Origin of the sequence: Priestia sp. GS2, assembly GCF_036409025.1 — a bacterium.
Lineage (GTDB): Bacteria > Bacillota > Bacilli > Bacillales > Bacillaceae_H > Priestia > Priestia aryabhattai_A.
In genome coordinates this window covers 1684369-1742039 of record NZ_JAZGJX010000001.1, presented here as the reverse complement: position 1 = coordinate 1742039, position 57671 = coordinate 1684369, and the positions used below count along the sequence as shown (strand labels likewise).

Below are 57671 nucleotides of genomic sequence, written 5' to 3'. Positions count from 1 at the left end.
AAGCTTCCAAGCTTTTTATATACTTCGTCGATTTAATTAGCTGAGCCGTATGCTTTTCTCGTAAATCTCTAATAATATTTTTATAATGCTCTTCTTTCTCTGTTAAGTCAGCTTGTTTCTTTTGTTTGTATTCTTCTTCACAAGCAGCAATTGAAACTGCCGCTTCTTTTTGTGCTAGCTCCAATTGAGTAACATACTTCTCTTCGACTTGTACATTTCGGCGATAAAGGTAAATACAAGTCGTTATTAACCCTAGAATTAAAATCGTGCCAATAATATAAACAATGTACATACCTCTCCTCCTTATATCTATTATAGAATTTTTTTCCGTCTATAAAAAGAGATTCAAAAAAAATGAACCTAAACACCTACTCTAAAGCGCTATTATAAGCGAAAAAGAGCTTAAAGATAAGCCCTTTTTCTACTTTTTTATGAAGGAATCCTAATTTGTTGCCCAATTTGAAGCGCTGATGGGTCAATGCCCGGATTTACTGCTTGAATTTGTTGAACCGTTACGTTATACATCCCTGCGATTTTATACAGTGTATCTCCTGCTTTTACTATATATGTGCGCACAGGAACATAGATTTGTTGCCCAATTTGTAGAGTAGTTGGGTTAACACCAGGATTGGCATTTTGCAGTGCTTCAACAGTAATGTTATACATAGTTGCAATTTTATAGAATGTATCCCCTGCTTGAATTGTATAAACTGTTGATTGGCGAACTGGCAAATTTAAATACACTGCAATTCCTCTTGCATATGCATTTGCCATTGCTTGTAAGAAGGCTTCGTTTTTTAGAAAGTTCGCATCCTTAGTCGTATCAATAAACGCAATTTCAGTTAAAACAGCTGGCATATTTGTTAAGCGTAAAACCGCAAAGTTTGCTGCTTTTTTACCTCGATTTGTATGGTTGTAAGCTGATAATACAGGAACTACCTGCTCATGAACGCGATTGCGATAGTTAATAGTTGCTGAGCTGACGGATCCATTGTAAATGTAATCCTCATAACCTGTACCACCACCAGCGTTTACGTGAATAGACATGAATACATCGGCTCCCCAAGCATTCGCTTTAGAAGCGCGTTCTGACAAACTTAAAAACGTATCCGTTGTACGCGTAGTTTGGAGCGTAAAATCAGCAAAGTTTGCGTTTAAAAAGCTAATCATGTATTGCTGAAGCTTTAAAACAAGATTTTTTTCTAATAAGCCATTACCGACTGCACCTGAGTCCGTGCCGCCATGGCCGGCATCAAGATAAATCTTTTTCATATGACTTGTCTCTCCCTTCTCTATTAGCTTATGAGAAATGGAAGATTTGGTAACGGATACAAGCCTATAGACTATTTTTTTCGATACATATTTACGGTATCTATCTTATGTCTGGATTATTTGTAGAATTATTTGTTTATTAAAAATTAATTGTATAATAAAAAAACCTCTAAGAAACAAGTGACTTAATCGCTTTTAAATCGTTTGTTTCTTAGAGTCTTCATAAAAGAATTATAATTTAATATCATATAGAACACTTTAATTTTCGGAATATTTTAACGGAAGTTTGTTTCCGACAATCAAATCTTAACGTACAGCTGGTGGTCCAAACAACCCGTTTTGAAAATCTTCAAATGCTTGATGTATTTCTTCCTTTGTATTCATAACAAAAGGTCCACGTGCTACAACATTTTCACGAATTGGTTCTCCAGAATAGACTAATATTCTTGATCTTGATTTTGCTCTGAGGTTTAGAATACTTTTACGTAATTTATTTTCATCTTCAAATGTAAGAGTAGCGACTCCGGTTTTACCTAGAACGGTTTTACTTTCTCCAACTTCTATTTCACCTGCTAGGACATATAAAAATGCATTATGATTACCGGGTAAAATGTGTGAGTACGTTGCATCTTTATCTAAATAAATTTCTGTCATTGTAACAGGTACTAAACTATTTAAAGGCCCTTTTACACCTGCAATTTCACCTGAATAAACTCGAATACTTCCACCTTTAAAAGGTACAACTGGAGCATTTTCTAAATAGATATTTTGATATGCAGCTTCTGTATGCTTTAGTGATTCAGGTAAGTTTAACCAAAGTTGTAATGTATGAATAAGGTCATTATCTACAGCTTCTTCTGCATGTCTAGCTGCCCAGCCAGCATTCATATATTGAACATCACCAGCATCTAGAATAGAATGGCCGCCATGATTATCAATATGTTCCAACCTTCCATCTATAACGTAAGTTATTGTTTGAAAACCACGATGAGGATGATCAGAAAATGTTCCTCTTTTAAACCAATCATCTGCCATTAATATAAAGGGATCAAAATCTGCTTGTCGTTCAGGTGGTAAAACCCAACCTTGTTGTATGTGAGGGTATCTTTTCATATTAAATTCAACATACCAGCTATCTTTTACATCTCTTTGAAATACCTTCCTTTTGCCATAATCCATATCTTCTCACATCCTTAACAATAATTTGTGCACAGTAGATCTCATCCTTCTTAAATTGAAATTTCAATCTTTTCATTTTAGAATTTGATTTAGACAGGTGCTCATTAAAGTAAAACGCTCTTATCAGCACTATAGTTACACTTTACTTTACTGATAAGAGCGTTATATTTAAGTTTTTATTTTGATAAGCGTCTTATTAGTTCAGATTTTTGTTTTTCAAAGCCAGGTTTACCTAGTAAAGCAAACATATTTTTTTTATAAGCTTCAACACCTGGTTGGTCAAAGGGATTTACACCTAGTAATAATCCACTAATTGCACAAGCTTTTTCAAAGAAATAAACCATTTCTCCAAATGTAAATTCATTTAGTTCATCTAATTCAACAACTAAATTTGGTATATTTCCATCTACATGAGCTAGGACAGTTCCTTCAAATGCTTTTTTATTCACTTCATCCATTGTTTTTCCAGCTAGGAAATTCAATCCGTCAATATTAGAAGGGTCTTTTTCAATCGTTAGTTCAATACGAGCCTTTTTTACTTGAACCACTGTTTCAAATAAATCACGGCGACCTTCTTGAACATATTGCCCCATAGAATGAAGATCGGTTGTAAAGTCAACAGAGGCAGGAAAAAGACCTTTTTGATCTTTGCCTTCACTTTCTCCAAACAATTGTTTCCACCATTCAGAAACATAATGAAGGGAAGGTTCATAGTTAACTAGCAGTTCAATTAGTTTCCCTTTTCTATAAAGCACATTTCTTACAGCTGCATATTGATAACTTTCATTCGTTAGAATGTCAGGGTTGTTATACTTTTTAGCTGCGGAAGCTGCTCCATCCATCATTTTGTCTATATTAAGCCCAGCTGTAGCAATAGGTAATAATCCTACTGCAGTAAGTATGGAATATCTGCCTCCTACATTATTAGGAATGACAAAGGTTTCGTAACCTTCTTCGTCTGATAATTGCTTAAGTGCTCCATTTGCTTGATCCGTAGTTACATAAATACGTTTTCTAGCTGCGTCTTTCCCATATTTTTTTTCCATATAATCACGGAAGATACGAAAAGCAATAGCAGGTTCGGTTGTAGTACCAGATTTAGAGATAACATTAATAGAAATATCTTTTCCTTCTAATAACTCTAATAGGTGCGATACGTAAGTAGAGCTGATGTTTTGCCCAGCGAAATATATTTGAGTCGAATCATCCATTTGATTATGGAAAGTATGTGATAGCGCTTCAATTGCAGCTCTTGACCCTAAGTAAGACCCACCAATACCAATAACAACTAAAGCATCAGAATTACTACGAATTCGTTTAGCAGCTTCTTTAATACGAGAAAATTCTTCTCTATTGTAAGTGATAGGTAGATCTACCCATCCTAAGAAATCTGATCCAGGTCCTGTCTTTTCATGAAGCATGGAATGAGCAACTTGTACAAATTGACTTAAACTATCTATCTCTTTTTGTTGCATAAAAGGTTTTGCATTCGAATAATTGAAAGAAATCGTCATATAGTATTTCTCCTTTACAATAAGAGTAATTATCCTCTATATACGTACATTGAATAGCAAACAGAATGCACATTCATTAATTTGTATAGATAAAAAGCTTCATTCAGAGAAGGTGAGTAACCTTTTTGTAAATATTCTATACTAGTGACTTATAATGAGTAGATTAACATTCTTTATTTGTTACTTACTTAAAATTAAATCTTTTTAGTTGTGAACAGTATTTTTCCAATCAGCTGCAAACTTTTCTAAACCTTGATCAGTTAAAGGATGTTTTACTAGTTGTTCAATAACTGAGTAAGGAATTGTGGCAATATGTGCACCAGCCAAAGCTACACGAGTAACGTGATCTGGATGTCTTACAGATGCTGCGATAATTTGAGAATCGATATTTTGCATACGGAATAATTCAGCAATTTTAGCAACTAATTGAACACCATCTTCTGAGATATCATCTAGACGTCCTAGGAATGGAGATACGTATGTTGCTCCTGCACGAGCTGCTAGAAGCGCTTGATTTACCGTGAAAATAAGTGTTACATTTGTTTTTACACCTTTCTTAGTAAGGTAACGTGTTGCTTCTAACCCAGCAATAGTCATTGGAAGCTTAATTGTAATGTTTTGGTCGCCACCGTTAATCTTAATTAGTTTTTCAGCTTGCTCAATCATTTCTTCAGCTGTTACAGCATCGGGTGTTACTTCTGCCGATACTGATTCTACTTCAGGCACTGTTTTTAAGATTTCTTCAATCCGATCTTCAAACTTAACGCCTTCTTTTGCTACTAGAGATGGGTTAGTTGTAACGCCAGATAGAACACCAATTTTATATGCTTTTTTTATATCCTCAAGGTTTGCTGTATCAATAAAAAATTTCATCGTTTCATTCCTCCATGAATAATTTTCGTTTAATGTATGTGTTATTTATCATAATTATTTTTTTTCTACAGCGTGACCGCCAAATTCATTGCGGAGAGCTGATACTACTTTTCCTGTAAATGTATCATCTTCAAGAGAACGATAGCGCATAAGTAGAGACATCGCAATAACAGGTGTAGCTGTTTGAAGATCTAAAGCTGTTTCTACGGTCCATTTTCCTTCACCTGAAGAATTCATAATCCCTTTAATGCTATCCAAGTTTGCATCTTTAGAGAACGCATTTTCTGTTAACTCCATAAGCCATGAACGAATAACAGAACCATTATTCCACACTCTAGCTACTTTTTCGTAATCATAGTCAAATTCGCTTTTTTCAAGCACCTCAAACCCTTCACCGATTGCAGCCATCATTCCGTATTCGATTCCATTATGCACCATTTTTAAGAAGTGACCACTTCCTGCTTTACCAGCATAAAAATAACCATCTTTTACTGCTGTATCACAGAAAATTGGTTCAACGATTGCCCAGGCTTCAGGATCTCCTCCAATCATATAACAAGCCCCATTTCGAGCACCTGCCATTCCACCTGATGTTCCAACATCCATAAAATGAATACTATTCTCTTTTAGTTCATTGTACCGTCTAACGGACTCTTTATAGTGAGAGTTACCAGCTTCAATTATAATGTCTCCTTTTTCTAATAAAGGTGTTACTTCACTGATAACTGAATCTACAACAGTATGGGGAACCATTACCCAAAGTACACGGGGGGCTTTTAAAGAAGAAACCAGCTCCTTTAAAGTAAATGCACCTGTAGCTCCATACTCTATCATTTTTTCAACTGCATTTGGATTCACATCAAATGCTACAACATCATGATGTTGATCCAATAAATTTTGCCCTAGATTGATCCCCATTTTTCCTAAACCAACTAATCCTACTTGCACAGTAATCTCCTCCTGTAAATATCATTTAGTTTTATATATTTTCTATATTTAGTGAGAGATAGAAGAAAGAATGATGTCTTTACTTCTACCTGCTCTTGTTATTATGCTTTTAATAAATTGTTTGCAACTTTAGTAACATTCTCTTCACTAAATCCAAATAACTTCATTACTTCAGCACCTGTTCCTGAAGCACCGAATGTTTCAATGGATAAAACTTTGCCATTTGGACCTACAAAGCGTTCCCACCCTAGAGAAATCCCCATCTCTAAAGAAATACGTTTTGAAACGGATGTAGGAAGAATACGCTCTTGGTATTCTCTTGATTGTGCGTCAAAGAGCTCCCAGCTAGGCATAGCTACGACACGAACAGATACATTTTCAAGCTCTAATTGTGCTTTTACATTTACGGCTAACGATACCTCTGAACCTGTAGCAATTAAAATAATGTCAGGAGCATCGTTCGTTTCAGTTAGAATATATGCACCTTTAGAAAGATTCTCAATGTTTCCTTTTGTCTCCTCGAAAACAGGTAAATTTTGACGGCTAAGAACTAAAGCCACAGGTCCTTCATTCTGCTGCAACGCATATGTCCAAGCACTTGCAGTTTCATTAGCATCAGATGGACGTATAACTGTAAGTCCAGGAATTGCTCTAAGAGCAGCTAAGTGTTCTATTGGCTCATGAGTCGGCCCGTCTTCTCCAACAGCAATAGAGTCATGTGTAAATACATATGTGATAGGTAGCTTTTGCAATGCTGCTAGGCGAATAGATGGACGTAAGTAGTCATTAAAAACAAAGAATGTGCTGACAAATGGTTTTACTCCACCGTGAAGAGCCATTCCGTTTCCTGCGGCTCCCATTGCATGTTCACGTACTCCGAAATAAACATTTCGGTTCCCGAAATATCCAGGTGTATATGGCCCTTCATCTCTTATATCTGTCATCGTTGAATGTGACAAATCTGCACTTCCTCCAAATATAGACGGAACAAGTTTAATAAAGTGATTAATGGATTCGCCACTGGCAACACGAGTTGAAATAGATTTTTCTGTATCAAAAGTTAAAATATCTTTTACTTCAATTAACGCTTCTCCCTTTATAGCACTATCTAGTTCATTCGCTAATAAAGGATACGCTTCTTTATAAGAGTCAAATAACTGATTCCATTGTTCCTCTTTTGTCATACCTTGTTTCTTTAGCTGCTCAAAATGACTTTTAACTTCCTGTGGAACAAAGAATTTTTCTTCGTATGGCCAACCATACGCTTGTTTTGTTGCTTTTGCTTCTTCTTCGCCTAATGGATTACCATGAGCTTTATTTGTTCCAGCAACTTTTGGACTACCATAACCGATAATAGTTCTAACTTCGATAAGAGTCGGTTGATCTGTATTTTGTTTAGCTAATTTAATTGCTTTAGTAATCTCTTCTACACTATTTCCATCTTCTACTCGTAAATACTGCCAGTTTACAGATTCAGCTCGTTTTTGAATATTTTCTGAAAAAGACAGGTTTAATTCGCCATCTAATGAGATATCATTAGAATCGTATAATGCAATAAGTTTACCAAGCTTCATATGACCAGCCATCGACATGGCTTCATAAGAAATTCCTTCCATTAAATCTCCATCACCTACCAAAGTATACGTATAGTGATCGATAATAGGGAATTTTTCTTTATTAAATTTTGCAGCTAAATGTGCTTCTGCCATAGCCATTCCAACAGCATTAGCAATTCCTTGTCCTAAAGGACCTGTAGTTGCCTCAACACCATCTGTATGACTAAATTCCGGATGACCAGGCGTTTTGCTGTTTAATTTACGAAAATTCTTCAAATCATCTATTGTTACATCGTATCCACTAAGGTGAAGCATGCTATATAGCAAACTAGAACCGTGTCCAGCGGAAAGAACAAAACGATCTCGGTTAAACCATTTTGCGTTCTCAGGATTATGATGTAAGTGATTTGCCCATAGTGCATATGTCATTGGAGCAGCACCCATTGGAAGACCTGGATGGCCAGAATTAGCACTATTAATTGCATCTATAGATAATGTTCGAATAGTGTTTACAGCTAATGTTTTAATATTATGATTCACGGAAATTTTCCTCCTAGTAATTGTTTGGGTTCTTATTTAGATAGATACAATTGTATTTGGGTTATTAACAACTTCTGAATCAAGCCACCACTTAAATCCATCTTCTTTTAGTAAACGATTAGCCTCCTCTGGTCCATAGGATCCTGATAAATATGAATGAAGAGGTAAGAGATTTTCTTCAAAAGCTTCCAGAATTGGTTGCACCCATTTCCAAGATAATTCAACTTCTTTCCAATGAGCAAAAAACGTAGAATCCCCACGAAATGCATCAAAAATTAGTCTTTCATAGGCTTCTGGTACCCCCTTACTTTCAGTCGAAAAGTTCACTCTTACAGGCTCCATTTTCCCATTATTTAATGGGTTTTTACTATTTAGCTGAAGAGAGATATTTTCATTTGGATTAATTTCAATAATTAAAAGGTTTGGTTCGACGTCCTCATTTTGATCCACATATAAATCTTTTAGTGAATCTTTAAACTCAATTACAATACGAGTCGATTTCTCTTTCATTCGTTTCCCTGTGCGAATATAGAATGGCACTCCTTCCCAAAACGGATTATCAATCCACAAACGAGCAGCTACAAAAGTATTGTTTTGAGACGAGCCGCTTACCCCAGGTTCTTCTAAGTACCCTACAACCGAGTTACCATCAATTTCCCCTCTGTTATACTGACCTCGAACGACGTGTAAATAGGCGTCCTCTTTCTTGACTGGGCGAAGAGATTCAATTACTTTCTTTTTTTCTTCTCGAATGTCGTCTGCACTAATTTGTTTAGGTAAATGCATTGCTGTCATCATTACCATTTGTAACATGTGATTTTGAACCATATCACGAATGGCACCTGCCTGATCATAATAGCCAGCTCTCTCCTCGACGCCAACTGTTTCACTCGCTGTGATTTGAACATTGGCTATATATTGATTGTTCCATAAAGATTGAAGAATAGGATTTGCAAACTCCAAAGCTTCTAAGTTTTGAATCATAGGTTTTCCAAGATAGTGATCAATTCGATAAATTTCTTCTTCTTTAAAAGCTTCGCTTAGTTTGTTATTTAGATTACGAGCAGATTCCAAATCGTGTCCAAATGGTTTTTCAATAATGAGACGCTTCCACCCCTGTGTAGTACCTAATCCACTTTTCTTAATGTTTAAGGCAATAACATCAAAGAACTCTGGGGCAACAGATAGATAGAACATTCGGTTCTGAGGAATATTCAATTCTTCTTCAAGTCGTTGAACAAGGTTTAACAACTTTCTATAGTCTTTAATATCGGTAGCGTCTAATTTACTATAGCGAAAGTTTTTAATGAATTCTTCTACCTTAAAATGATCATTTATTAAACGTCTTGAAAATGTTTGTATAGATTCTTTCACATAATTTTGAAACTCATTATCAGACATTTCTTTTCTACCTAGACCAATAATAGAAAATGTTTGAGGTGTTTTTTGATCCATATATAAATTATATAGAGCAGGGAAAATTTTTCTTTTGGCTAAATCGCCTGTTGCTCCATATAAGACAAAGGTCATCGATTCCATTTTTATTCCTCCTTTTTGATTAAAGCTATCTTTCTCGTGGTGTAAGTACTAATTAGTTCAAAAGTAAAAGATGTTAAAAGTAATTACTTAGATATCTTTTATTACATAAGTTACTTTATGTAACTATAATAACTTTTAATTTATGCTTCGTCAAGTTAAACGCATTCGATTTAAATCCTTTTAAACTAATGTTTTTTTATATAATTAGACAGAAATAAAAACCATCTCTTGGTCTTATTTAAAGCACAATATATATACTTAGTTACTAAAGGTAAAATCATTAACAAGTTGTAGTGTTCTGTTCCATCGTCCTTTACTTTTTTTAAAATTTGGTTGCTTAATTTGAAAAGATAGGAATCTGAAACTACGTTTTTCTTATATACGCTTTTTAATAACAACATTATTTTCTTGATCTACTGTAATAACAGTGTCAGCCATTTCTACAAATAATCCGTTTTCAACAACACCAGGAATCATATTAAGTTCTCTCTCTAAGACTTTAGGGGATAAAATATCAGAGAAAGAACAATCAAGGATGTAGTTACCGTTATCAGTCTTAAAAGGCTTGCCTTTTGACTCACGGAGATTAACGTTTCCTCCCAATCTATAAATATTCTTTTTAGTCACTCCAACTCCGAAAGGAATTACTTCAACTGGAAGAAGAAATGATCCCAATTTTTGAACTAACTTAGATGAGTCCGCCACAACTATAAAAGTCTTAGCTTCTCTAGCAACGATTTTCTCTCTTAGAAGGGCACCACCACCACCTTTAAGAAGGTCTAGTTCAGAACTAACTTCATCAGCCCCATCAATAGCTATATCAATCTGCTCAACATCCTCAAATTTAGAAATAGGAATCCCAAACTTTGTTGCTAATTCTTCCGTTTGAATAGAAGTAGGAATTCCTGTAATATGAAGTCCTTGTTTAACTAATTGTCCAAGTTTACGAATTGTATAAAAGACCGTTGATCCCGTCCCCAATCCCACTACCATATTATCTTCTACAAAATCTACTGCTTTTTCACCAATTATCTGTTTTTCGTTCACATTCCCACCTCCTTTCATATCTCTGCATTGAGTGTTATTATAAAAACATTATATTCTACATCTTACCTACCTACCGGACTTTTATATAACTTAACCTATAGATATACTCGGTTTTTTTAATAGGTGATTCACTAATTAAATTAAATAAACATTATTTTTCTTTACATTATGCTTTGCTTCAGTAAATTAAACGTTCTCTCCTTCTATTGAAACTTCTCCTAAATCTCCACGTTTAAATTGACTTAACTTATCTAAAAATTTTATAGTTCCTAAAACTGTTTTTATATCTTCTTCTGTCTGCACATCTTTGTCTTTCTCTCGTTTAATCATTTCACTTACCGCTTGTTTGAAAGCCTCTGTTTCAATTAGCCAATCTCCGATTAACTCTTTTGTAGCCTGTTTTTCAGCCGCAGTTTTCACTGCAAATAAACTTTCTGTATCAGGATCTCTTAATGTAATTGTGTTATAGTCATCACTCATTGTAATGCCAAAATAATGTTTTTGATTTGCATAGTATTTTTTCTCTCCTAAAAGAAAATAGTTAATTCCTAAAATAATCTCATAAAAATAATTATCTGAAGTAGGAGAATGAATTTCACTTACTTCAACATTTCCCATTACATCTAAATAAACTTCCAAACCACGACTTGTTTCAAGTACCCTTGCATCTATGGTATTCATTTTCACGCCTCTTTCTAAAAAAATTATTTATATGATTTTCATATCTTTTCTAGATATCTTTCTCAATTTATAATGTTGCATAATAACAACATTATAAACAACAAGTTATAATTTATAACTAATAGTAACATTAATAACCTTAGTTACTTTATGTAACTGATAATATTCCTATATTAGACTTTTGTCAAGAAATTAATTGTTACTTCACTTATTACATTGTTATAAATAATTTAATCACGGATTATCAAACCGCTAAAAACCTTCAATCACAGTATCATTCTCTTAATTCTTAAGTTCATACTTTGCAAATTATGCTATTAGATATTGTTGTTTCATTGAAAACGGCATTTAAATTAATACGTTCTTCTTTTTATTAAATGAAGCATTCTTGTATAGTGAATAGTTACTTTTTAACTTTAAAGTTATTTAAAATAACATTTATTCTCTATTGCAAATCATTTTTGATATAATATGCATTGTAGACCTTTTGATAGTTACAATAAATATATACGTTGATTTATACATTTAAATTAACTTTAAGGAGGTTAAATATATGGAAAACCAAAAAGAGTTATGCCCTAAGGTAGAGAAGAGTTTTGAACTAATTGGAAAAAGGTGGACAGGTTTAATTATTTACGTTCTAATGAGTGGGCCTAAACGCTTTAGTGAATTAAACGAAATGATTCCAGTTTTAAGCAATCGCGTTCTTACAGAACGAATCAAAGAACTTGAAGAGAACGGAATAGTTATACGCCATGTCATACCGGAACGACCTATACGCTCAGAATATTTATTGACTAAAAAAGGCACAGAACTTGGCAAAATTCTTGGACCTATTAGTCAGTGGGCTGAAAGTTGGGTGAATGATTAAATTAGCCAGCGAAACGAGTTTTAAATTATATAAAATGAATTGAAAAACTTCAAAGATAGGCAATGTATTGAAGTTAGTATAAAGTAATGAAATACAGCTATAAGAAAAATTTCAAAAAAGGTATATTAAGAAAGGCAGGAAAAATATATGTCAAATCTTCTTTATATTACTGCACATCCTCTTGATAAAGATCATTCTTACAGCATGGCAGTAGGAAGTGAGTTTATCGAATTGTATAAAAGGCTAAATCCAAATGATGAAGTTGTTCATTTAGATTTGTATAAAGCTGATATCCCTTATCTCGATGCTGATGTTTTTAGCGGATGGGAAAAACTTCGTTCAGGTATTTCTTTTAATGAGCTGTCATCTAGTGAAAGAGAAAAAGTAGGACGTTTAGCTGAACTAGGTGCACAATTTTTATTAGCTGATAAATATGTATTTGTCACACCTATGTGGAACTTCTCAATTCCAGCTATTATGAAAACATATATTGATGCAATAGCTGTATCAGGTAAGACCTTTAAATATAGCAAAGAAGGATCGAGTGGTTTATTAACAGGAAAAAAAGCCCTCCATATACAAGCACGTGGAGATATTTATTCAGAAGGGCCAGAAGTTAATAGAGAAATGGGGCACTCTTACCTGGAAGTTATGATGGATTTCTTTGGTGTATCCTCTTTCAAAGGGATAATTATAGAAGGCCAGGCAAAGTTTCCTGAACAAGCACAAGAGATTAAGGAAAAAGCGATTATCGAAGCTAAAGAAGCAGCAAAGAATTTTTAAAATCTAATTTTATATACAAACTGATTTATATTTTTATATATCAAGCGCTAATCTTTAAAAAAGATGCTAAGAACATAATTCTTTAACAGCCTGAAAAAGAACCTCTATGAGTACATAGAGGTTCTTTTTTTAATTATAGTTTCTTTTATTTATTAGAATTTATGAACAACCTCTTTTGCTGGAGCATTCCCTTATACTTTCATTTCTTCTGACTTATGCCCCAATTACTACTTGTCCTTTTATATGGAGATGCATCCCAAAATAAATTGATCATAATACCAATATAACCCTCCCGTTTCAAGTGCTGCACTAGAAGCTTTAGGTACATCCTAGCCTTTACCTAGATGTGTTTTTTATATTAGAGCTATTTAATTATTTAATCAAAACTATGTAAATAATACAGTAACTTAATTGCCGGAGTTTTTTGTTTGTCTTCATATATAATATATGATTTATATCTACTCTATTCAAAGATTAATAAGTTGACTATTTTTATAAACCTAGTTACTATAAGTAACATAAAGTGACAAGAGTGAACACAACGCTTTATAAATATTTAAAGAGTTTAGGAAAGAAGGTTTAAATTAAATGGATATTCTTCTAGCTATTCTTCCAGCTATTTTTTGGGGGAGTATTGTATTATTCAACGTTAAATTAGGCGGCGGCCCATATAGTCAAACACTTGGAACTACAATGGGAGCACTAATTTTTTCAATAGTCATTTATTTAGTAGTTCATCCCATCTTAACCCCCCTTACTTTTATTATAGGGGTTATTTCTGGTTTATTTTGGGCTATTGGTCAAAGCAATCAGTTAAAAACAATTGACTATATTGGCGTTTCTAAAACAATGCCTATATCAACAGGTATGCAACTGGTATCGACGACCTTATTCGGTGTTGTTGTTTTCCGTGAATGGTCAACTACTTCTACTGTTTTGTTGGGAATACTAGCTCTCATTTTTATTGTAATAGGAATTGTATTAACATCTCTAGAGAGCAAAAAAAATGAAGAGCAAGCAGGACAATTTAAAAAAGCGATTTTTACACTGGTTATTTCAACGATTGGATATTTAGTATACGTAGTTAGCGCTCGTTTATTTAATGTGGACGGCTGGTCAGCATTATTTCCTCAAGCAATTGGTATGGTAATTGGAGGCATTGTACTTACTTATAAACACAAACCTTTTAATAAATATGCTATTCGAAATATTATCCCAGGCCTAATTTGGGCTGCAGGTAACATGTTTTTATTTATCTCCCAGCCAAAGGTTGGAGTAGCCACAAGTTTTTCACTGTCACAAATGGGAATTGTCATTTCAACCCTTGGGGGGATCTTCTTATTAGGAGAAAAAAATCAAAACGTCAACTTATTTCCATTACAATCGGGATTATTCTTATCATTGCGGGTGGTGTATTACTTGGAATAGCTAAAAGCTAATAATATATATCTATAAATATAAGAGTATATGAAAGGAATTAATAAATTAAACTAAAGCTAAAAAGACCTTGATAAAAATTCGGGGTCTTTTTTGTTTCTGCGATTTTAGAAGCGTTTAGCTACTGTTTTATCTTGTTATTGTTCTTTCTTTAATTGAAGAGCAGTTCCTAAAGTACTCTTTCTTTTTTAAAGGTTACTTAAAAATTAATCTTTAACCCAACTTTCAGCCCATTCACTAATTGGTCCTAATATTTCCCCTAAAGCTATTCCCTTTTGAGTTAAGAAGTATTCAGAACGTATAGGGGGACCCGGAATAACGTTACGCACAACTATTCCTTGGTCTTCTAATTCTTTAAGACGTTCCGTTAATAATCGTCTACTTAAAGATGGTATACTTTCATTTAGTTCATTAAATCGTTTTGGTCCACTCATTAGAACATAAATAATTAAACCTGTCCATTTTTTTCCAATTAATTCGAAGCTCTTTTCTACTTTAGGATGTAATCCTTTTGATTCCTCCATATTACACATCTCCCTTCAATTAATATAGACAAAAAACAACTTATGTATTTATTGTATCAAAAAACGGTAAAGTGTATGGGCAATTTAATTCTTCCAGATTGATAAAGAGAGTTAAAATAATAAAAGTAATAGGAATAAAAAAGAAATTATTTGTATTTCCCTTTATAACTAAGTACCGTAATTTAGTTGTTATTGTGTATAAGTTACGTTTTTGGTTACAAGAATTCAAGAACCTTGCAATTAAGCTCCAGAACTTGTATATACTGATATTCTTTTGTAACTCTTAAAGAGACTATCTTCAGTACAGACTAAGCTTTCGTGACTTGTTGGAATGATATAAGAATGAGGAGTGCTGATGGCTACCAGCGCTGTTGTATGTTGGGTCCATCAATGTGGACCAGCATTAGATAAGCGAGTACGTCTCCTATTAATCCAGCGTACAAACTTTGGAGAGTGAATGAAAAGCATTGCGATTTATGGTACCAGTGATTTTAAAGGTCATACAATTAATTTTCATCTGAGTAAAGTGAAAATTAAATAAGCACTTGGCTGCGTGTTTAACGTAGCGTATGAAATATTTAAAAACCAAATGTTTCAACAGGAAAAAACTGTCCAAAAACCAAAAGAGTTCACTCATAAATTATTTAGGAAGTTCAATGAGTTAGTTGTTAAAAAAACGATATTTTATCTTCTATTGAGTATCTCCCACACTAGATTCACCTTTTAGAAGGCTGATCCTAAAGTAAAACTTATTTTGCTACAATCATTTTATACCACTAATTAAAATACTTTAAGAAGCTCATTAAATACATTGCAACATGGTAAATTTAATGATAATTGTTTAAATAGTGCTCTATCAAAAGAGCAAAAACTAAATTCTAGCACTTAGGTTTGTGACATTTTATAAACAAAACTAATAGTAATTAATGAAAATTGTTTTTGAAAGCAATATGTTTTTTATTATAAAACATAAATTAATAATTGTGCAAGATTAATTAGTTGGTGGATAGTTCACTAATGATGAGTATAGTAAGTTTGCTAGAAGAAGTCCCATATTAACAAGTATAGAACGAAAAAGAGCTCATCTCTAAAGTCTACAGAAGATGAACTCTTTTTTTCTTAAATGAACTTTACGCCCCTGTATACACACTATCACACGTATTCGGCTGCGGCTCGTAGTAACAGTGGTTTTTATATTGTCCTGCAAATGGCTGATCGTACCAAGTTGGAGGACATGGAGCGTATGGGTTGAAATACCAAAGCGCATATTTCGCAGGGTGCTCACGCCAAAAATCAAGCGTTTTCTTAGCTAATCTTTTCTCTGCACTTCTTGCTCGTTGATAAAAAACATTTCCTTTTTGAACAGCTTCAAAGGAATAGTTTCCTCCTTGCACTTGATAAATAACCTGCGGAATTGTTCGTAGCCCTTTAAAGTCGATGCAATTAGCTTTTAGTCGGTTTACAATGACATTTCCAACGTACAACATCCCTTGTTGTCCTTCACCTTCTGCTTCCGCTCGCATCATTCTAGCCATTAATGCAACGTCTGAATCCTTATACTGAACTCTTGGCATAGTCTCACCTCAATCTATAGTATGAAAAAATGCCAAAATTGATGTTAGCGGACAAGGAAATTGATTTATTTACAAAAAACCACCGTCAGAGTGAATAATTTGTCCGGTAATCCATGCTGCGTCATTACTAGCTAAAAAGACAATAAGTTTTGCCACATCAGTAGGTTCACCAATTCTTCCCATTGGAAAGCGAGGTAGTAAAGTTCGCTTTAACTCTTCATTCATCCATCCTGTATCGGTTGGGCCAGGATCTACAGCATTTACCGTAATATTTAAAGAAGCAAGTTCAATCGCGATTGATTTTGTAAATGTAGATACTGCACCTTTTGTTGCGATATATGCAAGGTTTCCTGGTTCAGGTGATTTATCTTGTCCGGATACCATATTAATGACTCGACCGCTATGTTGGCCGTCCAATCTCCGCGCAAATTCAGCGGTTAAAAGACAAGTGGCTCGCACGTTTACTGCATAGTGGTTATCAAGGACTTCTGCATTTAGATTCCGGAAGTCTACGTCAATGGAATGAGTGGCATTATTCACTAAAATAGACGGTGTCCCAAGTCGCTTTTGAACTTCGTCAAGAAGCTTTGCTGGTGCATCAGGTTTAGATAAATCAAGTGCCAGCGCTTCGCATCTTACGCCATATTTTTTAATTTCGGTTACTAACTCTTTTGACCAACTTGTATCTTCTTCTTCAAAATAGTCCATTTGTCGATCATAAGGAGACCAGTGAGTAAAGAAGATATCTGCCCCCACTTTGGCTAGCTCTATACAAATGGCTGAGCCTATCCCTTTGCTTCGACTTGCTCCTGTTATAACAGCAATTTTGTTTGTTAATCTAGACATATTTGCATCTCCTTACGGACGCGCCAACCAACGTACGATTGGAGATATGGACTAACAAAAAAAGCAGATGCTAATAGGCACCCGCTCTTTTGTCTTCTCATACATAAGCTTAGGCGTATCCTATAATGGTAACAATGAAAAACAACCCTTTCGTAAAAAAAGGGAATTTGTCTATTCATTTTGTTAATTAACCATTATTGAATGCCAGCCATCTGCATTATGCTCCTTCCATATATCTCCATGATAATTCCATCATAACCCAATATTTAGAAGAAGTAAATATCTTTTATTGCCCTAAGCGTCAAGCGCTCTTTCAAGAAGGGCTTTGTCTAAAAACGGACTTGCTTTCCCTACGCTGTATAGGTGAAGATCATGCATGGCTCTTGTGCAAGCTGTGTAAAAAGTACGGCGTAAACTTTCTTCAGCGTAGACTTTCTCTGATGCGTTGTAGATGATAACGGCATCAAATTCAATTCCTTTTGATAAGTACGCAGGAACCACTACTACTCCTTGCTCATACTCAAGAGAGTTGCTTTTTAACAACTTCAGATCTTTAATGCTAGCTAAAGATAAGTACGCAGATGCGCTTTCTTCTGCAGACTTGCAGATAATCGCAATACTGTGATAACCCTCACTCTTGAATTCATCAACCTTTGACGCAATTGCTTGGTGGAGTTCATCATAATCTGGCAGCTGTGTAAGAGCAGGGCGTTTCCCTTCACGCTCAAACGGAACAATGCCTTCTCCGTTAGGCACAAGCCTTCTTGTCAATTCAATGATTGGTTTTGTGGATCGATAACTTCTCGTAATGTTGATCAGTTCCGTTTGTTCTACGCCGTAGAGGTGCGTTAACATCTTAAAATCGGTATTTTCATCTGCATGAGCAAAAATAGCCTGGTTGAAATCACCAAGTACCGTCATTCGTGCAGCTGGAAATAAACGCTTCAAAAACTCAAACTGAAACGGAGAATAGTCCTGCGCTTCATCAATGACGATATGCTTAATAGCGCTATTTATTTGAAAGCCTTCAATAATTTCTTTTAAAAGTAAAAATGGCGTAGCATCTTCATAAAAAAGCTTATCTTTCTCTAATGCATCGACTGTAATTCCGCAAATGTCAGACCAGTCATCAGGCACCTTGCCTTTTAAGTGTTTCGTTATTTCAAGAGAATTTGTGAAAAGTTGTTTGTATATGCCAATAAAATCAATAAACTGCAGCTCTTTAATTTTGCTTCGAAGCGGTTTTAGCTTTTGACGCACAATCAGCCTTGCAAGCGCTTGTGGCTCCATATCATAATCAGCGGTGTCTTCTCTCTTAAACCCGCGTTTTTTAGCTAAATACGCATGTGCTTTATGATAGTCTTCATTGCTTAGAAGCTCAATTTCGTCTTGAACCCACGGCTTTTTACTTTCTGTTTTTTGAAAGTCAGCTAACTTCTTCAATAACCAATCTCGTAACTTTTCAAGTCGGTTATGAAAACGGAGAGAGGTATCAAAGTTGTAAAATCGTTCTACTATTTCTCCTGCTGTTACAACAGCTTTTCCTCTAAACACCACGTCGTTAAACAGCATTCCTTCTGATTCAAGCGACTTTCTGTAAGTTTGAACAGCTTCAAAAAAGCGTGTAGATGCTTTGAAACGTATGCCTGCAAGCCTCGCTTGATAGAAAGATGTCTTCTTTGCTGTTAAAACGTATTCTAACTGTTCATAAGGCGTTTCTACTTGAAATGCTTTACTTAAGCGGTGATCTAAGTACTCTTGAAACGTTACTTGCTGCATATTTTCTTCTCCAAGCTCTGGTAGTACGTTTGAAACATAGCTACTGAACATAGAGTTAGGTGAAAATAGAATAATTTGATCTGCATTGATGTGATCTCGGTATTTATATAATAAATACGCAATTCGCTGCAGAGCTGCCGAGGTTTTTCCGCTTCCAGCTGCCCCATGAACAATCAATAACCTTCCTTTATCGTGACGAATAATTTTATTTTGTTCTTTTTGAATTGTCGCAACGATATTATGCATTTGCTTATCCGTACCTTTACCTAAAACCTGCTGTAAGATTTCATCTCCAATGGTCAAACTTGTATCAAACATGGATTGGATGATCCCGTTACGAATAAGATACTGCCATTTCTTTTCAAGCACACCTTGAATCATACCGCCTGGAGTCATGTAATGAGCCGGTCCAGGCTGATAATCATAATAGACGCTTGAAATAGGCGCTCGCCAATCGTAAACCAAAAAATCATCTCCAGTTTGATCATTAAGAGCAGCAATTCCAATATAAATGCTCTCAGGAGCTGAATCTCCTTCTTCTGTAAAATCAATACGGCCGAAGTAAGGGAGCTCTTTCATCCGATGCAACGTGGATAATCGCTTAGAGGAATGTTTATGTGTACTTTGAGTTACTGATAGCGCCTGAGCTTCTTGGCGTAACCCAATAATCGTTTCAAGATAATCATCAAACGTATCTGTGTTTACCTTAACCTCATCCCAAAAGTGCTTGCGGATATGAATGACTTCTTCTTTACGCTTTGTCGTCTCTTCTTCTAGCTTGTTTATTTCTGCGTTAATTCTTTTCATGATACCATCTACGCGTTTTTGTTCCTGCTGAAGTTCTGAACCCATCGCAAACACCCCTTAAAAAAATAGTTGACTAGCGCATCGATTTTATATTATAATTATAGTAGGAAATATTATAATTAATAATAGTTGTAGATACGCATCTATACTAATTTATCATGAAATTGTTTTGTTTTCAAGATGTTCAGCAGAAATATAACTCAAAGGATGAAGGTGTTAAATACCTTTATCCTTTTTTTATGCTTTTTTGAGTTAAGCAGAAGCTGTAGTTGTTAAGATGCTTTGCTATTACGCTTAATTGAAGTTCGTATAATCCCTCCCTGGGATACATTGTTAGTTGTTGGAATTTCTTCTTCCGCTGTTTGTTTATTTATGATAAAATTTACCAAATGTATATAATGATAATTTAGTAAACTTACAATGGAAAGGAGAACTAGATGAAGTTCATTCTCGTATTTGGACCCCAAGCAGTAGGGAAAATGACGGTAGGACAACAATTAGAAAGAAACACGGGACTGAAGCTGTTTCATAATCATATGACCATTGAACTTCTTGCTCCTTTGTTTCAATTCAACGAAGAAATGTGGAGATTAGTAGATTTGTTCCGTAAAGAAATCTTTGAATCGATTTCAAAAAGTGACGCAAAAGGTATAATCTTTACCTATGTATGGGCGTTTGATATGCAAAGCGATTGGAATTTTATCAGAGAAGTATGCGACATTTTTGAATCAAAAGGCGGTACGGTATATTTTGTGGAGCTAGAAGCGGATCTTAACGAAAGAATCGACCGAAACAAAACGCCAAACAGACTCCAGCATAAGCCAACAAAAAGAAATGTAGAGTGGTCAGAGCAAGAACTCAAAGAAACGATGAACAAACACCGATTAAATTCCAAAACTGGAGAAATACAGCGAGAAAACTATGTACGGATCAACAATACAAATTTAAGCGCTGAGGAAGTAGCTCAATTAATTCAAGAAAAATTTCAATTGTACTGAAGGAGAAATGAATGATTTATAACATTCTATTAGCTCTTGCATCATTAATATTTGTTGTTAATTTTTTTATTGCACCTACCTTCTTTCATATGGAGGTTGATGACTCAGGAACTTTTGTAGGTTTAATGCTGTTAATCATTGTGCTGAAACATTTATTGGATAAAAAAGACGCTTGAAGTAGCGTCTTTTTTTTCTGTATTTTTATAATAGACTAATCAAATATCTCCCATAAAGATTCATCGACTAAAAAGAAACCTTCATGTGAACATACAGCAAGCATGCATGTATCATCTCTATAAAACTGCAGGTCTTCTGGGAGGTCAGGACTAATCCAGTTAAAAAGCGAGTTGCTATATTCTTTTAAAAACTGCTTAGTAGCATTATTGAAATGATAATAAAAAACGTATGCTGAACCCTCTGACAACTTTGTGGTCTCCCATTCCTGCTGAATCTTTCTTTCTATGAAGTGCTCGGCAATGCCTTCTGTTAAATTGTTTATATAGGCCAACCACTCTTCTTCATACTCTATCAACTGCCTATTTTCAACAAAAGCAAACCGATCGCAATGTCTTAGTAATAAGTCAATTAATGCTTTGTACTTTTTCCCCTTAACATCTTCTGTAATCATCAGCATAAGGACCCCTCCTACTTGTTACCTTCTATACGCTAAAAATATCACTTCGTATGATTGAGTTTCAGATACCTAGCGTTTTTCTTATCTTCAATCGCTGTGTTGGCTTGACCATAAACATCAGTACTAATAAGATTCCATTTGACCTTTATCTAAATTTCAAAATATCCTCTAAATTTATCGTTTTTTCTTTCTCCTCTTTGTCTATCGTTTTCCATTTAGCATTCACCTCGACAGATTTGAATGCTGCTTTTATTTGTTCATTCGTTAATCCTTTAGAATAAAAAACAAATTCTCTAGTCATCTTCTCATTGTTTTCTTCCCCAGAACCTTCACCGTACCAATAGCGTTTGCCATCTATGGAATCGATGGTTTTCTTAAAATCAGGTATCGCGATCTTTATATTTGAAATTTCTTCTGGTCCTTCTAATAAAAAAGTAAAAGAAAATTTACGAAAGTCTTCTTTTGAAGCATCATTTAAACCGGTTGTCCCTATATGACTAAATTCTTCATCTGATAAGCTATTTATTTCTGAATGAACTTCCATCTCTGTTTCTAGATTATTTGTTGCTACACTGCAAGCACCTAGGATAAGTAATATGCATAGAGACGCTAAGGAGAACATTGTTCTAATTTTCATCACTTGTTCTCTTTCTACATTCCCGACTTATTTTTAATGACCTTTGCATAAACACACGTATCTCTTATCTCTAATCCATCAACTGCCATGGCACTATTCTCAAGAATCCCTTCTAGGTTAAACCCTACTCTTTCCGCTACTGCCCGGCTTTTTTTATTTCTAGCGTCACATCTAATTTCTAGCCTTTTTGCATGTAGCTCTTTAAGCGCAAAGGCAGCAATTCCTTCAACTGCTTCTGTCATATATCCTTTTCCACTAAAGCGAGAATCGAGCCAATAGCCAATTTCAAATTTTGGTATATCCCAATTAATACGGTGCAATCCTGATGAAGCAATAAGCTCATCTGTGTCTTTTAAGAAAACTAGAAGCTGTAAATTCGTTCTTTGTAGAAACTCTGCGTGAGACTTTCGAATATGTGCTTCTGCTTCTTCAACCGTTTGTTTTTCTTGAGCAAACGGTAGCCATGGCTTAAATTCTTCGATTGATGAGTTTACCGCTTCAGCCATGAGTTTTCCATCTCCAGGAAGCGGCATTCTAATAAAAAGTCTTTCTGTATAGAATTCGGTTGGAAAATCAAATAAAACTGGATTCACTTTAATCACTTCCTTGGTTATAAAATAAAATTCTTTGATTTAATTCAATCTCTTTATTAGTTTGGCTAGCATTAGCAAGCTGAACTTTATATTCGTTAAAGAAGAAAATAATAACGCTATTCTAAAGGCAAGCGCAACCAGCCCGAATAGCTTTTTCCTCAACCTTACCTTCGGTCGAAGATACAAAATATTAATTATTTTCCATTTTATTCATCTTTTAATAAAGGTACAAGCCTTTCTTAGAAAAATGAGCCTTTTTGTATGATACATATAGCTCACCTTTTACCGAAAATAAATTGCGAAGCATAGTATCGTTGTACGCTTTCATAACATATAAAGTGTTTCATAAATAACTAGGAGAAAAATGCTCAAGAAATAAGAAAAAGATACAGTTGAAGGGAGAGATTAAATGTTTGAATTATACTACCTTGTATTGTTTACAGAAGAAGAAGGGTTAGTAGGTAGCTACCCTATTTATGTTCAAGAAAATGCGGAAGATTATTTAATTGAAAATATCCATAACTACAGAAACTCTTTACGTTCTACAAGGGAAAAGCTATTTATGTTTAATAAGGAAACAGAACAGATTGATGATGTTACAGATAAATTTCAACACCTGTTAGAAAGAAAAGAAAAAGATAACCAAATCACAAAATGGCTTGAGGAAACACATGACGAGATGTGCAGATTAGGACAAATCAAGATTGAAAACGGTTACTTCCAACGCGCCTTCATGCACTATATAGATCAAAAAAGCAATACACTTGAAGAATACTCTTACGAAGTTTGCGATGAGTATGTGATTTTTTCATACACTACAAAAGACTACATTCTAATTGGTTCTGAAAGATACAGAATTGATTAATCGAACATGTTATAAACTAACTTTTAGCTGTTTAATATATCATAAAATAATTTAACAAACAGCTGCTCTTATCCTAAAAAGAAAGCTTGCTAAACGTTTTGGGAAGCTTTCTTTTAGGTAGTGACGTTAACTCTTGCTAAGTTACTCACTTACCATTTCCATCTTTATTCTCTTCTGCTATTTCCTCTTTTTCTTCATGAAATTCTTCCGTTGTCTGAGCTGATATATAGTCGAATGGAGTATAGTAATTGTTTGGGAATTTTCTTATAATCAATGTCTTGCCAACTACAATGACAATAGGGACAACTGTAAGTGCACCAATTAGTAACAGTGTTATATATAGTAAGATCAGACTCCTCTTCCTCCTTTCCCTTCAAAATTTTTATTGAAGGCTGTATAAATTAAGCAAGTTTACGATGTGTTCTTGCTTTTTGGCTGTATCTAATGATGTCTTAACGTCATCTTTTCAGCTTCAACGTCTAATCCCTTAATAAGTAAAAGCGTTGTTATCTTTTCATCACCGGCAGAGCTGACTTATGAAGATTTGTCCACCCTTCACTTTTTGTTTATTTTGTATAAAATCAAAGCGCTAAGGTAACATTGATAGAAATCAAAGAAAATTCACCTATAAGTTAGTTGACTCTATAAACGTTTCATGTTAATTTGTATATGCAAATGATTGAAAGGGTTGATCCATGATGCACGAAGAAGAAGAAGTACTTATACATTGTTTGTACTTTACCGCAAGCAGATTTGCTCGTAATATTACAAAATTAGCTGAGGATACGTTTAATTTTGATGGAATTGCTCCTTCACACCTTTATATGATTATGACTGTAAAGTTTCACCCTGGTATTACTCAAAAAGAGCTGTGCTATAAATTGTCAATTGCTCCTTCAACAAGCACACGCTTTATTGATAAACTCGAAAAGCAAAAGCTTGTCACTAGAAAAGCTGAAGGAAAACAGACGTTTATTTCTTTAACAGATAAAGGCGAAAAGCTGTACGTCGAATTTCGAAAAGCACTAAAACAATTATTTAGTAGCTATTCTGAAGTCTTAGGTAAAGAATTCAGCGAAGACTTAAGTAAAACTCTTCATGAGGCAAGTAATAAGCTAGAAAGCAAATCGTAATTTTTTTATCTTTTCATTTGCATATACAAATAAAGTGATGAGGAGGTTTTAAACTATGTCTGAAAAAGTATTATTAATTGTAGGTGCTGGGCCAGGAATTAGCCTAACAGCCGCAAAGAAATTTGGAGAAAAAGGCTTTAAAATTGCCTTAATTTCTCGAAGTAACCAATCACTACAAGAGTATGTGAACGAATTAAAAAATGACGGCATTACTGCTCAAGGTTTCCCTGGAGATGCCTCTTCAGAAGAATCGTTAAAAGCAGCTATTAAACAAGTACTTACTACTTTTGGCAACGTAGATGTTTTATTATACAATGCTGCTGCTGGACAGCCTGGCGTACCAACAACTCTTAGTACAAACCAGCTAATAGAAGATTTTAAAGTGAGCGTAGCTGGAGCTCTAACTAGTGTTAAAGAAGTTCTTCCGTTGATGAAGAACGGTGCTATCATATTAACTGGTGGCGGATTAGCTTTAGAACCCTATGCAGGGTATGCTTCATTAGCAATTGGAAAAGCAGGTATTCGCAACTTAGCCTATAGCCTTCATCAAGAGTTACAACCAAAGAGTATATATGTTGGAACGCTTACAATCAAAGGTTTTGTTAAAGAAGGAACCTATTTCTCTCCTGAGAATATCGCCCAGGCTTTTTACGAAATGTATGAGAAACAAGATCAAGTTGAAGTTGTTTACGAAGAGAAATAATTTTTTTGCATTTTAATTTGTATATACAAATATTAAAGGAGCTGCACATAATGAAAAAAACATTAGTTATTTTAGCACACCCTAATCTAAAGGATTCTATTATTAATAAAGCATGGAAAAATCGTCTTGCAAAAGAATCAAATATAACAATTCATGACTTGTATGAAAAATACCCTGATGGTCACATTGATGTTGCCTATGAGCAACAACTACTTTTAAATCATGAAAAAATCGTTTTCCAATTTCCTTTCTACTGGTACAGCAGCCCTTCACGATTAAAAGAATGGCAAGATGTAGTTCTAACTTATGGCTGGGCATATGGTTCTGAAGGAACAAAGCTACACGGAAAAGAATTTATGTTAGCTATTTCAACAGGCGGTCCAGAGGAAGCTTATCAAGCTGGAGGATATAACGCATATAGTATGAGTGAATTAACAAAGCCATTCCAAGCAATGGCTAATCTAACAGGAATGAAATTTTTGCCTACGTTTACTATTCATGGCGTACGGGTACTAACAGAAGAGGAAGTGCAAGAGAGCGCAGAGAAGTTTGTGCGTCATTTACAGTGATTCACAAAAATTAACTCACTATATCAATAAGATGATTTTATGTATTCTTAAAACAATAAATCATCTATTAGCTGGGATAGTTCTACGCTTTAGGTTCTTGTTATAAAAACACCTCTTCATATTGAGTATAATTACATGTTTTAACTGCTGGTAGCTAAATATTCCTTGTGAATATAGATACACTAAAAAAGGTATTTTTCGCTATAGTAATATGATAAGATGAAACAAGCACAAAGGGATTTGTTTTAAAATTTAATAACGTGAAACCTGCATGTACACTAAATTTAAAAGCAGAAAAAGCCTTTAAATCAAAGGCTTTTTTTCTTTATAAGAAAATAGCTATTTTTTTGTCTATAAAATGAAAACTTGTTGATAGCCATCACTTGTATAAGGAGATAGTAAACGATGCATAGAAATGATAAATTGTACGATTTTTTAGTTGAACGCACATGGTCTTTGACTGAAAAATGGTATGAATCCTTAGATAAAGAAAATTCATTAGGTGTATATGCTTCAAGTGACCCACTCGTGATTGACCAAGTAAAACAGCAAAATCATGAGTTTCACACTCGATTTTGTAAAATCTTTGATAATAATGAATCAAGTGAACAATTTTCTATCCATTTCGATGAATGGATTAGTGCAATTTCAAAAGACGAAGAACATTTAAATACCCCGATCGACCTCATTTTACATGAGTTTTTTGTTACGCAAAATCAGTATTTAGATCTGATTGAAGAATTCGTTCGGACAAGCAGTGAAAGCTATTCACAAGAAACAATCAACAGGTGGAATCGTGTTATTATTAAAAATTTTAACTACGTTATGACTGTATTCACTAGGGAGTACCATGCACATTCCCAAATACGCTTGAAGGCTCAGCAAGAATTAATTATAGAATTGAGCTCACCTATCATTTCATTAAGCTCAAGCTTAGCTCTACTCCCTATTGTAGGTGAGATTGATACCGGCCGCGCTAAGTTTATCCTTGAAAATACTTTAAACCAGTGTGTAGATAAGGGGATTCGTCACCTTTTACTTGATTTATCCGGAGTAGTCGTTATTGATACAATGGTTGCTCATCAAATCTTCCAATTAGTTGAATCATTAAGCTTAATTGGTGTAAAAGCAACATTATCAGGCATTCGACCTGAAATTGCACAAACAGCTATTCAAATCGGAATTGATTTCAGTAAAGTGTCCATTGTATCTAGTCTAGAACAAGCAATTGCGGCATCCAAAACATATTAATCTATAAACTTGTATTGCTACTATACTTGTCCAGAAAAGGTTGAATCTTTTCTGGATGACATTATTAATCAGTTTTCATTAGAGTCTACTATTTCTTTAAAATAATTACTGCATTTGATAACCCTTTATTAGTATCTAAGTATATTTTTATATTCTCTTTCATCTCAGCTTTACTAATTAAAGCTTTTCCCTTTGTCTCTGGGCTGTCCGAGAAAGCACCCAGTAATAAATAATATGGTAAGCTCAGGTTAGATTACTTCAGTATTATCACCCTTTCCTATAGTCTATATACCATCAATTCACATGGCATATTCCAATACAGACATTTCTAGTGCACCATAACAATAACGTAGTGAAAGTGAAAATCCATGACTACGGGGACCTTTATTTTGTCATTACATACTATATAAACTCTTCTATAATAAAAAAGTCCCAGAACGATTAAATCAGTTCTGGGGCTTTTTTACAAAAGAGAGTGAAAGCACTACATCTTTCTTTTAGATAGGAGCTTGCTCTACATCTATTGTTTTCAACTCTAATAATTTCTTTAAGAATGTTGTGATGTTTTCATTCTCTTCATTCGTTTCTACTTTTGAGTTATCCTTTTCATATTTAGTAAGAAATTGGAGGATTGCTTCTCTGTAAGCATTTGTTTTGATTAGCCAGTCACTTAAAAGATGTTTGGTTGCTTTAAATTCTTCTTCATTTTTAACACCAAATAAACTTTGCATCTCTGGTTCCTTTAACTTCATTGACTGAAAGTTTTCACTCATAACAAGGCAAAAATAGTTTTGTTGAAGATCATAGTATTTATGTTCTTCTAATAGGAAATAATCAATTTCAAACTTAACTCCATAGTATGGCTGGGATGCAGTTGGAAGATGAAGTTTGTTAATCTTAATATTCTCTACTGAATCTATATATACTTCTAAACCGTGGGTAGTCTTAATTGCTTTACTACTTAATAAATCCATACTATTTAACTCCTTCTTCATGTTAATATCTATTTAATAAGAAGGAACGTTAGCAAGTCCTAACCAGCTAACGCTCCTTCCATTGCATAAACAATTTTAGCTAGCGCAATTAGTTCTTAACAGCCTTTTTCCAGTCAGCTGCAAATTTTTCGATTCCTTGCTCAGTTAAAGGATGTTTCACTAATTGTTCAATGACAGCATATGGAATTGTTGCGATATGAGCTCCAGCAAGCGCTACACGCGTCACATGGTCTGGATGTCTGACAGAAGCGGCAATAATTTGCGAATCAATATTTTGTACGCGGAACAACTCTGCAATCTTCGTTACAAGATGAACACCGTCTTCTGAAATATCATCTAAACGCCCTAAGAATGGCGATACATATGTAGCACCTGCACGGGCTGCTAAAAGTGCCTGATTCACAGTAAAGATAAGTGTTACATTTGTTTTTACGCCTTTTTTCGAAAGGTAACGTGTTGCTTCTAGACCAGGGATTGTCATTGGAAGTTTAATGGTAATGTTTTTATCTCCGCCGTTAATTTTAATTAATTCTTCAGCTTGCGCAATCATATCTTCTGCTGTTTCAGCGTCTGGTGTTACTTCTGCCGAAACTGATTCTACTTCAGGTACTATTTTTAGAATTTCCTCAATGCGATCTTCAAATTTTACGCCTTCTTTTGCGACTAAAGATGGATTGGTTGTCACACCGGATAAAACGCCTACTTTATATGCTTTTTTAATATCCTCAATGTTGGCCGTATCAATAAAAAATTTCATAGTTGCATTCCTCCATTAAATTCTTTTTTAGCTAGCATAAGCCTGTCTATATCCTTTTCCCTCATATTTCTTAATTTAATCACGTATTAGGTGATATGTTTTTAGTTAGTTAAATAACATTTTCTATCGTGAATTCAAACCATTGTATGTCCTACGCTTCTGACGCTTGAAACGTGTCAATAGATATTATTTTCTCCCTGGGTCCTTATCATGCCCATCGCAGAGAGGTTTCTTTCTTATAGAGTGTATACTTTGCTAAAAATTTCACTCTTTCGAAGTTGAAATGTAATCTTCATCTAACCACCATTTAAATCCATTTGCGTTCAGTAAACGATTTGTTTCCTCAGGACCATAAGAACCTGATTTATAAGAATAAAGGGGTAAAAGATTTTCTTCGAAAGCTTCTAATATTGGCTGCACCCATTTCCAAGACATCTCAACCTCATCCCAGTGAGCAAAGAAAGTAGGATCTCCGCAAAAAGCATCAAAAATTAACCGTTCATAAGCTTCAGGAACATCCTGTTGATCCAATGAGAAATTTACTCTTACAGGTTCAAGTTCGCCGTTATTTAATGGATTTTTACTGTTAAGCTGTATAGAAACCTGCTCATGTGGATTAATTTCAATAATTAATAAATTAGGTGCCAGGTTTCTTTTTTCAGTCACGTGCAAATATTTTAATGAGTTTTTGAATTCAATCACAACGCGAGTAGATTTGGTTTTCATTCTTTTTCCTGTACGAATGTAAAACGGTACTTCCGTCCAAAATGGATTATCAATCCACAGTCTGGCCGCTACAAACGTATCAGTTTGTGAAGACGTGGCAACACCAGGTTCTTCTTTATATCCATCTACAAACTGCTCTTGAACTTCTCCATCACTATACTGACCGCGAATAACATGCATACCTACGTCTTCTTTCTTTATAAGGCGAAGTGACTCCATTACTTTTCTCTTTTCATCACGAATCTCTTCTGAATTAATTCTTTTTGGTAGATGCATAGCCGTCATCATTACGAGTTGCAACAGATGATTCTGAACCATATCTCGAATTGCGCCTGCTTGATCATAATAACCAGCTCTTTCTTCTACTCCTACCGTTTCGCTTGCCGTAATTTGGATATTAGCAATATGTTTGTTATTCCATAATGATTGAAGTATGGGATTCGCAAATTCTAAAGCCTCCAAGTTTTGAACCATTGACTTTCCAAGATAATGGTCAATGCGGTAAATTTCCTCTTCTTTAAATACTTGACTTAATTTTAGGTTTAAATCTTGGGCCGATTTCAAATCATGTCCAAAGGGCTTTTCAATTATCAGACGCTTCCATCCTCGCGTAGAACCTAACCCACTATCCTTAATGTTTAATGCAATAAGGTCAAAAAAGTCTGGTCCTACTGATAGATAAAACATTCGATTTTCTGGAATTTCCAAATCTTTTTCACGTTGTTGAACGAGATTTAACAAATTCTTATAATCTTCTGCTTTTGTTGCATCTAAGGCTATATAGCTAAAATAACCCATAAAATGATCTATACTTGAACGACCATCTACCGATTGTCGAGAAAAAGTTTCTACTGACTCTCTTACTAGGCTTTGAAAATCAGCATCAGACATCTCTTCTCTCCCCGACCCAATAATAGAAATTGGCTGGGGTATTTTCTGACTTAAGAATAAATTATATAAAGCCGGTAATATCTTTCTTTTAGCTAAATCTCCTGTAGCTCCAAATAAAACAAAAGTCATTGAGTCCATTGCCTATACTCCTTTTAGTATGTAAAATTCTTCACGTACGATAAAATAATTCATATCCAATAAGTAATATCTAAACATTAATCATCTGTATTATGAGGACATATTATTCATTGATGTCAGCATATGTACGTACTGTTCATTATTATATTTTTTACGATGTAGGATATTATGAACAAGAAAGAACTAAATATACTTTGCTTGCTAGTGCGCAAAGAATGCTTCTTTACATAACGTCCATAGTAGAAGTATGTATACCTATAAAAAGTGTAAACTCTTTCACTTGAATTTACTCTGCCTTTATAATACGTGCCTTTCATAAAGGGAGAAAAAATTAGCTCCTATTCCTTGTGTACATAGATAAGTGCTTATGTCTACCTTAATAAGCTACATGTTCTCCGACATTAATGATTAATACATGTCTCTGCTTTCATTATTCACATGCTATATGTAAATTAGTTACGATAATAATTTTTCTTGGAACGTGTAAAAGACATCCTATATATAGCACGTCTTTTAGCTTTTAAATGGTCGCATAGCAGAGTGTTATTCTAGCTTTCATATTCGGGGTGTCAGATAGTAAAAAGTATTTAATCGTAACATTAGATATTTTTTAATGACATTTTAATCCTTATTTATTTCGATTAACTACTGTATTTTTCTTTTTATCTAAGGTCGTTTTTAAATGAGAGATAAATATTAAGAAACCGCAAATAACCATTATCCAACGCATAAAACCATGAAATCCAGGATCGAAAATGTTTATTAGAGCTATCATAAGCCCTGCTACCATACCAATAAATTTAATAAGCAAAAAGCAACCTCCCTTATTTTCCTTATAATTACATTTTAATATGTTATAAAGAAAGATAAATGAATGAATACAATTTACCAAGATTATTAGCATAAACCCTCTTACGAGAAGCAAAACAGCTCTAGAATATTTTATCTAGAGCTGCTTGATTTATTAAATAGATTCATTAATACTTTCTTTTTTAAAGATTCCTATCAGAAGAGTAAAGAACCCTATTAAAAAGAAAATTGGAAATAATAACATCAACAATCCAGCTGCTGCGAAACCATCTCGCTGGTTAATACCAAATAGGATAGATGCTATCCATGAAAAAAATGGAGCTATTATCAACATTGTAGTTATGCCCCATACTAGATATTTTCTTTTAGATGATCTTCCTTGACTTAATTTACGAGCAAACATAATACCTAATACTAAAATCAATAGTGCAATTCCTATTGCCAATTCACTCTCACCTTCCCTGCAACAAGGATTTCACCATGAAAAGCTATACCACTGTCAGGATATTCAAAATCAGTTACCATAATGTGCGTTATAGTTAAATTATATTTGTTTTCTTCATTTAGAATTACTTTTCTCACTTTTTTTCGCCACTTTTAAAAAATAAAGATTGGCTGAAACATTAACGTTATAAACTTTATAAAATAGAAGCTAATTACCTGCCTCATTCGCATTAAATGTATCTTTTTTAACATTCAATATATGACCACTAATATTAACTGTTTGATTATCTACCCACGTGACTTCAGCTGTTTCTTGAGGATAGTTCCAATAAATATTTTTCTTTTTATTAAAAACCTTGTTTGTATCAGTTAATTCTCCTCTAATAGCAAAAGGCGTAGTAGCCCCACCACTCGAGCGATAAATCTTTACTACATATTCGCCGTTAGGAGAGGTACTTTGAGAAACATATTCTCCTTTTGGAACAAATTGCAGGCGACTAGGTGCAAAAAGAAACCACCAAATAAACCCTACAACTAAAAAAATACTGATTGAAGCAAAAGCCAATATGTAGCGTTTCTTCAATTTCTTCTCCTCTTTTCTTACATGTTTAGTAAACACCTTAAGGCCTAGCAAACTCACCAAAAGCGGATTCGAATTCTTCTCGTAATTGAATGATAACTTCTATGGGAGAACCAGTATTATTTTCTTCACTCGGTTGTTTAGGTGTTTTCCCTTCATACCATTTCTTTTCATTATCAGCGGTTGTTACACCTTTTTCTTCCCATTTAAAGTATATCTCTATCCCTTCTAACGGTGGATTGCTAGTATAATAATCAACCAATTCTTTTTCGCTGAGTTCAGAAGAAAGTTTTTTATAAGCAACCACTGTTGGTCGTCCCCCGCTTCCCCAAGGTCCTCCACCATAAAAAACACCATAATTAAAAGCTTGATCAATGACTGTTGTTTTAGGTGGGAGCGGAATGGCATAAAATTCTTCAGCAAAAGCTTTAGCTGTTCGCTTATCGTGGCTTAAAAAATAGATAGTTCTCCAAGAAATTGTAGTGATTAAAGCAGCCAATAGTAAAAGCTTATATTTGTTTCTCACGTCCAATTTCTCCTTTTAGATAACATTCGCATAAAGAAACCTTCCTCGTGGACAAGAAAGGCTTCTATTTATTAATCCGCTTTTTTAATTATTAATACTTCTGTTGCACCAGGGAGAAAACGAAACGGTGTATTAATCGTTTTTACAGATAAACTCTCTCTGCTTAACATATCTAGTAGCTTATTTAAATAAGGGTAGCGTTCACCTCTAAAATTCACTAGAGGATAGATTCGTATTTCTCCACCTTTTTTAGTAACTCGAATTAGTTCTTGAATGGCCTGTAAATGAAAATTGAAATCAAATTGCTCTTCATACAAAAATAAAAAGTGATTACATAAAACAAGAGAAAACGTTTCGTTGTTAAACGGTAGGTCTGGTAATGCTCCGTATACAAATCGTTTATTGGCTTCTTTTTCTTGATACTGATTGAGAAAAAGATCCAAGGAATGCTTTCGAATCTCGATATGCTTTGCTAAGCTTTCATATGATTCCCAAGAGAAACTTGAGAGACTTTTGTTTAGCTTTTCACTAGCTTCTTGCATTTCCTTTTGCCCTTTACACATCATCTCTTCAAAAGGTAGGTTGTACAAAGGATCAACAGCAAAAGCATCATATCCTTGTTTGTTCGCTTTAGTGCTGAAAGAAGACGCTCCTCCTGCAACATCTAGAATTGGCCCTTTCCCTAAAAGGCTCTCATCTAACATAAACATCTCTTCATACTCTTTGTAGGATCTGCACGTCATAGCAACTCCTACTTGTTCGTAGAACGTCTCTGTACTCATCTCGTCTCATCTCTCCTCAACTAATATCGTAAAATATCACAATGTTAATTTTATCCTTTTTTAGTATTGATCGCAATAAACAAGCTCTAAATCACTTTGAAAATTTAATAAAAAAAAGCCTTTTATAAGATAAAGGCTCATTGACTCTCATTATTAAGGATGTATGGCTTGTTTAGTTGCTCGACTATCTTTAACGACACTTTCTAAAGCAGACATGATGATGGAATTCCCTACAACTCCTACATAGTGGGCGCCTTTTTTATATGACTCCTGGATTCCGTTAACATCACTAGCTACCGTTCCAATAATCATATCTGTCTCCAATGCTTTTCTATATAATAATGATAAAACTTTTTGAACTTCCGGATGCTGCGCTCCTTCTTTTTTATACCCCATATCAACTGATAAATCGGTAGTACCGATAAAAATGCCATCAATACCTTCAACATTGGCAATTTCATTCAAGTTTCTCACAGCTTCCATCGTTTCAATATGTGCCAACACGATAATATTCTGATCAGAGTCGTTTAAAAATGATTCACCTGCATCTTTTCCATAGCGAGCTGCTCGGTGTGAGTAAGCTACTCCTCTCTTGCCTAAAGGAGAGAATTTCGCTTTTTTAACGACCTCAAGAGCATCTGCTTGCGAATTAACCATAGGTATTTGTATGCCCATTGCGCCTCTATCTAATGCTTTTTGAATGCTAGATTGGTCATAGGAAACTCGCACAATCGGAACTACGCCCACTCCTTCTGCTGTTCTAATCATATTTTCTAATTCTGAATGACTAAATGCCCCGTGCTCTTCATCAATAATGACAAAATCAAAGCCAGCATAACCAATCATCTCAATAAGATTAGGTGAATAAAAGCTAATAAAGCTTCCCAGCACTTTTTCTCCTTTTTTAAGCTTTTCCTTTACATGATTAATCAACATAAACTCTCCTTTCACTATAGAGTTAACCAATTATATAGAGCACCTGTAGTAGCTACAGGTTGCTCTATACTGCTTAAGTGCGCGCAGTTGTCTAAAATAATAAGGTGGGAATGTTTGATAGATGCCGCCATCTCTTCATGAAGAGGTGGCGGGCAAACTTTATCTTCTTTCCCAACTAAAAGCAGTGTTGGCACATTGATAGCCTTCAAGCTTTCACGAGCATCCTGTCTTGTTGAGACTGCTTGTAATTGCTGTATATACGCGGTGGGCCCAATCTTATTTGCCATGTCACGAATAGTAGAGGTTAGTGGATAATCACTTTGTCTACTAGGATGAATTAAGTTAGGAAGCAATTTATGTTCCACAATATCCTCAAACTGACCCTTCTTAACCATGTTAATAAGCTCATCCCACTGCGTTAACTGGTCTGGTCTAGGTCCGTACGGATTTGAATTTAAAAAAGCTAACCTCGTTACTCTTTCTGGAGCTTGACGCGCAACTTCCATTGCAACGATTCCACCTAAAGATAACCCTGCAAGCGCAAAGTTTTCAGGTGCATCTTTAAGTAATAGCTGTGCCATGCATTCAATGGAATTTCCTTGGTTTGGTATAAATACGTTAGGATTTGCTACATGACTTAGATTTTTCAGCTGATGGCTCCATAATCGTTCATCACACAGAGTACCTGGTATTAATAAAAGATGTTCTTTCATCTTTTATCACTTTTCTCCAGAACGGAGCTTTTCTGCCATTTTCTTTTCTAGTTCTCTGAAGTTGTCAGGTTTAATCATCTTGCCTAACTCATCTGCATAAAAGCCGTGCTCTGCAGCTTTCTTTATAACTTGAGGAGACCAGTATGGATCTTTTCCATTAAACACTTCATGTTGTTCAAGTACCGCAAAAATCCAAGCATCCTGGTCACTAATGTTTTCAAACCCTCTCCATAGACCAGGAGGTAGTGAAATTAAGTCCCATTCCTCAATGATTGTTTCACCTTCAATTTCATCTTCACTGTTTCCCCAATAAAAACGCCATTTTCCGGAAAGAGGAAGAAACGCTTCGATGTAGTCGTGTGTATGATAAGCCGGACCATTTCCAGGAGGTGCTTTTACCATTCCAATTTGAAACCCATGTGGCTCAGTGATTTCAGGAGAATAATCATCGTTTTCACTTGCTGTATCTCCAATAAGAGCATAATTCAGTCGTTGATGGCCAGGGATAATACTGTCAATAAACATTAGAGGAATCGACTTTGACTTTAAATCATCAAAGCGAACAATCCAGTTTTCCTCCATTTTTTCACTTGAGATATGGCGTTTGATTTTAGGTTGTTGTGTTGGCATAAAGAAACTTCCTTTCCATAAATTAATTTAATTGATAGATAAATAAGGCTTATGCTTATAGTTTGAAATTAACTAGTTTTAACTCTGTCATTTCGTCAATTGAATATTTAATGCCTTCACGTCCTGTGCCGCTATTTTTCACTCCTCCATAAGGCATTTGATCAACTCGGTACGTAGGAATATCATTTATCATAACGCCTCCAACTTGAAGGTTTTCTGTGGCATAAAAAGCTTTGCGAATAGACGTTGTATAAACACCGGCTTGCAATCCATATTCTGAGTTGTTTACTAACGTAATTGCTTCTTCTAACTGTTCATAAGGTGTGATGGTAACAATAGGAGCAAAAGCTTCTTTACAATTTAAAGGTAAAGTTTGCTTTGCTTCTGTAATGACGGTAGGTTGTAAAATAGCACCTTCACGTTGACCCCCGCATACAACTTTCGCCCCTGCTTCTACCGCTTCGTGAATCCACTTTTCTACTCTTTCCGCTTCCGATATATTTATCATTGAAGAGAGGTCAGTGCTTTCTAAAAGAGGATCGGCTATAATAAGGCGCTTTGCTTTTTCAATAAACTTTTCAAGGAAGAGATGATAAAGCTCTTTTTGGACGTAAATTCTTTGCACGGAGATACAAACTTGGCCTGCATAGCTAAAGGCTCCTTGTATACAACGCTCTACAACATCACCAAGATTTTCAACGCTATCAACAATAACAGCTGAATTTGAACCTAACTCAAGGGTTACTTTATTTAATCCTGATTGCCTTTTGATATCTAGACCTACTTCTAAGCTTCCTGTAAAAGTTATCATTTTAATCCTTGAATCCTTAACCAATTGGTTACCAATAACGCTTCCTTTACCAGTAACTACATTTAATGCTCCTGCGGGTAAACCAGCTTCTTCAAAAGCTCGGGCCGTAAATAGAGCACTTAAAGGTGTTTGGGTGGCAGGTTTAAGAATGACAGAATTACCTACAGCAAAAGCCGGTCCTAACTTATGCGCAACAAGGTTAAATGGAAAGTTAAACGGCGTAATGGCTGCGATAGTTCCTAAAGGTTCACGAACGGTAAAAGCTAACCTGCCTTTACCGTTTTTGGCAGCATCCATTGGAATAATTTCTCCATGGATACGTTTCGCTTCTTCACTAGCAAACTTATACGTCTCAATGGTTCTTGATATTTCAGCGCGGGCATCCTTGATAGGCTTAGCACATTCTAATGCAAGAATTTCTGCTGCCTGTTCAGCTTTTTCTTTAAAAATAGCTGACACTCTTTCTAGGATTTCAGATCGTTCTAGAGAAGTTAATTGTCGCAGTTGTTCTGCACCTTTATGAGCGCTTTTTATTGCAGCTTCTACGTCAGTTTCATTTGCTAAAGAAACTTTAGCAATTACTCTTTTGCTGTAGGGAGATGTTAAGTCATAGAAGTCACTGCCGGCTTTCCATTTACCATTAATAAACAGCTGTTGTGCGACTTCATGTTTCAACATAGCGTTTCACCTCCTTTCAGTACACCTTGAAATGCCTTTCTATAAATCTCTAAAATACTTTTTTCATTGAGTTGATACGGTGTATTAACTAGTAAGCGATCAATCTGTGAGGCTTGCTTTGCAAGGACTGGTAAATCGTCTTCTTTTATTCCAAGTTCAGCTAGCGAAGTCGGTAATTCAAGGGTGGTTAATAAGTCGTAAAGGTAGTGTACGACTGCTTTGAGTGCATCGTGAGGTCTTGTTGTATAATCTCCAAGTTCGAGGTACATTGCTACTTCTACCATTTCTTCAGTACATGTTCTTCCAACCTGTTCAAAAACAAAAGGTAAAAGCAGCGCATTAGCAATTCCATGTTCAATATGATATTTGCCTCCAAGAGGATACGCTAGAGCATGAACAGCTCCTACGCCAGCATTAGCTAATGAAACGCCTGCAAGAACACTTACCCAGCTCATTCCAATACGACTTTCTATATTCTGACCATTATGAACTGCTTTGGTGATATTGGAACTAAATAATTTCATTGCTTTTTCGGCATACATTTTCGTTAACGGTGTAGCATTCACTGAGACATAGGACTCAATAGCATGTGTAAAAGCGTCTACTCCGGAAGCGGCAGTTACTCGTGGTGGGCATGAACGCGTGAGGTAAGGATCGATTATTGCCAGATCAGGAAGAAGATATTTACTGACAATACCTCTTTTAATCTCTTGCTCTTCGTCTCCAAAAATAGCATTCATTGTTACTTCTGATCCAGTTCCTGAGGTGGTGGGAAGCAGAATACATTTAATACTTCTAGATGAAATAGTTTCTTCTCCACTTAAGTAGGGAGCTATATACTTCTTATCTGCAAGTGCCGCGGTAGCTTTAGCGACATCAAGCGCACTCCCACCACCAATTCCAATTATTACTTCACTTTCTACTTCTTTCATAAAATCTATTGCTCTTTTTAACAATGTAAATGTTGGTTCACCTTCAATTTCTGTAAAGGTCGTTGCCTGTACCCCCGCTGATTCAACTAGCTCAAGGACATGTTGAACCATGCCAACGCGCTCTATCCCTTTATCGCTTATAATGACAGCTTTTTTCACACGCAACTTTTTCAACTCTTCAGGTAACGAATAAACTGAATCAAGTCCAAATCGAAGGTTTTCTATGCTTAAAAAATTAGAGTACGTAGTAGGTAAAGCTCGATTTATATTTTTAACAGTTACAGTCATCATATTTCCTCCTGTTTGAATGCGCATTCAAAAAATATTTTAGTTAGACGCGCTCTTCTATATTTGTTGCTGCTACTTCAGATTTTTTTTGGGAATGAATTTGAGTTAATACGTCCAATCCATCAAATGTAATCCATTCTTCTACTATCTTTTCATTTCGCACTTTGATATGTGTAATGCCCAAAATTTCTACTGTGTTTCCACTTGGTTTTCCAAAGTATCCGATTCCTTCGTGCAGCCCTTGTAACCGCCATCTAACGGCAACTTCCCATTCATCTTTTACTATTCCTTCGTTACATGTTACACGGTCGATTAGAAATTTCGCATTTGGAAAAGAAGCAAATAAACTTACCAACATTCCTTGCATTTGATTAATACCAATTAAATCCTTATTGCATATATAATGGCTTACTGCGTTATCAGCATAAAAATCTTTTAAATGATTGAATAACTTCCATTCCCACACTAAGTTATACATCTTCAAAATGAAATCTCCAATTTCAAATTTTGTTGATTGTGGAGAATAAACAGAAGGAACTCTTTGTCCTTCCATGGTTTGACTTAAACCAAAATCAGATTGAAATGGGGGTCTCTTATTTGGCATCTTCTTAGCAATTTCTATTGGATCAAAACCTAGTTGCTGTACAAGGTGAAGATTATCTCTTACAAGCCATTCTTCAACGATTCTGTTAGAGTGAACAAAGCAATCTACTATAGTTCTAAAATAAACTTTCTTCCCCGTAGCAGGTCCAAAACTCGATTCTCCCAAATTCGTTGCATTGGAAGAAATACGGTGAGAAGATAAAAATCCCTCTTGATCATTTCCAGACCATATAACGTTTTCACCAATTAACTTCCGATCTGGAAAAGCATGTAATGTTTGAAGCGTTCCTGATACTACTTCGTTAATGCCCTGCACGCTTTGACTACCTACGTGCATCGTAATGTTATTGTGATATGTTTGATAAATAATGCCTATCCCTTTATCTTCCCAAATATGATGAGTTATTTTAATAATGTAATCAACAAAATTAAGGTACTGTTTATCAAACCCTTGCATTCGTTGCTTACTTTCTGTATTGGTAAGAAATTCATTATAATCTGAGTATCCAAATGGCTTAATTTCTTTTGAGTTACCGTAAAAAACCTTCTCATTATTAGGCTTATTGCTCGTATCCGTAGAGGATTTTGGAGCTTCTTGGCTCAATTCACTTAATTTTGTCACGATACTAGCCTCCTCTTATGGTAGTTTGAATGCGCATTCAAAAATGCGTTTACAAATAAAGTGGTTAAATTGCTGTCCATCCACCATCAACTTTAATGGTTTCACCTGTGATAAAATTAGCCATGTCAGACGCTAAAAACAATACTGCACCCGTAACGTCTGATGGCTTAGCGATTGTTCCTAGAGGTATTCTACTTACAACATCTTGATAGAAGCTCTTATCTTCAAACATTCCTGATGTCAGTTCAGTTTCAATAAACGTTGGTGCCACAGCATTTACCTTTACATTATATGGTGCCCACTCAACGGCTAAAGCCTTAGTTAGCTGCATCCCTCCTCCTTTACTAGAACAATACGAGGCTCTGTTAATATAACCAACAAATGCCATCTGTGATAAGATATTGATGATTTTTCCGCTTTTTTGCTGAATAAAGTACTTACCAGCACGCTGTGAACAGAAGAAAATTCCTTTGAGGTTGGTATCAATTACAGCATCCCAATCTTCTTCTGTTACTTCAATAGCAGGCTTTGCAATGTTTATTCCTGCATTATTGACAACGATATCTAACCCTCCCATGTGTGATACCGCACCATCTATCATTTTGTACACTTCATCTACATTTTGAATATTTGCAGATATATAAGTGCAATTCGAATTGTAAGACCGTAACTCTTCAACAGCCTCGCGTAACGTAGATTCATTACGGCCCGTAATAACAACTGTTGAGCCTAATTTAGCGAATTCTAATGCTATGTCTTTACCAATTCCTTTGCCGCCACCTGTTACAATTACTTTTTTCTCTTGCAAATCAGCGAAATTCATTTAGTTTACCTCTCTAACACTTGGGATGAAACAGCACTAAATAGATGCCGTCGTTTTCCTTTGAACTAAATCCGGTTCCAATATGATTCGAAACCCTTCTTCTTGATTTTCTGTACGCTCAATGAGCAATAATAGTTTTTCCAACACAAGAGTTGCCATTTTTTCTTTAGGCTGGGTTATGGTAGTCAAACCAATATACTGATTTTTAGCTAAATCAATATCATCAAACCCTACAACTGATAATTCCTGTGGGACTTTAATATTTTCACTGGCAGCAGCATCTAACACTGCTAGTGCCATTTGATCGGATGCAGCAAAAAAGCCAGTAGGACGATTAGGAGACTTTAATAGCTTTTTCGTAAATTGATAAACCTCATTGTATGAGAAATTTTGGCTATAAATATAGTCTGTATTTATAGCAATACCTAACTCTTTTAAGGCATCCTGATAACCTAAGTTTCTCAGGTGTGTAGTGACATAAGTAGATGGCCCAGCAATATAGGCTATTTGGCGATGATTTAAATTGTAAAGGTGCTTAACTGCTAGCTTGGCTCCTTTATAATTATCCACAGCAATATAGTTGGCTTTTTGATGCTCTAAGATACTGTTAAATAACACAACGGGAAACCCTTGATCATATAACTCTTTTATTTGCTCGTTATCTTTGTTTGCCGCTGCAATAATGATTCCATCAACACGTTTCCCTTTGAGCGTCTGGATATACTTGTTTAAATTTTCTTCGCTATGGTTTGTGTTACAAAGAATCACATCATACTGCATCTCCTGTGCTTTACCTGTAATGACCTTTGCGGATTCAGCGAAAAAGGGGTTTGTAATATCTCCAACAATTAATCCAATAGTTCTCGTTTTGTTACTTGCTAGGCTTCTGGCAATTTCATCTCTTGTAAAGCCTAACTCTTCAATTGCTTTGAGTACTTTCTTTCTTGTAGTTTCTTTGATATGCGGATAGTTGTTCAACACTCTCGATACTGTTGATTGAGAAACTTTTGCTTTTTCCGCTACATCATACGCACTAATTCTGCCCTTCATTAACCAAAACCCTTTCAACCTACTTGTTTTTGAAGCTGGAAAGAAGATGAAGCATTTTAAAATAGAGTAACAATCATCTTGAATCCGGATTCAAACTAAATTATAATTGATAATTCTGATAATTTCAATAAATTTATCATTTTTGCTGAACAGCCTTTTCATTCCTTATATTCACTGTAAATTCTTTTTTGAGGGTTATTTTCATAAACAAAGCACAAAGAATGGACGTTATTCCTATTGCAAAGAAGCTGACATGCAGTGAAGAAAATTCGGATAACACTCCCATAATTACTGGACCTGCAAACATTCCTCCAGCATATACGCTTTGAAAGATTCCCATTCGAGTCGACTGTTTCCGATACGGAATTTCATAGATACTTAAAGATGTTAACACCGTGAAATTCATGCCAAACGCTATACCTGCAGCTGCCTGTAAAATGAACAACGTTATTAAATTAGGCGCATAAGGAATAAACATGACTGTAATACCTTGCAATAAAGCACCTATAATACCTGTCTTAACAATTCCTAGCTTTTTGTAAAAAAACGGAGCACATAAAGCAGTGGCAATCCCATATAAGATTAGATGGGTATTGGATAGCCAGCTTATCATGTATGGATTTGCACCTAGCTTGACTGCAACTAGCGGCGTGAAAGTATCTCTCGTACCAAAAGGTACCATTATAGAGACAGTTGCCAGCAGACCTATAAGCCAGATGGCTTTATCACTAAGTTGTTCACCTAAAATCTTTAAATCATATTGAACTTTACATTCTTCATTTTGCTTTTCATTCACAAAAAATGATAAAAGCAATGCAATAAATGCAGCTATAACAGCTACGATAAAACTATACTCATATCCGTACTGATTTGCGACGATTCCACCAATGGTAGAACCTATTAAAGAGCCTGCTGGTGATGCTATCCCTAGAATAGCAACAGCTTTTGCCGCTTCTTTCACACCGAAAAATGAAGCAAACATAACATTGTAAATAACCCATGTAGAGCCTGTAATACCATCTGATATCTTCCCTAAATATAGAGTAGCAGCACTTGGAAACAAAAAAGCAATCGACCAGCAAATGATTGTAATGCAAAGTCCTACCTGAATAAATAGCTTTCTTTTTAAAAGCATATCTGACAGGACACCTACAGGTAGCCTAGTAAATAAGGATGCTAAGCCAGCTACTCCTACAATCCCACCAACAACCGATGGGGTAATTCCAATTTCAGTTGCAAATGTTGAAATGAACGGATCAAATGCTGAAATGCTCATAAAAAACAGCAGGCTCATGATGAAAAAAAGTATCATATCAAGACGTACATTCTTTTTCACCTTATCACTCCTATTACGTTCCATCTCTCACTTTTTCGCTTCCATTCTATAGCTGAATGAATAGAAAAATCAAAACTTGTGCAATAAATAGTCCTATTAAAGCATAGGAATACTTATCTATTCCCCCTGGAATAATTGAGTGCCCGTATTCATCTGTCGTATTACCTTCTTCTATAAGTTTTGCTCTTTGACCATTAAACGTGAACTCTTCAAGCTCAATTTTCCTGCTGCTTTTTAAAAGATGGCTAGCAAGATAACCGATAGTAAATGTAATGATGCAACCAATTGGATAGTTCCAGAGCCAGTTTACGACGCCTAAATTTCCAATATAAATTGTAAGAAGAATCCCAGAGACAAACCCTATAGCTACGCCAGCATCGTTTGCTTTCTTTGTAAACATAGCCAGTAAAAACATGGCTAATATAGCTCCTGAAAAGTAAGATAGGTAGCTTCCCACCACTTTTAAGATCGATGCGGTAGTTCCGCTGAATGCTAATAAAGTAAATGCTATGAGTAATACCCCAAATACTAATGTAAAAGTCATTGAGACCTTTACTGAAGCTTGTTTCCCATTACTAACAAACTTTTCATAAATATCTTTAATAAACACAGTAGTTACAGAGTTTAATACTGAATCAATACTTGACATCGCAGCAGCGAATACGCCTGCCATGATTAATCCTAATATCCCTACAGGAATAGCATCAGCAATGAATGTAATCATCACGCTGTTAGAGTTATCAAACTTTTCACCATCGAAGTATACAAAAAGCAGTAAGCCAATAATCATAAATACAAAATACAAAATATTCATCACGAAGCCACTAATACAAATGGAGCGCTTCACTTCATTTATTGACTTGGCAGCGAACATTCGTTGAGTTTGCGTTTGATCGGTCGCATAATATTTAAGCCACATAAATAGTCCACCGATTAGAGCTACCCATACACCATTTTCTAACTTGGCATCAAAAGAGAAGTTTAGTGCATCGAGCTTCCCTTCTTCTTTTACTACTTTCATAGCATCAAAGAACCCTATGTCCATATTCATTAAGATAATAACAATGGTGGCAATAACTCCTCCCCAGAGAACACACATTTGAACGGCATCCGTCCAAATTACAGCTTTTATTCCCCCTAGTAACGTGTAAAAAATAGAAACAGCAACAACAAGGGGAACTACTACGGTTAGTGGCCAGCCTGTAAATGTTTGAATAACTAGAGAAGGGATAAATAAAAACGACCCAACTTGAATGACGTTTGAAACAATGAAACCTAACACGACTAGAAGTCTACTTTTCCCACCTAACCTCATTTCGATGTATTCATAAATTGAAGTTACTCGTAAATTATAGAAAAAAGGCAAGAAGATTGATAAGGTTAGTACTAATACAAGAGGTATACTGAAATTCAACATGAATGCGACTAAACCAGATTCATAAGCCCAGCCTGGTCCACCGATAAAGCCATTTGCACTTACAGTAGTAGCTGCTATCGATAAGGCAATAGGAAAAGTTGCAACGGATCTTCCACCTACAAAATAATCATCTTGATTGTCATTGTCCTTTCCCAACTTGTAACCCATAGTAACCAAAGCCAGCATATACACGGCGACAACAATTATATCTATTGAACTCATATGTTTATAAAACCCCCTCTTTTTGAATGCGGATTCAAATATTGTCAAAACCAATCTATTCTCTATAATGTTGATAAATCATTTCTACAGAATTAATGCATTAAACTAATTTAGGGTTCATAATTTCTTGCGTCCGTTGAATAATGTCGACACCTTGTTGTTTTAGCCAATACGGAATATCAATAAATACCCAGTTCTCTAAAAGCTTTTCTCCATCTCGATAATATACGTCTACTACCTGCATATCTGCGCGAATATTACCTCCTGGCAAACCTAGAAAACCTCCGGCCGGTGTATTTGAAAGGTTGGGCCATCCAAAAAAACAGGCAAAAGAACCTTCGGCAAAGCGACAGACATGTCCATTAAATTCTTTATCTTTAAGGTTATTTCGAAAAGGAAGTTGATGTTGTTTCTGATACCTTGGTATCGTATAACTGGCACCTATTCCTCCGGGACCGTACCAAATCATGTCCTCTGACCAGCTCCGCTCCAGTACGTGGGGAGGGCACCCGGCTTCTTCATTTTTATTTAGCTCAGATAAATCATTTACCATTTGATTAACAAGGTTTAACGTTTTAATTCCTTCTTCCGGATTAGCATCTTCAAATAAAAGACCATCGTGATTTTTTGGACCCGGATATACATAATATGTACCTGTCGATGGTGGTAAAGGATTAATACCAGCTTGAAGCATAAAGCCAATGATGTCTACAAATAGGCCGGTTTGAGTAATTTTTCCGTCTTCCACACAATTAAATTCTGCGTATCTTAAATTAATCATTTTTCCTGTTCTTGGAATACCAAGCCAATCCTCATCAAAGAGCCCCATAAAGTGCCCCATACTCATTACCCATTTCTCTCCACCAATTTCATTTGTTCCTGCTATAAATATATCTTGGCGACGCTGAAGTTTTTTTATTGATTTTAGTAGTGGTCTCCAAAACGATGTGACTACTGCATGACTTCCTTGCTGTTCTCGAAAAGGATATACGCCTCTCCAAAGGTAATTTTCACTTGTGTACTCTTTTAGTACGCCCTCTACATCCTTAAGTGAAGCTTTTTCAAGAGCCTCAAAGTAATTCATTACAATCTTTTTCTCATCTTGGTAATTATTCATTGCAACCTCCTTTTGAATGCGCATTCAAAATTATATAAAGTAACAAACCCTTATTTATATTGAATAATATCGAACTTCAAACGAAAAGTAAATAGTAAATTTAGAATATTTATAATATTTAAATCAGAATGGAGATTCGTTTAAGAATTTCTAACGGTTTTTATTTAAATAAGCTACTATTAGTTAATAGTAGCTTATTTAAAATCATCTGGACACCAAACAGCAACTTCATCACCAGGTGCAGCTACCACAAGCCAGTCGCCGCTCATCCATTCTTCTCCCAGCTGCCAGCATTCATAATTAGGGTCGTGTCCGTTCACAAACAGTACTTTGTTAGACTCTAAGTGAATAATAAGATGTGGCGATTGATTCCCTAATTCAACTTTCACTACCTTTTCCCTACGCATGCTCCAAATATGCTGAAACTGTTCTTTCTCTGTTAAGTTAGGCACTTCCTCCTCGCACGATGGATAATCAGTTGGTTTGGGGTATAAATTCCAGGTAGTTTCAATTGATAAAACAAAGTCACTGTCTTCTTTTCTCCTGTAGTTGCTAAAGTTTAGAATCGTTGTTCCACTGTGAGGCCCAAACTTTATACCATCTACCTGGCTACCAATCAACAGGTGCTTTAGTACTTTTTCTGCTAAAAGCCGGTCTTCTCTTATCATATGTCATTCTCCTTTTATTGATTGAGTCGTTCGTTTTTATAACTAGGGCGCACCGCTTCTGGAATTCTAATAAACACGTGTTCAGGAATTCCAGGCATATCTTTGAGATATCGTTTAGCGGCAGATACTTCGTGTAAGAATTCCCAGTATACGATAAAAAAGTGATGTTCCGGTTCATAAATAAATTCCATCCATCCTTCTATTTGATGCTCATCTTGCTTATTAAATAAGTTCACACCTGAAAAGTTTTCAACTATTCCGTCTAAGTACTCTTCGTCATGACCTTCAATACAACTTTCAGACCAGTCAAACTTAAATTCCCCCCCATCAATACCATAAAACTTTAAATCTTCAAGGAGCTGCTTCTCCACTAAATCCTTTAACTTTGGTCCTAAAATATCCGCATGTCCTAACTCTTTATAGTTTGGCTTCATTGTCTCCTCCATTAGAAAATGCCCCTTTTGTTAGGGGCATTTCATTTATGCTTCTTTTTGTCATTTGTCCACCACTCGTTCACGCTGCTTGCTTTTTCACCACGAAGCAAAACCGTCTCTCCAAGCTCTGGAACAAGCAAGTTCACGTCTTTTTCTTTTGCTGTTTGAATGGCTCGTTCTATTGGATCTGTCCAGCTGTGATAGGCGAGGGTAAATGCTCCCCAGTGAATGAGCATCATCGTTTTCCCTTTTACATCAAGGTGTGCTTGAACCGACTCTTCTGGTTTCATGTGAACCCACGACCAGCGCGGATCGTACTGTCCGCCTTCCATCAGCGTTAAGGTAAACGGACCGTATTTTTCTCCTACTTTTTTAAAGTGGGCGTCGTATCCACCGTCCCCGCTTGTATAAAAGCGCGTGTTTTTACCAAGGATAACCCAGCCACCCCAAAGTGTGGAATCACGGTTCAATACGCCTCTTCCAGAGAAATGCTTAGAAGGAGTAAAAGCTAGTGTTATACCTCCTGATTCTACCTCGTCCCACCAGTTCAGCTCAGTAATGCTGTGTGAAGAAAAGCCCCATTTCATTAAGTGAGCGCCTACACCAAGCGGCACAAAAAAGTGCTTTACTTTGTGCTTAAGCTTTTTAATCGACGAATAATCAAGGTGGTCATAATGATCATGCGTTAATAAAACTGCATCAATCGGTGGCATTTCATCAATGATATGTAAAATATCTTGGCTATAGCGCTTGCTTCCAATGAAGGATACAGGCGAAGCTGTAGAACCAAGCATGGGGTCAATAAGAAGTTTTTTATTGTCAATGCTTAGTAAAAAAGCTGAATGACCAAACCAAGTAAGACTATCTTCCTTACTTTTCACCTTTTCCCAGTCAATCTTTTTCATAGAAAGCTGGTTTCTTGGACTTCGCTCCTGCTTTTTGTTCATAGAATCTTTGATAAAAGACAGAATGTCAGCTGCGCTCATTTTCATGTTAGTAGGCACCATGTTTTTAAACTTGCCATTTTCATAATGAGGAAACCGTTCATAGGCTTCTTTTTGTAATTTGGTTGGGTTTGCCCCGAACGTTGGATGAACATTAATAAACAGCACAACACCAAAGGTTAATAAAATTAGAAATAATAATACGTATGACATCATTGTCTGCCTCCATTAGTAAGCCAAATAGGTTGTGAACCTATTATAGATGGAATATTAATGAAGAAGCAATTTATCTTCCTTGTAGCAAGAAGAAATTTACATATGGCTTTGTTTTTTAGCAATATATTCCCTATATTTCCAAATGAGTTTACAGTTAAACCAGTGAGGAGCCAACCGAATAAAGCGAGCGGAATAACAAGCAACTACCGCATTTCACTCTAACACCAAAATATCCGTATTTTCAGGGGTGTAACCCAGCAGCCGTAGCATAATCACAATTTGTCCTTTATGATGAAATTCATGAGTGATGGAATGAATTAGTAGTTGGCGAGGTGTCTTTCTTACCACTTCACTAGTAGTTTTCCAAGAAGGCTCTCTTTCGATAAGCTCATCAAATGTATCTGTGGCATTTCTGATTACTTCTTCTACATATCTATCAGCCTCTTGAAAATAACGTTCAATATCCTCTACTCGCATAGTGTGAATAGCTTCTTTCGTTAGTAGCGGTGAGGATGTTTTTAAAAGCACAAAAGAACCCAACCATGCATGGTAGCACCCAGCTACATGAACTAAAGAGTCTCTGATGCTTTGAAATCCAAATTCAAACTCTTTCCTAAATTCAGCTTCGTTTAGTTCTTTACATTGATCCAGTAAAATCTGCCGCGTTTTCTTTACCCACTCGTATTCTATTTCCGACAAAACCTCACCTCTTTAGTAAATTGTATAATTTATCCTTACTATACACTAATTTGAAATAATTAAAAGGTCTATTAAGTTAGCACTAATTATATGTAAAATATAGAAAATATGTTATTATATAGTTATTATTTTCTTAAATAACATGTTGTGTAGGAGTTGTAAAGCACTATGATTTTTTTAATATTTGGGTTTCTCGCAATTATGGTCACTTTATTTTCAATAGAATCAAACCTGCGAAAAACAGTAAAACAAAATGATAGGATGATTGAATTGCTTGAAAAGCAGAATAGAGAATGAAAAAAGCCGCTAGTCGAAACTCGCGGCTAACATTGCATATTAATGTTTATAAAAACGGTATGGAATCAAAATTCAGTACAAATACTACTACCGCTAGTGCTAAGAGAATAATAGGAACAACCACTTTTGAAAACGAATCTTTTGCACGAATTAAATGCGTATAGATTGCACCCAGCATCGTTACGCCCAATACAAACGCACCGATTGCGGAAAGACTTTCATACCAAACTCCCCACACGATAACAATAGCTCCAACTACTTCTACAAATCCTGTGAATTTTCGGAACCCACTCGAAAAGCCATACCGCTCAAACTCACTAACCATGTCCTGAGAATAAAACTTCATGAAACCAAAAAATAAAAAGCCAACTCCCAAAATAAACTGCAGTACCGTTGATAGCATAACCACTCACTCCTTCTCCATTTTAAGTCAAAGCCTAAAACTTTTTGAAAAGAGCTTTTCAGCGTAGTAAGCATCAGATCCTATAAAGTAAGAATAAAGACAGAAGCTACTTGTAAAAGTAAATCTTCTTAGTTGCATTATATGACTAAATTGTTAGAACAATGTGTATGAGGGCTTGGTCTTTTTAAATAGATTTTCTGCTATATAAGCTGACAACTAGATAAATTTTACTTTATATTTTAGTGACTATAATCAAGTTTGTAAAAAAAACACACAGTTAACAGCTGAAACAATAATACTTTATACCTTTTTCTTTTTCTTAGGGAATATTTTTCTAACAAACTTACTGTCATTGGCGTATGTTCAGGTTGAGAGTTAACTCTTTCTAAAAACCATTCATATTTTTGGATTATTTCATCGGTTAAAAGTTCTGTGTTTTTCGTTCTACTTTTATAGTTAAGCTTTGCTAATTTTTGAGGTAACTAAAGCCTACTATCTCGCTTACAATACCAAGTAGGCTTTCTTATATTTAGATTTCCTTAACGTTGTAAATCCGCACTTTTCTGACGCTACCCCATCTTAAACATTTATAAAAGAGTAAAAACTTTCATTAATTATCAGGTAACTCTTTACGATCATCCGCCTCTGGTAGTTTTTCTATCCACCCTTTTTTAATCATAATTCTCCCAAAAGATGAGATCGTTTTCAAATCCCGAAAAATAGAGGCGTCACAATGTCCAGCTACATCTATCCTCATACTTGTTACCATAGCTGCAGCATAATACGTGGCGGCTAAATTAAATAAAAATCCAGTATGAAACACCATTAATTTATCTGAAAAAGGAGCTACATCAGAATTTGTAATTTCATTGTCTAATAATTGGGGAGGTTTAAGATTTTCATCCTGAAGGATAGAAGAGAAAATATTTATATTTTTATTAACTGTATGTAAACAATTATCCATAAATTTATGAATGTCTTTATCTTTAATTACTTGTTTAAATCCAATGACGAGAGCCTTAGCTGCAATGCTCTTTTTTAGATTAAAAAAAATATTTCCTGCTTCCATTGAATTTAAAGGTCGTTTATCTCCGAATAAATCCATAACATATCCTATCTCTGTAACTGATTGACTCCTTTGAGATGTAGAAAAATAGGGAGATCGTTGATAAATACCTTTGGATAAAAGGATTTCGATCGACTTATTATAAATCTCCATAGCATCAATGTTGCATTGGAAATAGTGATCTCGTATATCTTTTCTGGCCGACACACTAAAAGATATACTATATCCAGCTAACCCGTGCATTGTCATCTCATGCATGTAGCCTAACCAAAAAACATCTGTAAACAGAGGAGGTGCATCTGCATTTACATCTTTTTCAGTAAATCCTTTCGGTGGCTCCAGCTTTTCAGATTTAAAAATATTTCTAAGCACTTTTAAATGCTTTTCGGATATATCTAGGGTAAATTCGTATAGAGAATAAATTTCAGGGTCCTTAACCGTTGCCAACACGTATTTGCTAATACAAACAGCCATTGTATCTTGAATATATTGTGTCCATAAACTTGTAATTTCTGAGGACGTTAATCTCATTTTATTATCCAAACCTGTTACCTCCCATACTATATAAACTTATAGTATTGTGCCCCAAATCCTTACATTTAACATGATTTTTATATTCATAACAAAGGCCAACATTGTTAATTTGGCATCTAACTGGAGTTTTAAAGTCTTGTAATAGATTTGAATTTATCATCTGTAAAAGTATACTTTTACAGAATCTTTATTTGATGTTTGATTGTCCTTATATGATAATCTTAAGAGAATGAGAAAAGGATGGTAAACAATGAACTTTAAATATACAGTTTGTTTTATTAAACGAGACAATAAAATCCTTATGTTAAATCGAGAAAAAGAACCTATTATGGGGGTATGGAATGGAGTTGGAGGTAAAATAGAGAAAAATGAATCTCCTGAACAATCTGCGCTCCGTGAAGTTTGGGAAGAAACAACTATTCAATTGAGTGGTTTTATATCTCAAGGAGTTGTAACGTGGTTAACTCCTGAAGGTAAAGTAGATGGAATACACGTTTTTCTTGGAGAATTAGACACCCTTTTTACATATGATACACCAATAAAAACTCGAGAAGGCATTTTAGATTGGAAAGATATTGATTGGATTTTAAACCCTAATAATCTTGGCATACCAGAAAAAATCCCACACTACTTACCAACATTACTAGCTCATAAAGGAAATCATTTATTTACATACAGTCAAAATAAAATGGTCCATCAAAAATTATAACTACTATAGAAACCAGTTGACGTAATGTGGGTTCTAGGTAGCACTTTAATCTAATAATTCCATTTCCTTTTCCTACAGTAACCATTGGAAAAACAATTAAATCTATGCCAACTCAAAAAGAAAAAGCCTGTATCTAAAAAGATACAGGCTTTTTCGCGTACTGTTTAGGAATTTATTGGCCCTTGTGAGCCTCTTTCGTTACGTATATCGATTCATAACCAAAGTGCCTTGTGCAAAATACGAATATCTACTTTTAATTTGAGGTAATACGTTTGTTGAAGTCGCTGTTATTTCTTTCAAAACGAATCAGTCCCTTCTTAATTAAGTATTTACCTTTTCATAACATCCAATAGTAATAATATTGGTGTCATATTATATATGTACCACATGTTTTAAAATTGAAACGTTAATCTACAAATTCTTTTGAATTTTTCCTTTCTTAATGAAAGGGCTCATTGATATTAAAAGGTGAATAACAGAATGAAAAATCACTCGGTTTATCTGTTATGATAAATTCTTATTTAATGCTTCGGAAAAATTCTCGTCAATTTGAATTTCGGAAAAAATAAAATAAGTAACTGTATGAGTAAAAGCGGAAATTGAATCAATAAATTCTTCTATTTCTTTCATAGATAAAGCAGTTAATTTAATAATATAGCACGCTTTTCCTGCAATACGGTAACAAAAAACAGCGTTCGCACAATTCTGTATAGCAGATTTAAAGCGATCATATTCAGCGTGTTTTAAAGTAATTTCAATTAAGCATTGTATAGTTAATCCCATTTTCTCTCGGTTAACTTTTAAAGTGTATCCTTCTATAATTCCTTCGTTTTCTAGACGTCTTACTCTTTCTGTTACAGAAGGTGAAGATAAATTAACACGCTTAGATAGTTCACGCATAGATAACCGTGCATCTTTGCTAAGTTCATCAATTATTTTTATATCTACATGATCTATTTTCATATTAAATATCATCCTGCCTTTTTCTTTCTAAATTTAAAATATATTCTTATATTCTATAACATATATAAAGCAAAATTTTTAATTTTTACATTAAAATAATAACGGACTCCAAAAATTAATCAATGGGAGATGAGAAAGAAATTATATATTGTTTTATACAAGATACTAGTGGATATAGAAAGGATGTTTAGCTTGAAAGAAGAAGTATTAGGTCATTTAGTAGCAGTTATAACCATAATTATTTGGGGAGCAACATATGTTTCAACTAAACTTTTGCTAGTCTATCTTAGCCCTATAGAAATTCTATTTTATCGATTTTTACTAGCCTATTTAGTTTTATTGTTAATTTATCCAAAGTTTAAAACATTAACGAACATAAGGGAAGAATTTCTGTTTCTGGGTGCTGGCTTTACTGGTGGAATGTTGTTTTTTCTTATAGAAAACATTGCTTTAAAATATACAACAGCTGCAAATGTAGGATTATTAGTATCTATATCACCTATATTGACAGCCCTTATGGCTTATTATTTTATAGGAGTAGAAAAATTAAGCAAAAAGTTTTTACTAGGATCCATCCTCGCCATAGTAGGAGTATTTTTAGTAATATTTAATGGAGAATTTAACCTTCAATTGAATATTTTTGGCGATGTATTAGCCCTACTAGCTGCTATTGTTTGGGCTTGTTATTCAATTATCTTAAGAAAGATCGGTAAAACACATAACTATTTATATGTTACGAGAAAAACCTTTTTCTATGGATTAGTAACTCTTTTACCTATTCTATATATATATGGGATAGAGTTTAAAATTGAAAAGTTACTGAGTTATAGTGTACTACCAAACATTTTATACCTAAGCTTAGGAGCTTCTTTACTTGGTTTTATTATGTGGAACATAGCAATTAATCGCCTTGGTGTAGTAAAGGCAAGTACTTATATTTATTTAGTACCATTTATTACAATAGTTATAGCTAGAATCATATTAAATGAAAAACTAAGTCACTTTTCACTCCTCGGAGGAGTTTTAATCCTAATGGGCTTATATATAACCGAGTACGGGTTCGATAAAATAAGAATACCTAATAGTTTAAAAAATAAAGCTTTTCGTGAAAAATTATAGAGTTGGACTTGGTAAAATCGCTTTTCCATATAGACACTTTTGTTTTGATCCAACAGTTACGTATACAATCGTTTTAACAAAGTAACTGATCATGCTTATCCTTTCCTAAAATGAATAAAGGCACCAATTCCTGCTTGAAAGTAGAATCTGGCGCCTTTATTTATTTCTAGAAATTTTTAAATTTTTTTGATTCCTATGAACGTATAACTAACAAAATACCGGGTTTAGTGAATGCTGTTAGACAACAATCTGAACAAATGATCCGTATGATTTCTAAACCCTGCCTCAATACCAATCAGCGTCACAGGTTTTTCTTTCTCATGTATAATTACCGCCTGTCCTTTTGCATTGTTTCTATCCTTCCAATGTCCTGCTACAAAGAAGTCGTCGCTGTTAGCAAAAGTTGCAGCTACGTTCACATTGTCTGTGTTCGTGTACCAGACAGGACTGTAGACGAAACCGATATCCTCTTGTTTATAGCCTGATGTTAACGGTGAATCCTTATATTCAACATTTACAATTCCATTGCTGCTTGAAAAGCCTCTGTTCACTTCAACATCTGTAAGTCCAGCTGCTTTCGCAATTTGAGATCCTCCAGCTCCTACTGCAATGAACTTACCTTTTCCTTGCACAAATTGATTCAACTTTTCATAAAACGCCTTTACTTCCTCTTCACTTGTTAGAGCAAACTCCTTGTTAGCTTCGCTTTGTTTATAAGACACGAGGCTTGCTGAACCACTATAAACAAAAGCATCGTAAGCATCTAGCCCTTGATTTGCTACTTCTCTTGGATGTACTTCAGTCACATCAAACCCTAAACGCTCTAACGCTAGCTTTGTTCCAGCATGAGATTGAACTTTCCCTAATCCACCATCTTTTAGAATCGCAACCTTTTTCTTTTTAAGAGCAACAGCTTCATTTGGTATCTTTCCAGACTGTACAGATAATCCAGTTTTCTGAACCTCTCTTTGAATTTGCTCTCTATTTGCATTGGCATAGAAATTCCCTTTCGCATCTTTCTTAATGGAAACTCCTTGTTTTAAAAGTGAATTAACAAGAGAAACCGCTTCGACAGAAGTATTTGGGATAACGTATGGACCAGATCCGGTTACTTTTCCCGCATGAACTACCTTTTTCACTTGTGTTGACTTCACTTTAAGCTCTTCATGTGATTCGATTGCGTCGAAACCCCATAACTCAGGAAGATTCCAGGCAGAAATGTCATACATAGCATCAATATCATTCGTGATATCTTCACCATCCCACAGAAAAACGTTTGCTAAACCAGCTTTCGCTTGGTCCATATCTACTATATACGTTCCCTTTTCATAGCGGTTTCCATCCAAGGTAAAGGACTGATTACTTTTTTCCACCTTCACATCATTGTCTACTAAATGCTGAACAGCCTTTAACACTACTGAATTATCTTCTTTGTTTTCTGGTATCACATAAGCTTCAGGATAGAAATGTTCTTCATTATTTGGATGTTCCCCTTTGGCCCCCCGAACAAAAACTTCAATCTGGTCACTAAGCATGCCCTGTTTATTTTGAAGAGCAAACTTCAATGCGCCTGAAACAGCATCGACTTGCCACTTCACACCATCCCAATCGTTTGTTGGCGCTTCAAGTGTATATCCATAGCCCCCATGCAGCATTGCATAAGCGGGTGTGTAAATCGGCGGATACACGTCCCATCCGGAGGCTGAATCTCTTAATGGAATATGCGTCCCCTCCATCGTTTGATAGAGTTCAGATTCGTAGTTTTCTCTTTCACTTACTAGTTCTGATTCCATCGCTTCCGCTTGTTTGTTCATCCATTTATATAACAGATCATATTCATAATTCGGGTTATGAGGAGGTGTTCCTGGAAGAATGAGGCCAGGATGTTTAGCAGCTCCCCTCTGTTTCACGTATCCATGAAGATCTAAGAGAAGTAACGGGTTATAATCTACAATTTGTTTAACCACCGCTTTTGTCTCTAGCTGCGATTGTGTTACAAAATCTCGATTTAAATCAACTCCCTCAGCGTTAAACCTTGTTGCATCTATTCTTCCATCTGGATTAGCATTGACATTTATAATTAACGTAAAATTTTTTAAAATCTCCTTCGTTTCCTTGTCGTTTTCATAACCAAAACGTTCAATCAGATCGATAACCGCATCCGTGCCTACGAACTCTGTACCGTGTATAGATGCATGAATTAATATGGGTGCTTTTACATCAGGATTATCTTTCAAATATTGCTGAGCTTTTACAGGGTTATCAGTCATTAGTTTACGGAGCGTTTTATATTTCTCAGCGGAACTCTTAGACTCTGAATCTTCTATCGTAACGGTATATAAGTCTTTGCCAGTAGATGACTTACCTGTAATACTTAAATTAACTCTGCTGCTTGTCTTTGCATAGTTAGTCAGTTTTTGTTTAAGTGCGTCATACGTTATGTAGTCGTATTTTTCTGTGTTGAACAGGCTATGTTTTCTTTCGCCTGACTTATTACTTTCTGCAAGTACATCAGCCGCTGGAAGTGCTCCAGTAAATAAAGAGAGGCTTAGTAATGTTGATATAATCGGTCGTTTCATTTTCATTCTCCTTCAGTATTTTGTTTTTATACAATGGCTTTGTCTTTAGAAATCCTCCTTTCTCCATACAAAAAAGCCCCTTTCCTAAGAAAGAGGCTTTGTATCATAAAGACAATATTCCTCTTCCTTATCTCCCAGCTCTAAAAGCTGCAAGAATTAGCACCGTGTCGAATCAATGTCGACCGGTTGCCGGGTTTCATCGGGCTTGTCCCTCCACCTGCTCTTGATAAAGAAGTAAATCTATGAAATTAATGTAAATTATATCCTAATCACACTTAGAGTCAATACACAAAAAGGAAAATGATACTTTTTGATTATATGTACTAAATACAGTAGTTCTTATTTCGTGGAAATCACAATGGTAGAAGATTAAAGCGTAAGCTACAACTGACCTATTTTTCATAAACATTCCAGCTTGTATTTATATTCATAATCTAGATAATAACATTTATAGATAAATAAAGTTATTTAATTTATATAAGGTCTCCTATAGGAACCAAGCACTTAGACAAGCCTTTGAAATAGAAGGGATTGTTTAAGTGTTAAATTTATTGTTTATACATCTTTCTATACATCGTTGATTTATCCACTAGTCTCCTACTATAGATATTTTCTGAATTTCATGATTGCTCAATACCCTTATTAATTTGCTCAATGCTGGATGATAATCTCCAGGGATAAATATTTTTATGTTCTCTAAATCCTTTATAAATTTATCAATTTCGCCTCGATTAAATTCTACATTAGTCAAATAGTAATCTCTAATTTTTCTCAAATACAAATAACTTCCCCAGTTATTATTTGTGTGAAATAGAGCACCATGTAATGACTCTTCAATCTCTTTAAAATCAAGATACCGATCTTCTTTACCGTACATCTCCATATCAAGTCCCATATGCTTCCCTCGCTCTCTAATTAATTTATCTAACTAAAGTAATTATATCCCTTTATAGATAAGTATCCTCTAATTAAATTTAATTTTAATAATGATATAAAAAAATTAGTTGATACGATTGTTAGTAAAAAATCTCGAGCTATGGAAACAGACCTTAAATCAAAA

The 57671-nt window shown here is 35.0% G+C and carries 57 protein-coding genes, 1 pseudogene and 1 riboswitch (1 of these 59 running past the window's edge); of the genes and pseudogenes, 12 read left to right on the top strand and 46 right to left on the bottom strand.

Translation table 11 applies throughout. The features are described from left to right. From V2145_RS09140 to V2145_RS09095, 10 genes are all read right to left on the bottom strand, one after another. Window positions 1–292: the start of a nuclease-related domain-containing protein gene (locus V2145_RS09140; RefSeq protein ID WP_311858156.1), read on the bottom strand. Its footprint begins 650 nt before the window's first position; the window shows 292 of its 942 coding nt (coding positions 1–292); its start codon is at window positions 290–292; the stop codon falls past the left edge of the window. Window positions 293–429: 137 nt separating this feature from the next. Beyond that, on the bottom strand, window positions 430–1272 hold the full coding sequence (locus V2145_RS09135; protein WP_311858155.1) for an N-acetylmuramoyl-L-alanine amidase: 843 nt from the start codon (window positions 1270–1272) through the stop codon (window positions 430–432). 306 nt (window positions 1273–1578) lie between these two features. After that, the gene (locus V2145_RS09130; protein ID WP_311858154.1) at window positions 1579–2451 is read right to left on the bottom strand and encodes a pirin family protein; all 873 of its coding nucleotides are present in this window, start codon (window positions 2449–2451) and stop codon (window positions 1579–1581) included. A 176-nt stretch (window positions 2452–2627) separates the two neighbouring features. Then, window positions 2628–3965 carry a glucose-6-phosphate isomerase gene (locus V2145_RS09125; RefSeq protein ID WP_330987599.1) on the bottom strand — a complete coding sequence of 446 codons (1338 nt, stop codon included), beginning with the start codon at window positions 3963–3965 and terminating at the stop codon, window positions 2628–2630. 204 nt (window positions 3966–4169) lie between these two features. Continuing rightward, window positions 4170–4838 carry a fructose-6-phosphate aldolase gene (gene fsa, locus V2145_RS09120; protein WP_311858152.1) on the bottom strand — a complete coding sequence of 223 codons (669 nt, stop codon included), beginning with the start codon at window positions 4836–4838 and terminating at the stop codon, window positions 4170–4172. A 54-nt stretch (window positions 4839–4892) separates the two neighbouring features. Next, entirely contained in the window at window positions 4893–5786 is an 894-nt protein-coding gene (gene gnd, locus V2145_RS09115) for a phosphogluconate dehydrogenase (NAD(+)-dependent, decarboxylating) (protein ID WP_311858150.1), read from the bottom strand. A gap of 101 nt (window positions 5787–5887) precedes the next feature. After that, window positions 5888–7882, bottom strand: a complete 1995-nt coding sequence (gene tkt / locus V2145_RS09110; protein WP_330987598.1) for a transketolase — start codon at window positions 7880–7882, stop codon at window positions 5888–5890. A gap of 36 nt (window positions 7883–7918) precedes the next feature. Further along, entirely contained in the window at window positions 7919–9421 is a 1503-nt protein-coding gene (gene zwf, locus V2145_RS09105; RefSeq protein ID WP_330987597.1) for a glucose-6-phosphate dehydrogenase, read from the bottom strand. 375 nt (window positions 9422–9796) lie between these two features. Next, window positions 9797–10468 (bottom strand): ribose-5-phosphate isomerase RpiA, encoded by a 672-nt coding sequence (gene rpiA / locus V2145_RS09100; protein WP_330987596.1) that lies wholly within the window; start codon window positions 10466–10468, stop codon window positions 9797–9799. 186 nt (window positions 10469–10654) lie between these two features. Beyond that, on the bottom strand, window positions 10655–11149 hold the full coding sequence (locus tag V2145_RS09095; RefSeq protein WP_330987595.1) for a hypothetical protein: 495 nt from the start codon (window positions 11147–11149) through the stop codon (window positions 10655–10657). A 553-nt stretch (window positions 11150–11702) separates the two neighbouring features. On the opposite strand from V2145_RS09095, the gene V2145_RS09090 reads away from it, so the two are divergent. From V2145_RS09090 to V2145_RS09080, 3 genes and pseudogenes are all read left to right on the top strand, one after another. Next, the gene (locus V2145_RS09090) at window positions 11703–12020 is read left to right on the top strand and encodes a winged helix-turn-helix transcriptional regulator (protein ID WP_311858144.1); all 318 of its coding nucleotides are present in this window, start codon (window positions 11703–11705) and stop codon (window positions 12018–12020) included. 147 nt (window positions 12021–12167) lie between these two features. Then, a complete protein-coding gene (locus V2145_RS09085) occupies window positions 12168–12803 on the top strand; it encodes an FMN-dependent NADH-azoreductase (RefSeq protein WP_311858142.1) in 636 nt (211 codons plus the stop codon). A gap of 588 nt (window positions 12804–13391) precedes the next feature. Beyond that, window positions 13392–14242: pseudogene (locus tag V2145_RS09080) on the top strand (RhaT/GlcU family sugar-proton symporter). Between the two features lie 204 nt (window positions 14243–14446). Here V2145_RS09080 and V2145_RS09075 read toward each other — a convergent pair. The 4 genes from V2145_RS09075 to helD all read right to left on the bottom strand — a co-directional run bounded on the left by V2145_RS09075 (window position 14447) and on the right by helD (window position 19815). Continuing rightward, window positions 14447–14764: a winged helix-turn-helix transcriptional regulator gene (locus tag V2145_RS09075; RefSeq protein ID WP_311858138.1), complete on the bottom strand. Its 318-nt coding sequence runs from the start codon at window positions 14762–14764 to the stop codon at window positions 14447–14449. Between the two features lie 1130 nt (window positions 14765–15894). Further along, window positions 15895–16338, bottom strand: a complete 444-nt coding sequence (locus tag V2145_RS09070; RefSeq protein ID WP_311858136.1) for a cell wall hydrolase — start codon at window positions 16336–16338, stop codon at window positions 15895–15897. Window positions 16339–16407: 69 nt separating this feature from the next. Next, entirely contained in the window at window positions 16408–17184 is a 777-nt protein-coding gene (locus V2145_RS09065) for an SDR family oxidoreductase (RefSeq protein ID WP_330987594.1), read from the bottom strand. Window positions 17185–17478: 294 nt separating this feature from the next. Further along, window positions 17479–19815 carry an RNA polymerase recycling motor HelD gene (gene helD, locus V2145_RS09060; RefSeq protein ID WP_131887612.1) on the bottom strand — a complete coding sequence of 779 codons (2337 nt, stop codon included), beginning with the start codon at window positions 19813–19815 and terminating at the stop codon, window positions 17479–17481. Window positions 19816–20207: 392 nt separating this feature from the next. Between helD and V2145_RS09055 the strand changes: the two genes are divergently transcribed. Further along, on the top strand, window positions 20208–20768 hold the full coding sequence (locus tag V2145_RS09055; protein ID WP_131887613.1) for an AAA family ATPase: 561 nt from the start codon (window positions 20208–20210) through the stop codon (window positions 20766–20768). 11 nt (window positions 20769–20779) lie between these two features. Next, window positions 20780–20944 carry a hypothetical protein gene (locus V2145_RS09050; protein WP_165932544.1) on the top strand — a complete coding sequence of 55 codons (165 nt, stop codon included), beginning with the start codon at window positions 20780–20782 and terminating at the stop codon, window positions 20942–20944. A gap of 35 nt (window positions 20945–20979) precedes the next feature. Here V2145_RS09050 and V2145_RS09045 read toward each other — a convergent pair whose 3' ends face one another. The 3 genes from V2145_RS09045 to V2145_RS09035 form a co-directional block, all read right to left on the bottom strand. Beyond that, window positions 20980–21402 (bottom strand): stage III sporulation protein AH, encoded by a 423-nt coding sequence (locus V2145_RS09045; RefSeq protein ID WP_286175394.1) that lies wholly within the window; start codon window positions 21400–21402, stop codon window positions 20980–20982. Between the two features lie 145 nt (window positions 21403–21547). Further along, entirely contained in the window at window positions 21548–22039 is a 492-nt protein-coding gene (locus V2145_RS09040; RefSeq protein ID WP_330987593.1) for a hypothetical protein, read from the bottom strand. Between the two features lie 14 nt (window positions 22040–22053). After that, window positions 22054–22632 (bottom strand): GNAT family N-acetyltransferase, encoded by a 579-nt coding sequence (locus V2145_RS09035; RefSeq protein WP_311858130.1) that lies wholly within the window; start codon window positions 22630–22632, stop codon window positions 22054–22056. 409 nt (window positions 22633–23041) lie between these two features. Between V2145_RS09035 and V2145_RS09030 the strand changes: the two genes are divergently transcribed. After that, window positions 23042–23497: a hypothetical protein gene (locus V2145_RS09030; protein WP_330987592.1), complete on the top strand. Its 456-nt coding sequence runs from the start codon at window positions 23042–23044 to the stop codon at window positions 23495–23497. A 145-nt stretch (window positions 23498–23642) separates the two neighbouring features. On the opposite strand, the gene V2145_RS09025 is transcribed toward V2145_RS09030, so the two are convergent. After that, window positions 23643–23846, bottom strand: coding sequence for a DUF3951 domain-containing protein (locus V2145_RS09025; RefSeq protein ID WP_330988133.1), 204 nt, complete (start codon window positions 23844–23846; stop codon window positions 23643–23645). Window positions 23847–24192: 346 nt separating this feature from the next. On the opposite strand from V2145_RS09025, the gene V2145_RS09020 reads away from it, so the two are divergent. The 4 genes from V2145_RS09020 (at window position 24193) to V2145_RS09005 (ending at window position 27153) form a co-directional block, all read left to right on the top strand. Further along, the gene (locus V2145_RS09020) at window positions 24193–24630 is read left to right on the top strand and encodes a MarR family winged helix-turn-helix transcriptional regulator (protein ID WP_179289190.1); all 438 of its coding nucleotides are present in this window, start codon (window positions 24193–24195) and stop codon (window positions 24628–24630) included. 55 nt (window positions 24631–24685) lie between these two features. Then, window positions 24686–25333 carry an SDR family NAD(P)-dependent oxidoreductase gene (locus V2145_RS09015; protein WP_330987591.1) on the top strand — a complete coding sequence of 216 codons (648 nt, stop codon included), beginning with the start codon at window positions 24686–24688 and terminating at the stop codon, window positions 25331–25333. Between the two features lie 50 nt (window positions 25334–25383). Further along, on the top strand, window positions 25384–25902 hold the full coding sequence (locus V2145_RS09010; protein ID WP_094910118.1) for an NAD(P)H-dependent oxidoreductase: 519 nt from the start codon (window positions 25384–25386) through the stop codon (window positions 25900–25902). A gap of 405 nt (window positions 25903–26307) precedes the next feature. Further along, complete coding sequence (locus V2145_RS09005; RefSeq protein ID WP_330987590.1) at window positions 26308–27153, top strand: STAS domain-containing protein; 846 nt, start codon at window positions 26308–26310, stop codon at window positions 27151–27153. Window positions 27154–27650: 497 nt separating this feature from the next. Here the strand turns inward: V2145_RS09005 and V2145_RS09000 are convergent, their stop codons facing one another. The 25 genes from V2145_RS09000 to V2145_RS08880 all read right to left on the bottom strand — a co-directional run bounded on the left by V2145_RS09000 (window position 27651) and on the right by V2145_RS08880 (window position 51250). Next, window positions 27651–28127, bottom strand: coding sequence for a hypothetical protein (locus tag V2145_RS09000; protein WP_311858120.1), 477 nt, complete (start codon window positions 28125–28127; stop codon window positions 27651–27653). 109 nt (window positions 28128–28236) lie between these two features. Further along, entirely contained in the window at window positions 28237–28905 is a 669-nt protein-coding gene (fsa, locus tag V2145_RS08995; RefSeq protein ID WP_311858118.1) for a fructose-6-phosphate aldolase, read from the bottom strand. A gap of 264 nt (window positions 28906–29169) precedes the next feature. Then, on the bottom strand, window positions 29170–30660 hold the full coding sequence (zwf, locus tag V2145_RS08990; RefSeq protein WP_311858117.1) for a glucose-6-phosphate dehydrogenase: 1491 nt from the start codon (window positions 30658–30660) through the stop codon (window positions 29170–29172). Window positions 30661–31288: 628 nt separating this feature from the next. Beyond that, window positions 31289–31471, bottom strand: coding sequence for a hypothetical protein (locus tag V2145_RS08985; RefSeq protein ID WP_311858116.1), 183 nt, complete (start codon window positions 31469–31471; stop codon window positions 31289–31291). Window positions 31472–31624: 153 nt separating this feature from the next. Next, window positions 31625–31915, bottom strand: coding sequence for a hypothetical protein (locus tag V2145_RS08980; RefSeq protein ID WP_311858114.1), 291 nt, complete (start codon window positions 31913–31915; stop codon window positions 31625–31627). A 207-nt stretch (window positions 31916–32122) separates the two neighbouring features. Continuing rightward, window positions 32123–32497 carry a DUF5412 family protein gene (locus tag V2145_RS08975; RefSeq protein WP_330987589.1) on the bottom strand — a complete coding sequence of 125 codons (375 nt, stop codon included), beginning with the start codon at window positions 32495–32497 and terminating at the stop codon, window positions 32123–32125. A gap of 37 nt (window positions 32498–32534) precedes the next feature. Continuing rightward, window positions 32535–33020 carry a hypothetical protein gene (locus tag V2145_RS08970; RefSeq protein ID WP_330987588.1) on the bottom strand — a complete coding sequence of 162 codons (486 nt, stop codon included), beginning with the start codon at window positions 33018–33020 and terminating at the stop codon, window positions 32535–32537. A 71-nt stretch (window positions 33021–33091) separates the two neighbouring features. Next, window positions 33092–33802: a class I SAM-dependent methyltransferase gene (locus tag V2145_RS08965; protein WP_330987587.1), complete on the bottom strand. Its 711-nt coding sequence runs from the start codon at window positions 33800–33802 to the stop codon at window positions 33092–33094. A gap of 153 nt (window positions 33803–33955) precedes the next feature. After that, a complete protein-coding gene (locus tag V2145_RS08960) occupies window positions 33956–34738 on the bottom strand; it encodes an HpcH/HpaI aldolase family protein (RefSeq protein WP_247600285.1) in 783 nt (260 codons plus the stop codon). A gap of 14 nt (window positions 34739–34752) precedes the next feature. Next, on the bottom strand, window positions 34753–35451 hold the full coding sequence (locus V2145_RS08955) for an alpha/beta fold hydrolase (protein ID WP_131887620.1): 699 nt from the start codon (window positions 35449–35451) through the stop codon (window positions 34753–34755). 6 nt (window positions 35452–35457) lie between these two features. Next, on the bottom strand, window positions 35458–36081 hold the full coding sequence (locus tag V2145_RS08950) for a hypothetical protein (protein ID WP_094910129.1): 624 nt from the start codon (window positions 36079–36081) through the stop codon (window positions 35458–35460). Window positions 36082–36136: 55 nt separating this feature from the next. Next, a complete protein-coding gene (locus V2145_RS08945) occupies window positions 36137–37570 on the bottom strand; it encodes an aldehyde dehydrogenase family protein (protein ID WP_330987586.1) in 1434 nt (477 codons plus the stop codon). Further along, window positions 37564–38790 (bottom strand): iron-containing alcohol dehydrogenase, encoded by a 1227-nt coding sequence (locus tag V2145_RS08940; protein ID WP_330987585.1) that lies wholly within the window; start codon window positions 38788–38790, stop codon window positions 37564–37566. Before V2145_RS08940 ends, V2145_RS08945 begins: the two co-directional genes overlap by 7 nt. A gap of 43 nt (window positions 38791–38833) precedes the next feature. Beyond that, window positions 38834–40015 carry an ester cyclase gene (locus V2145_RS08935; RefSeq protein ID WP_330987584.1) on the bottom strand — a complete coding sequence of 394 codons (1182 nt, stop codon included), beginning with the start codon at window positions 40013–40015 and terminating at the stop codon, window positions 38834–38836. 64 nt (window positions 40016–40079) lie between these two features. Further along, window positions 40080–40838 carry an SDR family NAD(P)-dependent oxidoreductase gene (locus V2145_RS08930; RefSeq protein ID WP_311858099.1) on the bottom strand — a complete coding sequence of 253 codons (759 nt, stop codon included), beginning with the start codon at window positions 40836–40838 and terminating at the stop codon, window positions 40080–40082. Window positions 40839–40874: 36 nt separating this feature from the next. Continuing rightward, the gene (locus V2145_RS08925) at window positions 40875–41888 is read right to left on the bottom strand and encodes a LacI family DNA-binding transcriptional regulator (protein WP_311858097.1); all 1014 of its coding nucleotides are present in this window, start codon (window positions 41886–41888) and stop codon (window positions 40875–40877) included. A gap of 136 nt (window positions 41889–42024) precedes the next feature. Beyond that, on the bottom strand, window positions 42025–43224 hold the full coding sequence (locus V2145_RS08920) for an MFS transporter (RefSeq protein ID WP_311858095.1): 1200 nt from the start codon (window positions 43222–43224) through the stop codon (window positions 42025–42027). A 46-nt stretch (window positions 43225–43270) separates the two neighbouring features. Beyond that, entirely contained in the window at window positions 43271–44863 is a 1593-nt protein-coding gene (locus tag V2145_RS08915) for a sodium:solute symporter family transporter (RefSeq protein WP_311858093.1), read from the bottom strand. 100 nt (window positions 44864–44963) lie between these two features. Further along, window positions 44964–45980 (bottom strand): nuclear transport factor 2 family protein, encoded by a 1017-nt coding sequence (locus V2145_RS08910; protein ID WP_094910136.1) that lies wholly within the window; start codon window positions 45978–45980, stop codon window positions 44964–44966. Between the two features lie 194 nt (window positions 45981–46174). After that, window positions 46175–46648, bottom strand: a complete 474-nt coding sequence (locus V2145_RS08905) for a hypothetical protein (RefSeq protein ID WP_094910137.1) — start codon at window positions 46646–46648, stop codon at window positions 46175–46177. A 14-nt stretch (window positions 46649–46662) separates the two neighbouring features. Continuing rightward, window positions 46663–47094 (bottom strand): hypothetical protein, encoded by a 432-nt coding sequence (locus V2145_RS08900; protein WP_094910138.1) that lies wholly within the window; start codon window positions 47092–47094, stop codon window positions 46663–46665. Between the two features lie 29 nt (window positions 47095–47123). Next, window positions 47124–48239: an MBL fold metallo-hydrolase gene (locus V2145_RS08895; protein ID WP_330988132.1), complete on the bottom strand. Its 1116-nt coding sequence runs from the start codon at window positions 48237–48239 to the stop codon at window positions 47124–47126. A 216-nt stretch (window positions 48240–48455) separates the two neighbouring features. After that, window positions 48456–48941, bottom strand: a complete 486-nt coding sequence (locus tag V2145_RS08890) for a DinB family protein (protein WP_330987583.1) — start codon at window positions 48939–48941, stop codon at window positions 48456–48458. Between the two features lie 343 nt (window positions 48942–49284). Further along, window positions 49285–49641 (bottom strand): DoxX family protein, encoded by a 357-nt coding sequence (locus tag V2145_RS08885; protein ID WP_094910141.1) that lies wholly within the window; start codon window positions 49639–49641, stop codon window positions 49285–49287. A 610-nt stretch (window positions 49642–50251) separates the two neighbouring features. Next, entirely contained in the window at window positions 50252–51250 is a 999-nt protein-coding gene (locus V2145_RS08880; RefSeq protein WP_253347273.1) for a DUF3231 family protein, read from the bottom strand. Between the two features lie 241 nt (window positions 51251–51491). Between V2145_RS08880 and V2145_RS08875 the strand changes: the two genes are divergently transcribed. Continuing rightward, the gene (locus V2145_RS08875; protein ID WP_330987582.1) at window positions 51492–51950 is read left to right on the top strand and encodes an NUDIX hydrolase; all 459 of its coding nucleotides are present in this window, start codon (window positions 51492–51494) and stop codon (window positions 51948–51950) included. Window positions 51951–52454: 504 nt separating this feature from the next. Here the strand turns inward: V2145_RS08875 and V2145_RS08870 are convergent. Further along, window positions 52455–52913, bottom strand: coding sequence for an Lrp/AsnC family transcriptional regulator (locus V2145_RS08870; protein ID WP_330987581.1), 459 nt, complete (start codon window positions 52911–52913; stop codon window positions 52455–52457). Between the two features lie 192 nt (window positions 52914–53105). On the opposite strand from V2145_RS08870, the gene V2145_RS08865 reads away from it, so the two are divergent. Further along, a complete protein-coding gene (locus V2145_RS08865) occupies window positions 53106–54032 on the top strand; it encodes a DMT family transporter (RefSeq protein ID WP_330987580.1) in 927 nt (308 codons plus the stop codon). Window positions 54033–54256: 224 nt separating this feature from the next. Here V2145_RS08865 and V2145_RS08860 read toward each other — a convergent pair whose 3' ends face one another. Together V2145_RS08860 and V2145_RS08855 are read right to left on the bottom strand one after the other, a co-directional pair. Further along, entirely contained in the window at window positions 54257–56611 is a 2355-nt protein-coding gene (locus V2145_RS08860) for a M14 family zinc carboxypeptidase (RefSeq protein ID WP_330987579.1), read from the bottom strand. 124 nt (window positions 56612–56735) lie between these two features. Further along, a riboswitch (SAM riboswitch) is annotated at window positions 56736–56844 on the bottom strand. A gap of 356 nt (window positions 56845–57200) precedes the next feature. Next, window positions 57201–57506, bottom strand: a complete 306-nt coding sequence (locus V2145_RS08855) for a hypothetical protein (protein WP_330987578.1) — start codon at window positions 57504–57506, stop codon at window positions 57201–57203. Window positions 57507–57671 lie beyond the last annotated feature (165 nt).

Coding starts and splice junctions, on each gene's coding strand:
- V2145_RS09135 (WP_311858155.1), bottom strand. CDS start 1,272: ATGAAAAAGATTTATCTTGATGCCGGCCATGGCGGCACGGACTCAGGT.
- V2145_RS09130 (WP_311858154.1), bottom strand. CDS start 2,451: ATGGATTATGGCAAAAGGAAGGTATTTCAAAGAGATGTAAAAGATAGC.
- V2145_RS09125 (WP_330987599.1), bottom strand. CDS start 3,965: ATGACGATTTCTTTCAATTATTCGAATGCAAAACCTTTTATGCAACAA.
- fsa (WP_311858152.1), bottom strand. CDS start 4,838: ATGAAATTTTTTATTGATACAGCAAACCTTGAGGATATAAAAAAAGCA.
- zwf (WP_330987597.1), bottom strand. CDS start 9,421: ATGGAATCGATGACCTTTGTCTTATATGGAGCAACAGGCGATTTAGCC.
- V2145_RS09095 (WP_330987595.1), bottom strand. CDS start 11,149: ATGAATACCATAGATGCAAGGGTACTTGAAACAAGTCGTGGTTTGGAA.
- V2145_RS09090 (WP_311858144.1), top strand. CDS start 11,703: ATGGAAAACCAAAAAGAGTTATGCCCTAAGGTAGAGAAGAGTTTTGAA.
- V2145_RS09085 (WP_311858142.1), top strand. CDS start 12,168: ATGTCAAATCTTCTTTATATTACTGCACATCCTCTTGATAAAGATCAT.
- V2145_RS09075 (WP_311858138.1), bottom strand. CDS start 14,764: ATGGAGGAATCAAAAGGATTACATCCTAAAGTAGAAAAGAGCTTCGAA.
- V2145_RS09070 (WP_311858136.1), bottom strand. CDS start 16,338: ATGCCAAGAGTTCAGTATAAGGATTCAGACGTTGCATTAATGGCTAGA.
- V2145_RS09065 (WP_330987594.1), bottom strand. CDS start 17,184: ATGTCTAGATTAACAAACAAAATTGCTGTTATAACAGGAGCAAGTCGA.
- helD (WP_131887612.1), bottom strand. CDS start 19,815: ATGGGTTCAGAACTTCAGCAGGAACAAAAACGCGTAGATGGTATCATG.
- V2145_RS09055 (WP_131887613.1), top strand. CDS start 20,208: ATGAAGTTCATTCTCGTATTTGGACCCCAAGCAGTAGGGAAAATGACG.
- V2145_RS09050 (WP_165932544.1), top strand. CDS start 20,780: ATGATTTATAACATTCTATTAGCTCTTGCATCATTAATATTTGTTGTT.
- V2145_RS09045 (WP_286175394.1), bottom strand. CDS start 21,402: ATGCTGATGATTACAGAAGATGTTAAGGGGAAAAAGTACAAAGCATTA.
- V2145_RS09040 (WP_330987593.1), bottom strand. CDS start 22,039: ATGAAAATTAGAACAATGTTCTCCTTAGCGTCTCTATGCATATTACTT.
- V2145_RS09030 (WP_330987592.1), top strand. CDS start 23,042: ATGTTTGAATTATACTACCTTGTATTGTTTACAGAAGAAGAAGGGTTA.
- V2145_RS09020 (WP_179289190.1), top strand. CDS start 24,193: ATGATGCACGAAGAAGAAGAAGTACTTATACATTGTTTGTACTTTACC.
- V2145_RS09015 (WP_330987591.1), top strand. CDS start 24,686: ATGTCTGAAAAAGTATTATTAATTGTAGGTGCTGGGCCAGGAATTAGC.
- V2145_RS09010 (WP_094910118.1), top strand. CDS start 25,384: ATGAAAAAAACATTAGTTATTTTAGCACACCCTAATCTAAAGGATTCT.
- V2145_RS09005 (WP_330987590.1), top strand. CDS start 26,308: ATGCATAGAAATGATAAATTGTACGATTTTTTAGTTGAACGCACATGG.
- V2145_RS09000 (WP_311858120.1), bottom strand. CDS start 28,127: ATGGATTTATTAAGTAGTAAAGCAATTAAGACTACCCACGGTTTAGAA.
- fsa (WP_311858118.1), bottom strand. CDS start 28,905: ATGAAATTTTTTATTGATACGGCCAACATTGAGGATATTAAAAAAGCA.
- zwf (WP_311858117.1), bottom strand. CDS start 30,660: ATGGACTCAATGACTTTTGTTTTATTTGGAGCTACAGGAGATTTAGCT.
- V2145_RS08965 (WP_330987587.1), bottom strand. CDS start 33,802: ATGAGTACAGAGACGTTCTACGAACAAGTAGGAGTTGCTATGACGTGC.
- V2145_RS08960 (WP_247600285.1), bottom strand. CDS start 34,738: ATGTTGATTAATCATGTAAAGGAAAAGCTTAAAAAAGGAGAAAAAGTG.
- V2145_RS08955 (WP_131887620.1), bottom strand. CDS start 35,451: ATGAAAGAACATCTTTTATTAATACCAGGTACTCTGTGTGATGAACGA.
- V2145_RS08950 (WP_094910129.1), bottom strand. CDS start 36,081: ATGCCAACACAACAACCTAAAATCAAACGCCATATCTCAAGTGAAAAA.
- V2145_RS08945 (WP_330987586.1), bottom strand. CDS start 37,570: ATGTTGAAACATGAAGTCGCACAACAGCTGTTTATTAATGGTAAATGG.
- V2145_RS08940 (WP_330987585.1), bottom strand. CDS start 38,790: ATGACTGTAACTGTTAAAAATATAAATCGAGCTTTACCTACTACGTAC.
- V2145_RS08930 (WP_311858099.1), bottom strand. CDS start 40,838: ATGAATTTCGCTGATTTGCAAGAGAAAAAAGTAATTGTAACAGGTGGC.
- V2145_RS08925 (WP_311858097.1), bottom strand. CDS start 41,888: ATGAAGGGCAGAATTAGTGCGTATGATGTAGCGGAAAAAGCAAAAGTT.
- V2145_RS08915 (WP_311858093.1), bottom strand. CDS start 44,863: ATGAGTTCAATAGATATAATTGTTGTCGCCGTGTATATGCTGGCTTTG.
- V2145_RS08910 (WP_094910136.1), bottom strand. CDS start 45,980: ATGAATAATTACCAAGATGAGAAAAAGATTGTAATGAATTACTTTGAG.
- V2145_RS08905 (WP_094910137.1), bottom strand. CDS start 46,648: ATGATAAGAGAAGACCGGCTTTTAGCAGAAAAAGTACTAAAGCACCTG.
- V2145_RS08900 (WP_094910138.1), bottom strand. CDS start 47,094: ATGGAGGAGACAATGAAGCCAAACTATAAAGAGTTAGGACATGCGGAT.
- V2145_RS08895 (WP_330988132.1), bottom strand. CDS start 48,239: ATGTCATACGTATTATTATTTCTAATTTTATTAACCTTTGGTGTTGTG.
- V2145_RS08885 (WP_094910141.1), bottom strand. CDS start 49,641: ATGCTATCAACGGTACTGCAGTTTATTTTGGGAGTTGGCTTTTTATTT.
- V2145_RS08875 (WP_330987582.1), top strand. CDS start 51,492: ATGAACTTTAAATATACAGTTTGTTTTATTAAACGAGACAATAAAATC.
- V2145_RS08870 (WP_330987581.1), bottom strand. CDS start 52,913: ATGAAAATAGATCATGTAGATATAAAAATAATTGATGAACTTAGCAAA.
- V2145_RS08860 (WP_330987579.1), bottom strand. CDS start 56,611: ATGAAACGACCGATTATATCAACATTACTAAGCCTCTCTTTATTTACT.
- V2145_RS08855 (WP_330987578.1), bottom strand. CDS start 57,506: ATGGGACTTGATATGGAGATGTACGGTAAAGAAGATCGGTATCTTGAT.